Annotated in this window: 42 protein-coding genes and 1 pseudogene (1 of these 43 running past the window's edge); 15 read left to right on the top strand and 28 right to left on the bottom strand. The window is 43.4% G+C overall.

Annotated elements, in window-relative coordinates; translation table 11 throughout:
* Positions 1-340: 340 nt before the first annotated feature.
* Positions 341-907 (bottom strand): D-glycero-beta-D-manno-heptose 1,7-bisphosphate 7-phosphatase, encoded by a 567-nt coding sequence (gene gmhB, locus AACQ81_RS19285; protein ID WP_237385866.1) that lies wholly within the window; start codon positions 905-907, stop codon positions 341-343.
* A gap of 188 nt (positions 908-1,095) precedes the next feature.
* On the opposite strand from gmhB, the gene metN reads away from it, so the two are divergent.
* The 6 genes from metN to proS all read left to right on the top strand — a co-directional run bounded on the left by metN (position 1,096) and on the right by proS (position 6,845).
* On the top strand, positions 1,096-2,127 hold the full coding sequence (gene metN, locus AACQ81_RS19290; protein ID WP_092554248.1) for a methionine ABC transporter ATP-binding protein MetN: 1,032 nt from the start codon (positions 1,096-1,098) through the stop codon (positions 2,125-2,127).
* Entirely contained in the window at positions 2,120-2,773 is a 654-nt protein-coding gene (locus tag AACQ81_RS19295; RefSeq protein WP_237385867.1) for a methionine ABC transporter permease MetI, read from the top strand. The genes metN and AACQ81_RS19295 overlap by 8 nt, the downstream gene beginning before the upstream one ends.
* A gap of 133 nt (positions 2,774-2,906) precedes the next feature.
* Positions 2,907-3,722 (top strand): MetQ/NlpA family lipoprotein, encoded by an 816-nt coding sequence (locus AACQ81_RS19300; RefSeq protein WP_237385868.1) that lies wholly within the window; start codon positions 2,907-2,909, stop codon positions 3,720-3,722.
* 152 nt (positions 3,723-3,874) lie between these two features.
* Positions 3,875-4,270: an Rcs stress response system protein RcsF gene (rcsF, locus tag AACQ81_RS19305; RefSeq protein ID WP_237385869.1), complete on the top strand. Its 396-nt coding sequence runs from the start codon at positions 3,875-3,877 to the stop codon at positions 4,268-4,270.
* A 32-nt stretch (positions 4,271-4,302) separates the two neighbouring features.
* Positions 4,303-5,010: a tRNA (N6-threonylcarbamoyladenosine(37)-N6)-methyltransferase TrmO gene (tsaA, locus tag AACQ81_RS19310; protein ID WP_237385870.1), complete on the top strand. Its 708-nt coding sequence runs from the start codon at positions 4,303-4,305 to the stop codon at positions 5,008-5,010.
* A gap of 113 nt (positions 5,011-5,123) precedes the next feature.
* Positions 5,124-6,845: a proline--tRNA ligase gene (gene proS, locus AACQ81_RS19315; RefSeq protein WP_237385871.1), complete on the top strand. Its 1,722-nt coding sequence runs from the start codon at positions 5,124-5,126 to the stop codon at positions 6,843-6,845.
* Positions 6,846-6,935: 90 nt separating this feature from the next.
* Here the strand turns inward: proS and nlpE are convergent, their stop codons facing one another.
* On the bottom strand, positions 6,936-7,640 hold the full coding sequence (gene nlpE / locus AACQ81_RS19320; protein ID WP_339353452.1) for an envelope stress response activation lipoprotein NlpE: 705 nt from the start codon (positions 7,638-7,640) through the stop codon (positions 6,936-6,938).
* 321 nt (positions 7,641-7,961) lie between these two features.
* On the opposite strand from nlpE, the gene rof reads away from it, so the two are divergent.
* Entirely contained in the window at positions 7,962-8,231 is a 270-nt protein-coding gene (gene rof, locus AACQ81_RS19325) for a Rho-binding antiterminator (RefSeq protein WP_237385873.1), read from the top strand.
* Between the two features lie 138 nt (positions 8,232-8,369).
* On the opposite strand, the gene tilS is transcribed toward rof, so the two are convergent.
* The 19 genes from tilS to rpsB all read right to left on the bottom strand — a co-directional run bounded on the left by tilS (position 8,370) and on the right by rpsB (position 30,669).
* Positions 8,370-9,719, bottom strand: a complete 1,350-nt coding sequence (tilS, locus tag AACQ81_RS19330; protein WP_237385874.1) for a tRNA lysidine(34) synthetase TilS — start codon at positions 9,717-9,719, stop codon at positions 8,370-8,372.
* 33 nt (positions 9,720-9,752) lie between these two features.
* Entirely contained in the window at positions 9,753-10,670 is a 918-nt protein-coding gene (locus AACQ81_RS19335) for a DMT family transporter (RefSeq protein ID WP_237385875.1), read from the bottom strand.
* Between the two features lie 347 nt (positions 10,671-11,017).
* A complete protein-coding gene (gene accA, locus AACQ81_RS19340) occupies positions 11,018-11,977 on the bottom strand; it encodes an acetyl-CoA carboxylase carboxyl transferase subunit alpha (protein WP_237385876.1) in 960 nt (319 codons plus the stop codon).
* 12 nt (positions 11,978-11,989) lie between these two features.
* Entirely contained in the window at positions 11,990-15,472 is a 3,483-nt protein-coding gene (dnaE, locus tag AACQ81_RS19345; RefSeq protein ID WP_237385877.1) for a DNA polymerase III subunit alpha, read from the bottom strand.
* Between the two features lie 15 nt (positions 15,473-15,487).
* A complete protein-coding gene (gene rnhB, locus AACQ81_RS19350; protein ID WP_237385878.1) occupies positions 15,488-16,078 on the bottom strand; it encodes a ribonuclease HII in 591 nt (196 codons plus the stop codon).
* Positions 16,078-17,262, bottom strand: a complete 1,185-nt coding sequence (gene lpxB, locus AACQ81_RS19355; protein WP_237385879.1) for a lipid-A-disaccharide synthase — start codon at positions 17,260-17,262, stop codon at positions 16,078-16,080. Before lpxB ends, rnhB begins: the two co-directional genes overlap by 1 nt.
* A 4-nt stretch (positions 17,263-17,266) precedes the next feature.
* Complete coding sequence (lpxA, locus tag AACQ81_RS19360; RefSeq protein ID WP_237385880.1) at positions 17,267-18,064, bottom strand: acyl-ACP--UDP-N-acetylglucosamine O-acyltransferase; 798 nt, start codon at positions 18,062-18,064, stop codon at positions 17,267-17,269.
* 3 nt (positions 18,065-18,067) lie between these two features.
* Positions 18,068-18,520 (bottom strand): 3-hydroxyacyl-ACP dehydratase FabZ, encoded by a 453-nt coding sequence (gene fabZ, locus AACQ81_RS19365; RefSeq protein WP_237385881.1) that lies wholly within the window; start codon positions 18,518-18,520, stop codon positions 18,068-18,070.
* 137 nt (positions 18,521-18,657) lie between these two features.
* Positions 18,658-19,686: a UDP-3-O-(3-hydroxymyristoyl)glucosamine N-acyltransferase gene (gene lpxD / locus AACQ81_RS19370; RefSeq protein ID WP_237385882.1), complete on the bottom strand. Its 1,029-nt coding sequence runs from the start codon at positions 19,684-19,686 to the stop codon at positions 18,658-18,660.
* Between the two features lie 4 nt (positions 19,687-19,690).
* Positions 19,691-20,188, bottom strand: coding sequence for a molecular chaperone Skp (gene skp, locus AACQ81_RS19375; RefSeq protein WP_237385883.1), 498 nt, complete (start codon positions 20,186-20,188; stop codon positions 19,691-19,693).
* A 105-nt stretch (positions 20,189-20,293) separates the two neighbouring features.
* Positions 20,294-22,687 (bottom strand): outer membrane protein assembly factor BamA, encoded by a 2,394-nt coding sequence (gene bamA, locus AACQ81_RS19380; protein WP_237385884.1) that lies wholly within the window; start codon positions 22,685-22,687, stop codon positions 20,294-20,296.
* A gap of 34 nt (positions 22,688-22,721) precedes the next feature.
* Complete coding sequence (rseP, locus tag AACQ81_RS19385) at positions 22,722-24,077, bottom strand: sigma E protease regulator RseP (RefSeq protein WP_237385921.1); 1,356 nt, start codon at positions 24,075-24,077, stop codon at positions 22,722-22,724.
* A gap of 6 nt (positions 24,078-24,083) precedes the next feature.
* On the bottom strand, positions 24,084-24,947 hold the full coding sequence (cdsA, locus tag AACQ81_RS19390; protein WP_237385885.1) for a phosphatidate cytidylyltransferase: 864 nt from the start codon (positions 24,945-24,947) through the stop codon (positions 24,084-24,086).
* A gap of 9 nt (positions 24,948-24,956) precedes the next feature.
* Complete coding sequence (gene uppS / locus AACQ81_RS19395; protein ID WP_237385922.1) at positions 24,957-25,652, bottom strand: polyprenyl diphosphate synthase; 696 nt, start codon at positions 25,650-25,652, stop codon at positions 24,957-24,959.
* A 324-nt stretch (positions 25,653-25,976) separates the two neighbouring features.
* Entirely contained in the window at positions 25,977-27,173 is a 1,197-nt protein-coding gene (gene ispC / locus AACQ81_RS19400; RefSeq protein ID WP_237385886.1) for a 1-deoxy-D-xylulose-5-phosphate reductoisomerase, read from the bottom strand.
* Positions 27,174-27,330: 157 nt separating this feature from the next.
* On the bottom strand, positions 27,331-27,888 hold the full coding sequence (gene frr / locus AACQ81_RS19405) for a ribosome recycling factor (RefSeq protein ID WP_092548588.1): 558 nt from the start codon (positions 27,886-27,888) through the stop codon (positions 27,331-27,333).
* Positions 27,889-28,059: 171 nt separating this feature from the next.
* Positions 28,060-28,788, bottom strand: coding sequence for a UMP kinase (gene pyrH / locus AACQ81_RS19410; RefSeq protein ID WP_237385887.1), 729 nt, complete (start codon positions 28,786-28,788; stop codon positions 28,060-28,062).
* Between the two features lie 133 nt (positions 28,789-28,921).
* Complete coding sequence (gene tsf, locus AACQ81_RS19415; protein WP_237385888.1) at positions 28,922-29,779, bottom strand: translation elongation factor Ts; 858 nt, start codon at positions 29,777-29,779, stop codon at positions 28,922-28,924.
* Positions 29,780-29,943: 164 nt separating this feature from the next.
* Positions 29,944-30,669, bottom strand: a complete 726-nt coding sequence (gene rpsB, locus AACQ81_RS19420; RefSeq protein WP_237385889.1) for a 30S ribosomal protein S2 — start codon at positions 30,667-30,669, stop codon at positions 29,944-29,946.
* A gap of 377 nt (positions 30,670-31,046) precedes the next feature.
* Here rpsB and map point away from each other — a divergent pair, with 377 nt between their 5' ends.
* The 4 genes from map (at position 31,047) to AACQ81_RS19440 (ending at position 36,144) form a co-directional block, all read left to right on the top strand.
* Entirely contained in the window at positions 31,047-31,844 is a 798-nt protein-coding gene (map, locus tag AACQ81_RS19425) for a type I methionyl aminopeptidase (protein ID WP_237385890.1), read from the top strand.
* Positions 31,845-32,023: 179 nt separating this feature from the next.
* Positions 32,024-34,678, top strand: a complete 2,655-nt coding sequence (gene glnD / locus AACQ81_RS19430) for a bifunctional uridylyltransferase/uridylyl-removing protein GlnD (protein ID WP_237385891.1) — start codon at positions 32,024-32,026, stop codon at positions 34,676-34,678.
* Between the two features lie 40 nt (positions 34,679-34,718).
* Complete coding sequence (gene dapD, locus AACQ81_RS19435) at positions 34,719-35,543, top strand: 2,3,4,5-tetrahydropyridine-2,6-dicarboxylate N-succinyltransferase (protein ID WP_237385892.1); 825 nt, start codon at positions 34,719-34,721, stop codon at positions 35,541-35,543.
* A 214-nt stretch (positions 35,544-35,757) separates the two neighbouring features.
* The gene (locus tag AACQ81_RS19440) at positions 35,758-36,144 is read left to right on the top strand and encodes a DUF3461 family protein (RefSeq protein WP_237385893.1); all 387 of its coding nucleotides are present in this window, start codon (positions 35,758-35,760) and stop codon (positions 36,142-36,144) included.
* Between the two features lie 82 nt (positions 36,145-36,226).
* Here AACQ81_RS19440 and AACQ81_RS19445 read toward each other — a convergent pair whose 3' ends face one another.
* The 5 genes and pseudogenes from AACQ81_RS19445 to AACQ81_RS19465 all read right to left on the bottom strand — a co-directional run.
* Positions 36,227-36,673: a flavodoxin gene (locus tag AACQ81_RS19445; RefSeq protein WP_237385894.1), complete on the bottom strand. Its 447-nt coding sequence runs from the start codon at positions 36,671-36,673 to the stop codon at positions 36,227-36,229.
* Between the two features lie 35 nt (positions 36,674-36,708).
* Positions 36,709-37,461, bottom strand: coding sequence for a tRNA pseudouridine(65) synthase TruC (truC, locus tag AACQ81_RS19450; protein ID WP_237385895.1), 753 nt, complete (start codon positions 37,459-37,461; stop codon positions 36,709-36,711).
* 1 nt (position 37,462) lies between these two features.
* The gene (locus AACQ81_RS19455) at positions 37,463-37,789 is read right to left on the bottom strand and encodes a YqcC family protein (protein ID WP_237385896.1); all 327 of its coding nucleotides are present in this window, start codon (positions 37,787-37,789) and stop codon (positions 37,463-37,465) included.
* 603 nt (positions 37,790-38,392) lie between these two features.
* The gene (gene syd / locus AACQ81_RS19460) at positions 38,393-38,944 is read right to left on the bottom strand and encodes a SecY-interacting protein (RefSeq protein WP_237385897.1); all 552 of its coding nucleotides are present in this window, start codon (positions 38,942-38,944) and stop codon (positions 38,393-38,395) included.
* A gap of 228 nt (positions 38,945-39,172) precedes the next feature.
* Positions 39,173-39,280: pseudogene (locus AACQ81_RS19465) on the bottom strand (IS1 family transposase); the annotation flags it as partial.
* Between the two features lie 137 nt (positions 39,281-39,417).
* Here AACQ81_RS19465 and AACQ81_RS19470 point away from each other — a divergent pair.
* From AACQ81_RS19470 to xni, 3 genes are all read left to right on the top strand, one after another.
* Positions 39,418-41,109 (top strand): cholesterol oxidase substrate-binding domain-containing protein, encoded by a 1,692-nt coding sequence (locus AACQ81_RS19470; RefSeq protein WP_237385898.1) that lies wholly within the window; start codon positions 39,418-39,420, stop codon positions 41,107-41,109.
* A 236-nt stretch (positions 41,110-41,345) separates the two neighbouring features.
* Positions 41,346-42,191, top strand: coding sequence for an NADPH-dependent 7-cyano-7-deazaguanine reductase QueF (gene queF / locus AACQ81_RS19475; RefSeq protein WP_237385899.1), 846 nt, complete (start codon positions 41,346-41,348; stop codon positions 42,189-42,191).
* Between the two features lie 73 nt (positions 42,192-42,264).
* On the top strand, positions 42,265-43,023 hold the full coding sequence (gene xni, locus AACQ81_RS19480; RefSeq protein ID WP_237385900.1) for a flap endonuclease Xni: 759 nt from the start codon (positions 42,265-42,267) through the stop codon (positions 43,021-43,023).
* Positions 43,024-43,257: 234 nt separating this feature from the next.
* On the opposite strand, the gene rtxA is transcribed toward xni, so the two are convergent.
* Complete coding sequence (gene rtxA / locus AACQ81_RS19485; RefSeq protein ID WP_237385901.1) at positions 43,258-53,862, bottom strand: MARTX multifunctional-autoprocessing repeats-in-toxin holotoxin RtxA; 10,605 nt, start codon at positions 53,860-53,862, stop codon at positions 43,258-43,260.
* Between the two features lie 990 nt (positions 53,863-54,852).
* On the opposite strand from rtxA, the gene AACQ81_RS19490 reads away from it, so the two are divergent.
* On the top strand, positions 54,853-56,010 hold the full coding sequence (locus AACQ81_RS19490; protein WP_237385902.1) for an MFS transporter: 1,158 nt from the start codon (positions 54,853-54,855) through the stop codon (positions 56,008-56,010).
* A gap of 431 nt (positions 56,011-56,441) precedes the next feature.
* On the opposite strand, the gene AACQ81_RS19495 is transcribed toward AACQ81_RS19490, so the two are convergent.
* A protein-coding gene (locus AACQ81_RS19495; protein ID WP_237385903.1) for a TolC family outer membrane protein crosses the window boundary here: on the bottom strand, positions 56,442-57,671 show its 3' portion. The gene runs 168 nt beyond the window's last position; 1,230 of the gene's 1,398 nt are visible here — the last part of the coding sequence; its start codon lies off the right edge, out of view; it ends in the stop codon at positions 56,442-56,444.

Consider the following 57,671-nt stretch of genomic DNA (forward strand, 5'->3'; position numbering starts at 1 on the left):
TGTTAGTTCATAATGAATTAACTGTTGTTCACTCTTCAAGACTTGGTAATCTTTTTCGCCTTGCGGCGTGAGATACAGTCCTGCGAGTGCCCACACAGATTGTCTGATTAACTTGTTAAAGAGCGGGACAACCGGGAAGTGGCTTCCGGGTTGCGAGGCTGCGTATCTTACGCTTTCCTCTGTCAGTGTCAAGCCTTATTTTTCAAGGCTTTTCACTTTGTCATCCCGACAGATTTGTGTATTTGTCGTGACAACGGATGCGCATTATAGGGAGCTATCTGATTTACGCAAGCCTTTTTGTGATTTTTTTATTTGAATGTTCGCAAACTAAACGAAAAGGCTATTTTTGCCTATTTTTTATCACATTTGGCAGGTCTGCCAGGCTATTAATAACCAAATCTGCGACATGTTCTGCTTCTTCTGTTACAGGTTTTCCTGTACGAACAAGAATCTTGGTACCTACATCAGCTGCATTTGCTGCCAACATATCTTCTAATTTGTCTCCGACCATATAAGAGGCAGACATATCAATATGTAATTCTTGCTGTGCGTCAAGCAACATACCCGCTTGTGGTTTACGGCAATTACACTTCTTCTTATATGTTTCATCACTTGCTTCCGGGTGATGGGGACAATAATAGATACCATCGAGGTCAACACCCCGGTCTGCCAGTGACCAATCCATCCATTCTGTTAACTGCATAAATTGATCTTCTGTAAAGATTTTACGAGCAATACCCGACTGATTGGTTACCAAGACCAGTGCATAGCCCATTTTTTTCAATTCGAGCATGGATTCAATCACGCCATCAATAAATTGAAAATTATCTATTTCATGTACGTAACCATGATCGATGTTAATCGTGCCGTCACGATCTAAAAATACGGCGGGAATACCTTGAGTCACCTGATTGCTCCAAGAATGTACCAAGTAAACAGTATCGCATGATTTATTACTGAATGAGAATGTAGCATTTAATTTATTCCCAGTTGACTTAGACGTCTAGACGCCTTAACATCCACTTTAATTCATGACTTGTCGAAATGTTCTCAAGTCATTCATCTTTTGCATCTAATACATCTAATAAGAAAAAAATGATAAGACTGACTCAGATAGATAAGATATTTCAACAAGGAACGCGTTCAATCAAAGCGCTTTCAGATATCAATTTGCATGTTCCGCAAGGGCAAATCTATGGTGTCATAGGTTCTTCTGGTGCTGGGAAAAGTACTTTGATTCGCTGCGTAAACATGCTTGAACGTCCAACTTCAGGCCAAGTATTAGTTGATGGACAGGATCTTACCTCTCTTTCAGAGCGTGAATTAACTCGTGCACGTCGTCATATTGGCATGATTTTCCAACACTTTAATTTGCTGTCATCCAGAACTGTATTTGATAATGTTGCATTACCTTTAGAGTTGGATAACACATCAAAATCCGAAATAAAGAGCAGAGTTAACGAATTGCTGGAATTGGTTGGTCTTTCTGATAAGCATGATGCTTATCCTGCCAATTTGTCTGGTGGTCAGAAACAACGTGTTGCGATTGCCCGTGCACTGGCAAGTTCTCCAAAGGTACTTCTGTGTGACGAAGCCACCAGCGCACTGGATCCAGCAACAACACGTTCTATTCTGGAGCTATTAAAAGATATTAACCGTCGTTTGGGTCTGACCATTCTTCTGATTACCCATGAAATGGATGTCGTTAAACGCATCTGTGATCAAGTTGCAGTAATCAGTGGTGGGCAATTGATCGAGCAAGATATTGTAAGCGCAATATTTTCTCATCCCAAAACGCCGGTTGCCCAAGAATTTATTAAATCTACGCTGCATCTGGATATTCCTGAAGATTATCTACAGAAATTACAACCAGAATCTGCACCTGATCGTAGTCCATTATTGAAACTGGAATTTACAGGTAAATCAGTTGATGCGCCTTTAATTTCAATGGCAGTTCGCCGCTTTAATATCGACATCAGTATCTTGAGTTCTCAAATGGATTACGCAGGTGGTGTTAAATTTGGAGTCATGTTGGCTGAGCTAGATGGGGAAAACGACAGTATCAAATCAACAATCGCGTTTTTAGAAGAGCATCATGTGAAAGTAGAGGTTCTCGGTTATGTCTGAAGGAATGATTTTATTATTAGCTAAAGGAGTCTGGGAAACCCTCGTAATGACTTTTGTCTCTGGTTTCTTTGGCTTTGTTATTGGATTGCCGGCTGGTGTGCTTTTATATGTTACTCGTCCAGGACAAGTTATTGAGAATGGAGCGCTTTATCGCATACTTTCTGCATTGGTAAATATCACTCGCTCGGTTCCATTCATTATTTTGCTGGTATGGATGATTCCATTCACCCGGCTGATTGTCGGAACGTCAATCGGCTTACAGGCTGCGATTGTTCCTCTAACGGTTGGAGCGGCACCTTTTATTGCCCGCATGGTAGAGAATGCTTTATTGGAAATTCCATCTGGATTAATCGAAGCAGCGCGTGCAATGGGTGCAACACCGTTCCAAATTGTCAAAAAGATCTTATTACCGGAAGCATTGCCAAGTTTGATCAATGCAGCAACAATTACTTTAATCACCTTAGTTGGCTATTCCGCAATGGGTGGGGCTGTTGGTGCCGGAGGTCTGGGTCAGATTGGTTATCAGTATGGTTACATCGGTTATGATGCGACTGTGATGAATACAGTGTTAGCTTTACTGGTTATTTTAGTGTTCTTGATCCAGTTAGGCGGTGACCATTTAGTCAAAGCGGTTAATCGCAAATAAAGTTATTTCAACAATAAAGGTGCTGGTAACAGCACCTATTAAAAACAGGGCTTATATTCGAAAGCCTCACTATAGCAGTACTCAGTAACTTGATAAGACAGGTTATAAATCAGTATTCAATAGGGGTAAAAATATGTCAGTGAAATTGAAATCCATTGCTGTAATAGGCGCATTATTAGGCACATTGGTTCTTGCAGGCTGTGGTCAAGAGCAAAGAGACCCAAATCACATTAAAGTTGGTGTTATTGTTGGACCAGAATTAAAAGTTGCTGAAGTTGCCAAACAAATAGCTAAAGATAAATATGGCCTTGATGTTGAGCTGACGACATTCAATGACTATGTTCTGCCAAATGAATCACTGAGCAAGGGAGATATTGATGTAAATATCTTCCAGCATAAGCCGTACTTAGATCAGCAAGTAAAAGAACGTAACTACAAATTGGCTATCGTTGGCAACTCTTTTATCTACCCAATGGCTGCTTATTCTAAGAAAATTAAATCACTGGATGAGCTGAAAGATGGCTCCCAAATTGCCATACCAAACGATCCGACCAATCAGGGCCGCTCACTACTGTTACTGCAAAAACATGGTCTAATCACGTTGAAAGATGGCGTTGGTTTGCTGCCTACGATTCTGGACATTACCAGCAATCCTAAGCAATTAGATATCGTTCAACTGGAAGCACCGCAGCTGCCTCGCTCTTTGGATGATCAGAAGATTGCTCTGGCTCTCATCAATAATACCTATGCAGGGCAGATTGGTTTAACACCAGAACAAGATGGTATCTTCGTTGAGGATAAAGATTCACCTTACGTAAATATTATCGTTAGCCGTGAAGACAACAAAGATGCTGAAAATGTGCAAAAATTCGTGAAAGCATTCCAATCACCAGAAGTAGAGCAAGAAGCACATAAAGTCTTCAAAGGCGGAGCAATAAAAGGCTGGTAATCTTTCATATTCAGTTAATTGAGATTAAAATTATCAGGCGGGTATTTTTATATCCGCCTATTTTTATTGGGGGACAGCAAGCGCTTTCATCGTAGTTTCAGACTCCAGCACCCACTCAATTACTGGCTCTATCAATATAAGGATTCAACTTGATGCGTGTGTTATCTATCTGTTTCATGGCGCTTTTTATAGTTGGGTGTACTTCATTACCAACTAAAACCAATAAGGCTGACATGCCGGATTCGAAGTTGAAACATCAATCAAACAAGCACAATAAGGTGCCCTCTTACGTTCGCCTGTACACCAAAACAGATGAGCTTTTAGGTTCACCATTTAAAGATTTAGGTGTTGTATCCGGTGAGTCCTGCCGAAATACACTGCAAGATCGTCCAGCCAGTATCGCAACTGCACGACAAAATATGCTGGCAAAAGCAGCCAGTCTGAACGCTAATGCCGTCTTACTTCATCAATGTGCACTTTTATCTGGTCAGGGCTGCTACCAAATGGCCATTTGTGAAGGTTCAGCACTGTCGATAAACAATAACTAATTATTACCGAATCATTATTATCCAAAACACCCATGGCAGATTTCCATTTTACACAAATAGGCACCATTCATTCTCCCTATAAAGAGAAGTTTGCCATTCCCCGTCAACCGGGTTTGGTGGAAGATGGAACGGGGCAGCTAGAACTACTTACTCCCTATAATCAGGTTGATGCTGTACGCGGGTTGGAACAGTTCAGTCATTTATGGATTATTTTCGTTTTTCACCAAACCATGAATGGAGGTTGGAATTCATTAGTACGCCCACCCCGTTTGGGAGGAAATACTAAAATGGGTGTATTTGCTACCCGTTCAACCTTCCGCCCCAATCCAATTGGTATGTCATTGGTGGAATTGAAAGGTATTCAATGCAAGAACAATAGTGTCATTCTTGAGCTTGGCAGCTTAGATTTGGTAGATGGCACCCCAGTGATCGATATCAAACCCTACCTGCCTTTCGCTGAATCACGCTCAGAAGCCAAGGCTGGTTTTGCTCAAGATGCACCAGATGCAAACATGGACATTTACTTCTCTCCGGAAGCAGAATGCCAGCTTTTATCCCATCAGGCCGCTCATCCTCATTTGAAACGTTTTATCAGCCAAGTATTGGCTCAGGACCCTCGTCCTGCCTATCGCAATAAAGAAAAAGAGAACAGAATATACGCAGTTCATCTCTTGGATTTCAATGTTCGTTGGCTAGTTCATGGCACCATGACAGAAGTGATTTCTATCGAACTCCGTTAAAACCCCTTTGGACATCGTAACCTCACTGGTAAACTAGCGGTTTATTTTATTTTCTGGGTTGGGCGGCATATCTTGCCGCCCAGAAGCAATTTGCTATCCAATGGAAACTTACTATGCGTACTAGCCAATATCTGCTCTCTACTTTAAAAGAGACGCCTGCTGATGCAGAAGTAGTCAGTCATAAACTGATGCTTCGTGCCGGAATGATCCGTAAACTCGCTTCAGGTCTTTACAACTGGATGCCGACAGGTGTCCGCGTATTGAAAAAAGTTGAAAACATTGTTCGTGAAGAGATGAATAATGCGGGAGCGGTTGAGGTTTCCATGCCGGTAGTTCAGCCAGCAGATTTGTGGCAGGAAAGCGGTCGTTGGGAACAATATGGTGCTGAATTACTTCGTTTTGTTGATCGTGGTGAGCGTCCTTTTGTTTTGGGACCAACTCATGAAGAAGTTATCACTGATTTGGTTCGCAACGAAATCACTTCATACAAACAGCTTCCGTTGAATCTGTTCCAGATCCAGACCAAATTCCGTGACGAAGTTCGTCCACGCTTTGGCGTTATGCGTTCACGTGAATTCATTATGAAAGATGCTTACTCTTTCCATACCAGCCAAGAGTCTCTGCAAGAGACTTACGACAAAATGTACGATGCCTACAGCAAAATCTTTACCCGTATCGGGCTGGATTTCCGCGCGGTTCTGGCAGATACCGGTTCAATCGGTGGAAGTGCTTCCCACGAATTCCAAGTTCTGGCAGCCAGCGGTGAAGATGATATCGTGTTCTCTACCGAATCTAACTACGCAGCTAATATCGAATTGGCAGAAGCTATCATGCCATCTCATGAGCGTGCGGCTCCATCGGAAGAAATGCGTCTGGTCGATACACCAAACACAAAAACTATTGTTGAACTGGTTGAACAATTCAACTTGCCGATTGAGAAAACCGTCAAGACTTTGATCGTTCACGCCACAGAAGAAAGCGGACACAAATTGGTTGCTCTGTTGGTACGTGGTGACCATGAACTGAACGAAATAAAAGCAGAAAAATTGCCTTTGGTAGCTAGCCCACTGAATTTCGCTACTGAAGAAGAAATTCGTGCCATTGTGAAAGCTGGACCAGGCTCTTTAGGCCCAGTAAACCTGCCTATGCCTGTTATTATTGACCGTAGTGTATCCGTCATGAGTGATTTCGGTGCCGGTGCCAATATCGATGACAAACATTACTTCGGTATTAACTGGGAGCGTGACTTAGTTCTGCCAGAAATTGCAGATATCCGTAACGTCATTGAAGGTGATACCAGCCCAGACGGTAAAGGAACACTGTTAATCAAACGTGGTATTGAAGTGGGGCATATCTTCCAGTTAGGTACTAAATACTCCGAAGCGCTGAAAGCAACCGTACAAAACGAGGATGGCCATAATCAAGTTGTCACTATGGGGTGTTATGGTATTGGTGTAACCCGTATCGTTGCTGCTGCCATCGAACAGAACCATGACGATCGTGGCATTATCTGGCCAAGTGCTATTGCTCCGTTCCAAGTAGCAATTCTGCCAATGAACATGCACAAATCTTACCGGGTGAAAGAAGTGACTGAGAAACTGTATGCTGACTTACGTACCAACGGTATTGATGTGATTTTTGATGATCGTAAAGAACGCCCGGGAGTTATGTTTGCTGATATGGAGCTGATCGGCGTACCACATACTCTGGTCATCGGTGATCGCAATCTGGACAACGATGAAATTGAATATAAATCCCGCCGTACTGGTGATAAGCAGATGCTGAAACTGGAAAACATTGTTGAATTCCTGAAAGGGCAAATTCAGCAAGCTTAATCTTGTTTGAGAATATTAACTCAGATTGACAAAAACCTGCGTACTCATGGCGCAGGTTTTTTTATACGTAAGGTTATAACTTATTGTTTACTAATTCTTAGTACAAGAAGCTTTCTTATCAAAGCGGATTTTACCTGTTTGGATCACAGCATTATCAAATAATCCGTCTTCCATTGAAGGACGAAGTGTATAGTAGCCTTCTATTTCCACATAAGCCGGAATCCCTGCTTCTATTCTTGCCTTACTGTAGCCACGCTCCAAGTCGATATTTTCAGAAGCATCATAGAGTTTGCCAGTACGACATTCGGTAAAAATTGCAGAATCAGCAAAATAGCTATATTCTCCAACGAGTTTTTTTGGAATGACCTTTTCTAATTCATAATTAAATTGTGATTGGATTGGCTGGCCATTGATATCCAGCATGACCAGATTGTCGTCCTTCATCTGATAATAAGATTTTTTACCATCTTGATTAGTCAAAACGACCTTTTTCCCCTGTATTACCCAATTTCCGGTATCAAAGAAAGTATTTTCCTCACTTTTGGCTTCCAGATAAGTCTGCCCTAATATATATGCCCCATCTTTACCAAGTTGTAAGGTGGTCTCAATACCTGAGCAATCTGCGCAAGGTACAACACCGTTAAACACTTTTTCAGTTGGCAAAATCGTACCAAGAGAGGCAGTGTTGTTTTGTGTGCCAGAACTATCCTGTAACACAGGATAGTTCTGGCAACCAACCGCTGTGAATACCCCTACAGTTAGCAATGCAAGCAATATTTTTTTATTCATCATCATTTTGATCCAGTAAATTCAACAAATAACCCACTTTTATAACGTCCACTATCTATAAAACATGAGCGTTAAGTAACAAGATTGACGTTACTTTACCGTATCCCAAAATACACGGAGAGAAAAATCAAATATTATGGCTTCATTTCATTACACAATAAAAATCATAGAATTAACCTGTATCCCAATATTGAGGAAATTTTCACAGATTTATTCAGTAATCACAGAAAGTTTACTGTGCTATAGTCGTAGATAGCATTTTTTGTGTTTGAATTTGGTCAATCACGGGCGGCACAATCACCGCCACTAACATAGTGGTGAGCAAATATGTCTATAGATAACAAAGAATATCAACCAATTAACTGTGACGATTACGATAACCTTGAGCTAGCTTGCCAACGTCAACTGTATTTACATGTTCAATTGCGAGGTGATGAAGTATTTGAAGGAAAAGCGAATAGCTTGATTTTACGAAAAAAGGTTGAATATCTTCTCGTCGAGTCAAATGAAGGAACCCGTGAATTAAGGTTGGATCACATTATCAGTTTCAGCAATCCAGAAATTGGAACGATTGTTATTGAGCACTCTTCATTATGATAACAAATAACGGCTAGAACGCGCCGACGCAGGAAAAACCCTTTCATTATAAGGGTTTTTCCTTAAAAACAGTTTATTTTTGACTATAAATCAAAGAGCTCCGCAATCCAGCTTTATATTAATGAGCGGTTAATCCCATCATTCACCATGAGGCGAGATTTTCTTCCATTGCACTGAAAGTCCCATATCATCAGCCAGACTCTGGCCTTCTTTCGTGACAAAAACGCCCAATGCTGCAATCAGTTTCTCATCATAATAGAGCAGTGGTGTTCTCTCTCTGAGCCAAGGTGCAACGCCCAATTCCTGCCACAACTTTTTACTGTGACGGGAATGCTGTCGCCCCACAATGCTAATATTGCCTTGAACACCAAAACGAATAGTCACTTTCTCATTTTTATCTGGCATCCTGATTATAATGCCGTTCTCTTCAGAAAATATTAACACTCCCAAACCATCTGGCAATACCAGTTTCCGTTCTATATCCCATTCAAGAACAGTACCCGCCAAAAGCTGATGCTGGGGAACCAGCCAAAGTTGCTGCCGATAGCGGCGAATATCATATCGCCCTAATCTAAAGCGAGGCTCTGCATCTTGCCGAGCGAGCGCCACTTCCGACCAAATTCGTTGAAGCTGGGCTCGCTCAGGCATTTTTACACCGCGTTGATTGAACCAGCGACGTAACAACGCATTTCTTTTAGCTTCTGAATAACTTTCTAAAGGAGGGATAGATATCGTACCTTCCAATGTGGTCAATGAACTTAATGACTCGCTCAGTAATTCATCCAGCAATTGCTCTTGTTCCCCACACAAGCTGGCGCTGCGGGAAACTGCTTGTGGGAAACAAGACCAACGCTGATTAAGCAACGGCATAATATGCAAGCGCAAAAAATTGCGATCATAGCGATCATCTTGGTTGCTATCATCTTCAACCCATTTCAATCCCTGTTCCTGTGCGTACTCTTCTAACTCCGCACGACTGGCATTCAGCAATGGCCGGATTAATGTCGTTCTGGCAAATGGCATACAAGAAGGCATAGAAGATAATCCCGTGGGGCCACTCCCACGTTTCAATGCCAATAAAAACGTTTCAGCCTGATCATCAAGATGTTGTGCCGTTATTAAAATCTCATCCTGCTGTAATGCTTGCTGGAAAGATTGATATCGAGCCTCTCGAGCAGCGGCTTCAATACCATTCTGGCGAATATCCAGATTCACTTTTTCAGTACAAAAATCAACTTTCCAATCAGCACATACCTGACGGCAATGATCAACCCAAAAATCCGCCTTGACGTTTAAACCATGATGAATATGCATTGCCCTCAACACTATCAGATCACGATCTGTTTGCAGGTATTCGTCACGTAAGCGAACCAGCAAATGCAGCAATACGGTGGAATCCAACCCACCGCTAAAACCAACCAAAATCTTTTTATGCTGCCCGATTTGTTCTGTCAGTGTCGTCAGAAGTGGCCCATAAGTATTTGCCATTATGGAATTGAACCTTTCTTCATGTTTACCAAATCAATCCTCAACCAAATCATCTTGCAGCTCATTCAGCTCAGAACTGTTCTTCTTAACTCTGAGACAAAGCATTCCAGAGATGATAACCAGACCCAAACCAATAATATAAGCAGGAACAAATGCATCACCAAAAAACAGAATAATCCACATCATGGATAAGATAGGTGATAAAAATAGTATTGATGCGATTTTATGGGAATCCGGGCTACTCATCGCTTTGAACCAAATGATATAAGAGACTCCATTGAGTATGATTCCGTTAAGCAACGTTGGTATCAGTGAATCACCAACAGATAGCTTGATGCTGCTGAACGCTAATACAAACACGGCAGAAACTAATGTGGAAAAAGCAAACATCCAGAACGTACTGATATAGGGATCAATAGCGAATTGTCTCGATAATACAGACATCAGAGCAAAACAGAAAGCCCCACTAAATACCAGCAGCAATGCTTGGGGGTGCTCTACTGCAATCTCCGTAATATTACCTTTTGTGAAAGTAATCACGACAGCCATGAATCCTATTGCAATACCAATCATTTGTCTGATTGACAATCTTTCTTTGAATATAAAGAACGATAATCCAATAATCATTAACGGCCAACTATATTGAATCACCAAAACAGCAACACCATTCTCAATAGAGTAGCCATAGTACAGCAATAGATAGAAGAAGCAGTCTAAAGCACCTAAAATCGACACCTTAATCATAACCGGGAAAGGGATATATAATAGTTGTTTCCAGCTTCTGCCTATGATAAGAGCAACTACAAATACCGCTAAAACTGACAGGACATTTGACCAGAATAAATACTGGAAGTGATCCATCTCTTTCTGCCCAAAGCGCGCTATAGAAGGAATAAAACTCCAGATAAACACACAAGAAAACGCATAAATAATATATTTATATTTGGCCATAGAAAACTCAATTTATTATTTTAAAGTCTAGCCGATGAGGCACCCTATATCATCCCACTGTCATCATCCTACTATTATCATCCTACTATCAGCAGGAATAATAATACCAGATGGATAAAGCGGGACAATTTCATCCCCCATAAATAATAAAACAGGCGGAAATACTGAAGAATTATGCCTCCTCAGCGCTTTCCACCTGTTATTAACACCATTGAAAATGGCATTGCATTTATACCCGTCGCCTTTCAACTTACAGCTTTGTTAGCTGCATCTCGAAATCCATTAATCCATTGGGTATATAAAAAATGGTTATCAATAAAACAGCCTTTAGAATTTACTTTCAAAAATTAGCAGTAACCGTATTGCATTAAGCGCTCATAACGACGATTCACTAATTCTTCATCATTCAGTTCACTCAATTCTGCAAGATCAGCCAACAATTGAGTTTTCAATGATTCCGCCACTTTCTCATAATTACGGTGTGCCCCACCTAAAGGTTCTGGGATAACCATATCAATCAGCTTCAATTCTAGCAGTCGGGGAGCTGTATTTCCCATCGCTTCAGCAGCCAATGGTGCTTTATCAGCACTCTTCCATAAGATAGAAGCGCAGCCCTCTGGGGAAATAGTAGAAAACGTGCTGTATTGCAGCATATTTATTTTATCACCAACACTGAGTGCCAACGCACCACCGGAACCACCTTCACCGATAACAGTACAAATAATCGGTACAGAAAGACGGGACATTTCACGCAGGTTACGGGCAATCGCCTCTGACTGGCCACGCTCCTCAGCGCCCACGCCAGGGTACGCACCTGGAGTATCAATGAAAGTAATGATTGGCAATTTGAAACGCTCTGCCATTTCCATCAATCTCAAAGCCTTGCGATAACCTTCTGGTGATGGCATCCCAAAATTACGACGGATCTTCTCTTTTGTTTCACGCCCTTTCTGGTGACCAATAATCATGACTGGACGACCATCAATGCGAGCCAACCCACCCACTATCGCCTTGTCATCAGCATAGGCACGATCACCAGACAATTCTTCAAAGTCAGTAAAAATGAGCTTAATATAATCCAGCGTATAGGGACGAAGAGGATGACGGGATAGCTGGGATATTTGCCATGCCCCCAAATCAGCAAAAATCTTGCGGGTCAGTTCGACGCTTTTTTCCCGCAAACGCTGGACTTCTTCATCCAGATTTATATCTAGCTTTTCATCTTGACGGCTAACTGCGGTGAGCGAATCAATTTTCGCTTCCAACTCGGCAATCGGCTGTTCAAAATTCAGAAAATTCAGACTCATAACGTTCCTATTTTAGTCAAATTCTAATTCTACCTGCTCGTTACCCAGCAGAGTTCGCAGATCTGTCAAAAGGGTATCCGTTGGTGTTACCCGCCATGTTGCACCGAATCGTAAACGGGCACGGGCATCTACCCGCTGGTAATAAAGATGAACCGGTATCGTCCCTGAACGATGTGGCTCCAATGCACCACGAAGACGGTTCAATAATTGTTCATCAATTTGCCTGTCTGACAAAGATATAGCAAGACCACGTGCAAATTTTTCACGTGCCTCACTGATATCCATCAATTCGCGGACCGTCATTTTAAGCCCACCGCTGAAGTCATCAAAGCTGACTTGTCCGGTAGCAATCAAAATTTTGTCCTGTTCCAGTAAATGCTGGTACCTTTCCAATGCATCAGAAAACAGCATGATTTCCAGCCGTCCTGAGCGATCATCAAGCGTACTGATACCAATCCGGTTGCCGCGCTTGGTCGTCAGTATCTTGGAAGCCAATACCAAACCTACCACAGTCGTTGTCTGACCACGAGGTGTCGGGTTCACATCTTTTAGACGCATCCCATTTGTATATCGTTCAATCTCTTTTAAATAGCCGGTAATCGGGTGACCGGTTAAATACAGCCCCAGCGTTTCCCGTTCACCATCCAGAACAACCTGATCAGGCCATTTCGGTGTACTTGCATATGAAAGTTCAACCTGTTCTGGTTTTTCAGCTAACACACCAAACATGTCTGTTTGACCAATGGCTTCAGCCTTGGCATGTTGGTCTGCTGCTTTTAATGCATCTTCCAAAGAAGACATCAGCGCTGCACGATGTGGACCCAGTCTGTCGAAAGCACCAGACATAATCAGCTTTTCCATCACACGGCGGTTTATCTTTTTGATATCAACCCGTGCGCACAAGTCGAAGAGTTCCTTGAAATGCCCTCCTTTCCTGCGCGCTTCAATCATGACTTCAATTGGCCCTTCACCCACGCCCTTGATAGCACCAATGCCGTAAACTATTTCACCTTCGTCATTGACGTGGAAATGATACAAGCCACTGTTGATATCTGGCGGCAATACTTTAAGCCCCATACGCCAGCACTCATCCACCAGACCAACGACTTTTTCCGTGTTATCCATATCCGCCGTCATTACGGCTGCCATGAATTCTGCTGGATAGTGGGCTTTCAGCCATAAAGTCTGATACGAAACCAGCGCGTATGCTGCGGAGTGCGATTTGTTGAAGCCATAACCCGCGAATTTCTCCACCAAATCGAAGATTTTCATCGAGAGTTCGCCATCAACCCCTTGTTTTATCGAACCCTCTTCAAATACTGAACGCTGCTTGGCCATCTCCTCGGGCTTTTTTTTACCCATTGCACGACGAAGCATATCTGCGCCGCCGAGAGTATAGCCAGCCAAGACCTGCGCAATCTGCATCACCTGTTCCTGATACAAAATGATGCCGTACGTCGGTTCCAATACAGGTTTCAGAGACTCATGCTGCCATTCAACATCAGGGTAAGAAATCTCTTCCCGTCCGTGTTTACGGTCGATAAAGTTATCTACCATGCCTGATTGCAACGGCCCGGGGCGGAACAATGCCACCAATGCGATCATATCTTCAAAGCAATCAGGACGCAGACGCTTGATCAGATCTTTCATTCCACGCGATTCGAGCTGAAATACGGCTGTGGTTTCAGAGCGTTGCAGCATATCGAAACTTCGCTGATCATCCAGCGGAATGGCCGCAATATCGATAGGCTCCAGATCTTTCGTGGTACGACGCGCATTAACCATCTCAAGTGCCCAGTTGATGATGGTTAAGGTTCTCAGGCCAAGGAAGTCAAATTTAACCAGGCCCGCGTATTCCACGTCGTTCTTATCAAACTGGGTAACTGGATTTTGCCCTTCAGGATCGCAATAGATGGGCGCAAAGTCAGTGATTTTAGTAGGTGCAATAACAACACCACCGGCATGTTTACCGGCGTTACGGGTAACACCTTCCAGCTTGCGCGCCATGTCAATCAGCGCCTTGACCTCTTCATCCGCTTCGTAAATTTCAGGCAGTTGCGGCTCCACTGCAAAAGCTTTTTCCAACGTCATACCGGGATCAGGCGGCACCAGCTTTGATATCCGGTCAACAAACCCGTACGGGTGACCCAATACACGCCCAACATCACGGATAACCGCTTTCGCTGCCATTGTACCGAAAGTAATGATCTGCGATACCGCATCTCGCCCGTACATATCTGCTACGTGATCAATCACCTGATCACGTTTCTCCATGCAGAAGTCGACGTCAAAATCAGGCATGGATACACGTTCAGGGTTAAGGAAACGTTCGAACAGCAGGTCGAATTCCAGAGGATCGAGATCAGTGATTTTTAAAGCGTAAGCAACTAAGGAGCCTGCACCTGAGCCACGTCCTGGTCCTACGGGAACACCGTTATCTTTCGACCATTTAATAAACTCCATCACGATCAGGAAGTAACCGGGGAACCCCATCTGATTGATAACTTTCAGCTCAATATCCAGACGATCATCATATTCCGATCGCTTTTGCGCCCGAATTTCCGGATCGGGATAAAGAAATTGCAGACGTTCTTCCAAACCTTGTTGGGATTTTTCAACCAGAAAATCTTCCGTGCTCATATCTCCCGTTGGAAACTGCGGAAGAAAATATTCACCGAGACGGATCGTGATATTACAGCGTTTAGCAATTTCTACGCTATTTTGCAGTGCTTCAGGAATATCGGAGAAAAGCTCACACATCTCCTGTTCACTGCGCAGATATTGCTGAGAACTGTAATTTTTAGGACGTTTCGGATCAACCAGTGTATAACCGTCATGGATGGCAACTCTAATCTCATGCGCGTCAAAGTCTTCGCTTTCCAGAAAACAGACATCATTAGTTGCCACAACGGGCAGGTTTTTTTCTGCCGCTAGCTCCACCGCCGCATGAAGATAGTTTTCTTCATCCTGACGACCCGTACGGATTAGTTCAAGGTAATAGCTATCCGGGAAATGTTCTTGGTAAAAATTGAGGCACTGCTCCACCATCGCACGATTACCACGCAGCAGGAATTTCCCTACATCCCCCATGCGCCCACCGGATAACAGGATTAAGCCAACTTTGTATTTCTCCAGCCATTCCCGTTTGATGGTCGGCCCGACTGCACCATAGCCTTTTTGGTAGGCCTCTGAGATCAACAAGGCCAGATTTTGATAACCTTCATTATTACGTGCAAGAACCGTCAGATGGGCATACTCATCCCCCAACAAATCGCTTTCCACATAAAAATCAGCCCCAACAATCGGCTTGATGCCAGCGCCGTGGGCACTGCCATAAAATTTCACCAACCCGCACAGGTTGGTAAAATCTGTAATCGCAAAAGCTGGCATACCCAATCTGGCAACCTTTTTCACCAGTGGACCAGTTTTAGCCAAGCCATCAATCATTGAATAGTCGCTGTGAACACGTAAGTGCACAAAACGTGGTTCTGTCATAGTCTGCCCAGATTTTTATCCAAGACCTAACGCTCGTTTAACCGGCGCAAAACTTTTACGGTAATGTTCCGTGGCGCCAAGCAAAGCTAGCTTTTCGAGATGTAAGGCTGTCGGATAACCTTTATGTTTCGCAAAACCGTAATCAGGGAACTGTTTATCCAGTTCTGTCATTTCTCTGTCACGCGTGACTTTGGCAAGGATGGAAGCTGCACTTATTTCGGCAACCAGACTATCACCTTTAACCACCGCTTGCGTTGGCATCGCTAATGCCGGACAACGGTTGCCATCAATCAACACATAATCAGGCGTGATGACTAAACCAGCCACTGCCCGCTGCATGGCAAGCATCGTAGCGTGAAGAATATTGAGATGATCGATTTCTTCCGGCTCTGCCCGACCAAGACTCCAACACAGTGCTTTTTCTTTAATTTCCAAGTACAACGCTTCACGGCGTTTCTCCGTGAGTTTTTTCGAATCCATCAAGCCTGTGATTGGTTTAGCAGGATCAAGAATTACCGCCGCCGTAACGACGGCTCCTACTAATGGGCCACGCCCGACTTCATCAACACCGGCAATCAAATTCGCCTGAGGATAGACAAAATTCATTATCTTCTCGCTAATTCCAGAACGGCTTGAGCAGCCTGTTCATCGGCATCACAGCGAATGCTTTCATGCAAATGCATAAACGTTTTTTTCAACGCCTCCACATCATTGCCACCTTGCAGAAGAGGTAACAATGCCTCCGACAATGCCTGGGGTTCACATTCATCCTGTAATAACTCTTTGACTAATTCTTTCCCTGCCAGCAAGTTAGGTAGAGAAACATACGGTGTTTTCACTAAACGTTTTGCCAGCCAGAATGTAAAAGGTTTCATTCTATAGCCCACCACCATTGGGCTTTTGGCTAACATGCACTCCAATGCTGCTGTACCGGATGCCAATAAAGTAGCATCACTGGCAATCATAGCCTCACGGGCTTTACCATCCAGTAAGTGAATGGGTAAATTCGGCGCAATTTCATCTTTGATTTTCTGAAACTGTTCATGTCGTTTAGCATTTACCAGAGGAACCAATACGTGCAGGTCTGGTAATTCATCTCGCAATAATTGTGCTGTTTTTAAGAAATCAGCACTCAGCATCTCTACTTCAGCATGACGGCTACCGGGCAGTATCGCCAGACAATGACTATCCAACGGCACTCCCAGAACCTCTCTGGCGGCTGCTTTATCCGTCCGCAGAGGCATCGCATCTGCCATAGTATGGCCAATGAACCGACATGGTACGTTAAACTGATCGTAAAATGCTTTTTCAAATGGCAAAAATGCTAATACCAAATCTGTAGCCCGACCGATTTTAAATACCCGTTTCTGACGCCACGCCCATACCGATGGACTGACATAATGGATCGTTTTGATCCCTTGGCGTTTAAGCCGACCTTCTAAAGTAATGTTAAAATCAGGCGCATCAATGCCAATAAATACATCCGGCTTCAACTCGGTAAAGCGTGCTGTTAAATCTTTGCGTATTTTCAACAGACGGGGCAAGCGCCCAAGTACTTCAACAATTCCCATAACAGCCAGCTCTTCCATCTCATACCAGGCTTCACAACCTTCCGCCTGCATAAGAGGACCGGCGACACCCACAAAACGGGCATCCGGAATTTTTGCTTTTAATGCGCGAATCAGCCCTGCCCCAAGAATATCGCCGGATGTTTCTCCAGCAATCAAACCAATTGTAAGCGGACGCTGATTGTTAATAGAAGAAATGGTAGCCAAAGGAGCATCCTTCATCTACTTAACGAATAATGCCACGGCTGGATTTTGCGGAATTCACCAGAAAATCACTGAATAATTTCACATGCAAGTTATCTTCCGCCAAGATATCGATCTCTTTTCTGGCTTCTTCTAATGATTTGCCACTGCGATAAAGCATTTTATAAGCATTGCGGATTGCGTGCAGAGACTCTTTATTAAATCCACGGCGCTTCAAGCCTTCAATGTTCAAACCAAAAGGAGTGGCGTGATTTCCCTGTGCAATGACATATGGTGGCACATCTTGAGCAACACCAGAACAACCGCCGATCATAACATGGGAACCAATCTGGCAGAATTGATGGACAGCTGTCATGCCACCGATAATGACATAATCACCCAGAACCACATGCCCACCCAATGTGCCATTATTCGCAATGATACAACGATCACCGACAATACAGTCATGCGCAATATGAACATTGATCATCAACAAATTGTCACTGCCAATTTTGGTCAAACCACCACCCTGAACTGTACCACGATGGATAGAAACACTTTCACGGATGCGGTTACGATCACCAATTTCAACACGGGTCGGTTCACCCTGATATTTGAGATCCTGATTGACTTCACCGATGGAAGCAAACTGGTAGATCTGGTTATCGCGGCCAATTTTGGTGATGCCATTAACCACAACATGGGATTTCAGTTCAGTCCCCTCACCAATTTCAACTTGAGAACCGATATAGCAAAATGGGCCAATGTTCACATTGGCACCAATAACTGCACCTTCTTCAACAATAGAAGAAGGATGGATAACTGCGGTCTGATCAATCATGAATTAAGCCTCACGACGGCGAGCACACATCATTTCAGCTTCACAAGCTAATTCTCCATCGACTTTAGCCACACCCCTGAAACGTGCAACTCCTCGACGTTCTTTAATAAATTCAACTTCCATAATCATTTGATCACCAGGTAATACTGGACGTTTAAAGCGAGCCCCATCGATTGCTGCAAAATAATACAATTCACCCGGCTCTAGTGACCCAACGCTTTTAAATGCCAGAATACCAGTAGCCTGAGCCATTGCTTCAAGGATAAGTACACCCGGGAAAATCGGCTTACCTGGAAAATGCCCCTGAAAGAACGGTTCATTAAATGTTACATTCTTAACTGCGCGCAAAAATTTACCTTCTTCAAAATCCAGAACACGGTCTACCAATAAAAATGGGTAGCGGTGAGGAAGTAAATTCAAAATTTCTTCAATTTGTAGAGTATGATTATTACTCATCTAAATACTCTTCCTGTCTATATAAGAATCATAGTATTAACGACACGGCCTGCGTTAACTCCGAATTCAGAGTTATCAGGCAGGCCGCAAAAATTAAAAACACAACCAAAAACGCTTAAGCAAAATTGTTAGTGAAATTACTTATCCTCACTTCCCAATTGACGTTCCAGTGACTTCAATCGCTTATTCATTTCATTGATATTCTTGACTAAAGCCGCAGTCTTACGCCAGATTTTGTTCGGTTGTGATGGGATACCTGAAGAGTATATACCGGGTTCCGTAATTGAACGCACCACCATGGTCATACCAGTCACGGTCACTTTATCACAGATTTCCATGTGCCCATTAATGACACTCGCCCCGCCGATCATACAATAACGACCAACTTTCAGGCTACCCGCCATAATCACACCACCCGCTATTGCTGTATGATCACCAATCGTTACGTTATGGGCAATCTGGCATTGGTTGTCTATGATAACACCATTACCAATAACTGTGTTATCCAACGCGCCACGGTCAATGGTTGTGCAAGCACCTATTTCAACTCGATCCCCGATGATTACAGTACCCAACTGTGGGATTTTAACCCAATTTCCGCGATCATTAGCATATCCAAAACCATCAGAACCTATAACACTTCCTGATTGGATTAAGCACGATTTACCGATTTCAACGTTATGGTATACCGATATGTTGGCCCAAAGACGAGTATTTGCACCAATCCGTGCATTTTTGCCAATAAAGCAACCGGCACCAATGATGACATTATCACCAAGAATAACACCAGATTCGATAACAGCATTTGCGCCAATCGCCACATTCTTGCCCAGAACCACATCGGGAGAAATGACTGCTGATAAATGGATATCTTGTGCGGGTTGTGGTGTTGTATCCATGATTTGCGCCATGTGTGCATACGCAATATAAGGATTATCAACAATCAACGCTGCAACCTTACAGTGAGGAAGGTCTGCTTCACGCAATACAATAGCCGCAGCCTGACACTCAGCGAGTCTGTCATTATAACGACTATCGGATAAAAATGTAATTTGCTCACTATTTGCTGAATGCATTGGCGCAATGCCGGTGATGACAATATCGCCATCACCTTGCAACTGCGCATTCAACTGCTGAGCAAGGTCAGCCAATCGAATTGAAAACATTTACTTATTTAACCTGCTTCAATACTTCTGCGGTGATATCTTTACCAGATGCAGAATACACAGCGGCATTCGCATCAAGAACAAGATCGTAACCTTCTTTACCTGCAACCACTTTAACAGCATCCTGAATGCGGTTCAGGATTTTATTGCGTTCTTCCATCTGACGACGACGATTATCGTTCTCAAAAGCCTGTGCTTTCTGAGCAAATTCATCACGTTTTGCTACAATTTCTTTTTCTGATTTTTCGCGCTCGCTGGCTTTCATAGTTGAACCATCGCGCTGCAATTTCTGAATCTTGGTTTGCAAATCAGATTCCATGCGCTGCAATTCAGATGCACGGCCTTTAAATTCGTTATCCAACTGTTTTGCCACTGCTTCACGAGCTGGTAACTGTTGGAAAACTTCAGCAACGTTCACTAAAGCAATTTTATCTGCCGCCTGAGCACCCGCAGAGAACGCTAATGCCATACCTAGGCTTGCTGCACACAATACTTTTTTCACTATAAACTCCTTTGACCCACGCTATTTTTACAGATTAGAAGACTTAATATCGCCCTACCTAATGATAAATAATAGGACGCTTTTTTTACCAAGAACGGTTAATAATTACCACGTTCCGCCAATATTAAACTGGAATTGCTCCGATCTATCACCCGCATACTCCTTGATTGGCTTCGCATAAGAGAAGCTCAATGGCCCTAACGGTGACAACCATTGCAGAGCAATACCGGCAGAAACACGGATATTATTTGGCTTGCTGTAGTCAGGCATCCCAGCGTAAGTCTTAGTCCAATTGGTATCCCATACCGTTCCCGCATCTACAAACACAGAAGTCCGAACGGAATTAGAATATTTCGCATCAAGGAACGGAGTTGGTGTAATCAGTTCAAAACTGGCAACCGCTACCGCGTTCCCGCCCACGGCATCACGAGATGGGCTGTTTTTAACAGGCCCAATTTCACCATCTTCCTTTTTTTCCAGGTAAATGGCTTTTGGCCCGATATTATTCGAACGGAAGCCACGAACGCTGCTGGAACCACCAGCGTAGAAGTTTTCATAGAATGGCATTTCTTTGCCACCTAACCCACCACCATAGCCCAGACGAGTACGCCCCGCCAGCACCCATGAACGATCGTTATCCAGAGGATAGTAACCTGCAGAGTTCCAGGTGACTTTATAGAATTGGTTATTTGAACCAGGAATTGTCACTTTCGTATCCAGCGATGATCTTAAGCCAGAAGTCGGGAAGAAACCACGATCGAGATTGTTGTAATTCCATCCCACTGTCATCGTGAAATCGTTGGAATCAAATTTGGCTTTATCATCAAGTCCCGGATTTTTGCCCATTTTATATAAATAACGCCACATTGCAGCCTGTGGACGCATGTTAGACAGGGAGTTATGCGTATAGCCCAGTCTCAAATTCAAGGCATTATTTTCATTCAATGGGAAACCAAACAATCCCTCAGCACCATATCCTTTGTTGGTATAGTTTGAAAGATCAGCATCATTGGCGCGGAAATCATTATAGAACATCCGACCACCCAGACTTACACCATTAACAGTAAAGTAAGGGTTGGTTAAGGATAAATCAGCCGACTTTGAATAGTCATTCTTAGTAGCACTGATAGCCACGGAATTACCAGTCCCCAACCAGTTGTCCTGCTGGACACCAATCTGGAAACTCATGCCACTTTCTGTACCAAAACCAACGCTAAAGTTCATAGAGCCGGTATTGCGCTCTTTAACTTTATAGACCACATCAACTTGGTCTGGGCTACCCGAGACACGTTCGGTATCCACATCAACAGATTCAAAATAACCGAGCCGATTTAAACGTTCTTTACCCTGTTCAACCAGATCACTACCCAGCCACGCCCCTTCCATCTGGCGCATTTCACGGCGTAGTACCATATCCTTGCTGACATCGTTTCCTGAAAAACGAATTTTACGCACATAGAAACGGTTGCCTGCATCAACATTTACATGCAGCTTAACCATTCTATCGGCATCATCAATTTCAGGTTGTGTCATCACTCGGGGATAAGCATAACCATAACGACCGAGCAGATTTTTGATGGCGGCTTCCATCCTTGTCACTTCAGCACCGTTATAGAGTGAACCCGGCTCAATTTTGGTCAGTTCTTCTATTTGTGACTGATAGCCTGCCAAGTTACCGTTCAAATCAACACCTGCAATTTTATATTGATCGCCTTCGGTGATATTAACGGTGATATAGATGCCTTTTTTGTCCGGTGTCAGATTGACTTGAGTCGAATCTATATTGAAACGGGCATAGCCTCGATCAAAATAGAAACTGCGCAGGGTTTCAAGATCACCTGCCAATTTTTGTTTCTGGTATTTCTGGTCAGCCGTCATGTTCCACCAAGGAACGTCGTCCCTGAGTTGGAAATGATTAAGTAGCCCATTGGTAGGAAAGGCTTTATTGCCAACAATATTAATTTGCTGGATCTTGGCAGAAACCCCTTCTGAAAAAACAAGCCTTAAGTCAACACGGTTGCGAGGTAGTGGAGTCACAACAGCTTTCACTGTCGCGTTGTATTTACCAACGCTGTAGTAAAAATCTTCCAGCCCTTTTTCAATATTCGACAGCATGGTGCGGTCAAGGGCTTCACCAACACGAACACGAGAGGCTTCAAGGTTCTGCTTGAGCATGTCATCTTTCACCGATTTGTTACCGGAGAAAGTGATGCTGGCGATGGTTGGCCGTTCTTTTACCTGGACAACAAGTGAATTGCCATCACGCAGGACACGAACATCTTCGAAATTTCCAGTCGCAAATAGTGCGTGGATCGTGCGACTAACATCTTCATCGCTGACTGAGTCACCTATGCGAATTGGCATATTCAGTAATGCTGCACCAACGGTGACACGTTGAAGCCCCTCGAAATGAATGTCCTGAACCACGAATCCGTCTGAACCGTATGCAGTGGCGCTGCCGAACAGCAGCGACGCTATGAGCAACTTTTTCATCGCCATCGTTGTTATGCGTTTTCCTAACCGGTCCCCCACTTTAAAAGCGGGAGAAATCATTGAAAAGTGCAAGCCCCATTAATAACACCAGCAATATAGCACCAATGCGATAACTGAAGTCTTGTACACGCTCGGAGACTGGCCCTCCCTTAATCTTCTCGATAGCAAGGAAAAGCAAGTGTCCACCATCTAGTACAGGTAATGGGAACAAATTAATGATCCCAAGATTGACGCTAATCAGCGCCAAAAACATTAAATAATACACCAAGCCAAAATCAGCTGATACTCCAGCACCTTTGGCTATAGAAATCGGGCCGCTCAAGTTATCGAGCTTCACATCCCCCACAATTAATTTGCCGATCATATTGACGGTCAGTTTCATTAATTGCCAAGTTTTGTTTCCTGCCTCGTAAATGGCAGAGAAAGGCCCGTATTGCTGAATAATCTTATATTCATCCGACAGTGGAATAAATTTAAGTTCAACGCCGGCAAAACCTTCTTCACGGTCATTGGACAACTTTTTGACTTCAGGAATCAGAGACAGGGGAATTATTTCTCCCGCCCTCGCAACGTCCAATTTTAGAGGAATATTGGGATTCTTCCTGACAAAAGATGAAAAAGTGTGCCAGACATCTACATCTTGACCGTTGACTTTAACGATCCTGTCCCCACTTTGTAAACCCGCTTTTTCAGCGGGTGAAGCAGGATAAACTTTTTCTACTTGCGCACTAATCCGAGGAACAACAGGCATCATCCCCAAAGACAATAGAACATCCTGCTTAGACGCATCGAATGCCCAGTCGCGTAAATCCAATGTCTTTTGGATGCTTTCACTGGTATCCAAAGGAGTGACATCTACGGATACAGATGCTTCACCCACTTTACTTACCATAACAAGACGTACCGCATTCCAATCAGAAGTTTCGATACCATCAACAGCTTTTAGTTCCATTCCAGGCAAAATATTTGCCTGAGCGGCAATGGAATCTGGTTTAACATCTAACACTACCGGGCGCACAGACGGCACGCCAATGACAAAAACCAGCCAATAAGCTATAACAGCCAGAATGAAGTTTGCAATTGGCCCAGCGCTGATTACTGCTGCACGCTGGCCAATAGTTTTATTGTTGAAAGCCATATGGCGACGCTCAGGAGAAACTTCTTCTACCCGTTCATCGAGCATTTTGACATATCCACCAAGAGGGATAAGGGCAATGACGTATTCTGTTCCCTGTTTATCTGTACAGTGCCAAAGCGCTTTACCAAAACCAATGGAAAAGCGTTCAACATAAATACCACACCGCCTGGCAACCCAAAAATGACCAAACTCATGTACAGTGACAAGAACGCCCAATGCAACAATAAATGCAGCCAGATTCCAGAGAATATCCATTATTTACCTTTAAAGAGTAAATCCAGAAGAAATCAACATTACCAACCCTGCGAACACAGGAATTGCCGCCGTTAAGCTATCTACCCTGTCCAGAACGCCACCATGCCCCGGAATCAATTGACTACTGTCTTTGATCCCTGATTCCCGCTTAAACATACTCTCAGTTAAATCACCAAAGACCGAGGCAATAACCACAACCGTGGAAATCAACAGCAAGTGTTCCTGCATTGTGGGTACAGGTGCAAACTTACCGAACAGCCACGAAATCAGTGCTGCGGTCAGTAATCCCCCAACGAGTCCTTCAAGCGTTTTACCTGGCGAAACCCTCGGTGCCATTTTGTGCTTACCCATGGTTCGGCCGAAAATATAGGCTCCTGAGTCGGCAGCCCACACCAACAGCATCACATACAGCAACCACCATGCGCCATCGTAGGTATTGCTTTCATAACCCTGGGTACGCAATACCATCATCCCACAATAAAAGGGCACGATGGTCAGAACACCAAACAGCAGGCGCAATATAACCGATGATTTCCAGATAGAAGCAGAGGCTGGATAAGTAACCACTAATAAAATAGCGACTACCCACCAAATCATCCCTGCCCACAATAGATATATAATTTGAGGTTTTTCAGTAAGATGATAAAAATCCGACAAAGAATACTGCAAAGCCAATAAACCTACAGCAAATAACACTGCCAATGTAATGCGTTTAGCTTGAGTAAAGAGACCTGCAAATTGCCCCCATTCCCATGCGGCCAGTGCAGAAACAGTAATGATAACCAGCCCAAATCCCGATGGGGGCAGGAAAAACAGTGCTGCTATAACAAGCGGAATTAATATCAACGTAGTTAAAAGACGGTACTTCAGCAAGTTCTCCTCCTATGATCCCACTTCGGCATCGTCTGGTATTGTTCCGCCGAATCGGCGTTCTCGTTTGGAAAAGGCATTAATAGCACCTTCAAAAGCAATTTCATCAAAATCAGGCCAAAGTATATCGGTAAAATACAATTCTGCATAAGCGATCTGCCATATCAGGAAATTACTGATACGGTGCTCGCCTCCCGTTCTGATTACAAGATCAACTTCAGGCTGCTGATTTAAATTGATGAAACTGCCAATTGTAGCCTCAGTAATCTCTTCAGGTGCCAGTTCATTTGCCTTAACTTTGTCAGCAATTTGCTTAATACCCTGAAGTAAATCCCAACGTCCGCCATAATTAGCTGCAATATTAAGCTGCAATCCGGTATTGCCCGTGGTCAATTCAACTGAACGGCGAATACGTTCCTGCAACCGTGAGCTAAAACGACTGATATCACCAATGACAGACAATTTCACATTGTGCTTATGCAGACTCTTTACTTCATTATCAAGAGCAAAAACAAACAATTCCATTAATGAGCTGACTTCTTGCTGTGGGCGATTCCAGTTTTCACTACTGAAAGCATATAACGTCAGTGATTCAATATTATGTTTAACTGAAAAACTTACAGCACTCCGCACAGCTTTAATTCCTGCACGGTGACCAAAAATTCTTAATTTACCACGCTTTTTTGCCCAGCGACCATTACCATCCATAATGATGGCAACATGTCTGGGTACCGTTGGTAATGAGTCACTATCACTGGGAGATATCACTCAAAATAATCCTTAAATAACTAGGCTGGACTTGCAATAAATTCAATCGCTTCCAAACATGAAAAAGCCGTGTCACGTGTTAATTATTATCACGGCTACCACGGCTATTTCTCGCACGGCCTGAATGAAAGCCTCTACTCTGGTTTTACTATCAGAACACGGGTGCAAAGTAATTGAATTGGCGATTATAACAACTATAATTTACCCGCGAACTATATCATTTGCCAAAACGCAAACAAACATATACTTATTAACAATAATTCGCTACTTAGCAAAAATTCTGATGGTTTTTCTCGCCGCAATTCTGGCTATTTTATCGATTTCTAAGACCTCTTCTATACTTTGAGGTTCAGATAAATTTAATTTTTCTACCACTAACCGATTAATTCTCGCAATATCTGTGAAACGGATTCCATCTTTCAAAAAAACATCAACGGTCTCTTCATTCGCTGCATTCAAAACAGTTGTTGCTGCCTGCCCTTCATGACAAGCCTCAATAGCCAACTTCAGGCAAGGGTAACGCTGATAATCCAGTGTTTCAAAGGTGAGCATGCTCAGCTCGGTAAAGTCCAGTGGTTTCGCGCCAGATTGAATACGGTTGGGGTAAGCCATCGCATAAGCTATGGGAGTACACATGTCCTGTGTTCCCAACTGAGCAATAATACTGCCATCTTGATAACGGACCATAGAATGGATGACTGATTGAGGATGCAATAATACTTCCATTTCATCAGCGGACGCATTGAACAAGTAACGTGCTTCAATGTACTCCAGCCCTTTATTCATCATGGTCGCTGAATCAACTGAAATTTTACGTCCCATTGACCAGATTGGGTGTGCACACGCTTCATCCGGTGTAACATCAGGCAGCTTATCCAGAGATGTTTTACGGAATGGGCCACCCGAACCTGTCAGTATAATGTTGGAAATACCATGATCCTTCAAATTTATATTGCCAAGATTATGTTGAACCTCGGCAGGCAAACTTTGAAAAATAGCATTATGTTCACTATCAATAGGTAACAGTTGCGCTTTGTATTGAGCAACTGCATCCATAAACAGGCGTCCACTGGTAATCAGCGATTCTTTATTCGCCAACAGAACTTGCTTACCCCGACGAATAGCCGCCAGTGTTGGTAATAGCCCTGCTACACCAACAATGGCAGACATGACTTGATCGACGTCTTCCAGTGCCGCTAAATCACAAATAGCCTCTTTGCCGAATAAAACTTCGGTTTGGTTTCCTCGTTCTTGCAGTAATTGACGTAACGCATTCGCAGATTGCTCATCCGCCATCGCTGCGTATAGCGGGCGAAACTCCAGGCACTGCTGTGCCATAACTTCAATATTTTTCCCAGCAATGAGTGCGACAACACTGAATTTCTCTGGATTATTTCGGACAACAGAAAGCGTACTTTTCCCAATCGAACCCGTTGAGCCAAGAATAGTTAACCGTTTCATTTTAATACTCTGAATATGCTACTGATATAAATATCGCATTAGTTTGAGCTGTACAGATCGCTATGTCCATCGTTTGAGAAAGAAATGTGATACGAAGTGTATATCAAGAATAAGAACAACGCCGCAGGGATACGGCGCTGTATTTAAGAAATAGAGCTTAGAAATCCATTAACTCAGTTTCTTTATTTGCCAACGCTTCATCAATCTTTTTAATAAAGCTGTCGGTCAATTTTTGGATTTCATCCTGTGAACGACGTTCTTCGTCTTCACTGATTTCTTTTTCTTTCAGCAGTGCCTTAACCTTATCGTTAGCATCACGGCGAATGTTACGGATAGATACACGACCCTGCTCCGCTTCACCACGAACAACCTTGATAAGATCTTTACGGCGTTCTTCTGTCAGTGCAGGCAATGGAACGCGGATAATGGTTCCAGCAGAAGATGGATTCAGACCCAGATCAGAAGCCATAATCGCTTTCTCAATTGCCGGAGTCATGGAGCGGTCAAATACCGTAATTGCTAAAGTACGGACATCTTCTGCAACGACGTTTGCAATCTGACGCAGTGGAGTCGCAGCGCCATAATATTCAACGCTGATGCCATCCAACAGGCTAGGAGAAGCACGGCCAGTACGAACCTTGCTGATTTGGTTTTTCAGTGCTTCGACGCTTTTTTCCATGCGGTCTTGTGCGTCTTTTTTAATTTCATTAATCACGTTACAAACCCTTGGGAGATGGTTATTTTTTTAGGCCATATATGCGTAACTAGCAAATACACTAATCAAGCTGATAACTAGGTGGCCCTGTGTCATTAAATTTGGCGCATCAGGACGCTGATCATACCGTCAAATTTCACCAATGTCTCTCTGAGCACGAATTATGAAAAATCAGTCGTGAGAAATCAGCGTGCCTTCATTTTCACCCATCACAACACGACGGAGTGCGCCTGGTTTATTCATATTAAAAACACGAATAGGCAGATTATGATCACGGGCCAACGTAAACGCAGCGAGATCCATCACTTTTAATTCACGTTCCAATACGTCCTGATAAGTGAGTTTATCGTAGAGAACGGCTTCAGGAGCTTTCGTAGGATCAGCAGAATAGACGCCATCAACTTTAGTCGCTTTTAACACAACATCTGCTTCAATTTCAATGCCACGCAGACATGCAGCAGAATCTGTTGTAAAGAACGGGTTACCAGTACCCGCAGAGAAAATAACAACACGACCGTGACGCAGTAAGCTGATAGCCTCAGCCCAGCTGTAATTGTCACACACCCCATTCAGTGGGATGGCTGACATCAAACGAACGTTCACATAGGCGCGGTGTAAAGCATCACGCATCGCCAGACCGTTCATCACAGTCGCTAACATGCCCATGTGATCGCCTACTACACGGTTCATTCCTGCTTCAGCCAAACCAGCACCACGAAACAGGTTACCTCCTCCAATAACGACGCCGACCTGAATACCCAGCTCAACCAGTTCTTTAATTTCCTGAGCCATGCGGTCTAAGACGCTGGCGTCGATACCAAAACCTTCTGCGCCTTGCAGGGCTTCTCCACTGAGCTTAAGAAGGATTCTCTGATATACGGGTTTTGCATTGGTTGCCATGGTGTTCAGTCCTAAGCAGATAAGGATATTGGGGATTTATTCAATTACTACACATCCACGCTACGCAGCCCAGATGTAAAAACTCATCATGAGATAAAACAGAACCGCCAATCGGCGGCTCCGTTTAAGAAAATTAAGACTGTTTGCTCATTGCAGCAACTTCTGCTGCGAAATCAGCTTCAACTTTCTCGATGCCTTCACCAACTTCGAAGCGGATGAAGTTGATCACTTTAGCATTGTTCTCTTTCAGCAGATCGCCAACAGATTTGCTTGGATCCATTACGAAATTCTGGCCAGTCAGAGAGATTTCGCCGGTGAATTTGTTCATACGGCCAGAAACCATTTTCTCTGCGATTTCGCGAGGCTTACCAGACTGCATTGCGATTTCCATCTGGATCTGATGCTCACGCTCAACCACGTCAGCAGGAACGTCAGTTGGGTTCACGTATTCTGGCTTGCTTGCAGCAACGTGCATTGCAACGTGTTTGATCAATTCTTCGCTTGCGCCTTCAGCCGAAACCAGAACACCGATGCGAGCACCGTGCAGGTAAGAACCTACAGCTTCACCTTCCAGGATTTCAACACGACGGATGTTGATGTTTTCACCGATTTTCGCAACCAGTTCAGTACGCTGTTCTTCGAACTTAGCTTTCAGAGCATCGATATCAGCGTTTTTGTCAGCCATTACTGCTGCGATCACTTCTTTACCGAACGCCAGGAAGCCTGCATCTTTAGCAACGAAGTCAGTTTCACAGTTCAGTTCAACAATACCCGCGAATGTAGCATCAGCCGCAACTTCAACCAGGATAACACCTTCAGCGGCAACACGGCCTGCTTTCTTAGCAGCTTTTGCCTGACCTGATTTACGCATGTTATCGATAGCAAGCTCGATATCACCATTTGCTTCAACCAGTGCTTTTTTACATTCCATCATGCCTGCGCCAGTACGCTCACGCAGTTCTTTTACCAGAGCAGCGGTAATGTCAGCCATTTGTTTTATTCCTCGATGTGTCTCGCGGGAAGATAATATTCCGCGTGGAAAGTTCTATATCAGATAATAGTTCTATATCAGATATGTAAAGGGGGCCGTAATAGGCCCCCTAACCAATATATTTCAATACCTGGTCAATAAGGGCTCAAAATGAGCATACCTTATTATTCAGCGTCTACGAGACCTTCTTCCGCCTGAACAGCCAGATCTTGAGAACGACCTTCACGAACAGCGGTAGCTGCAGCGGTCAGGTACAGTTTTACTGCACGGATTGCGTCGTCGTTACCAGGGATGATGAAATCAACGCCATCTGGATCAGAGTTAGTATCAACGATAGCGAATACTGGAATACCCAAGTTATTTGCTTCTTTGATAGCAATATGTTCGTGTTCAGCATCGATAACAAACAGAGCATCAGGCAGGCCGCCCATGTCTTTGATACCGCCCAGGCTGTTTTCCAGTTTACCAAGCTCACGAGTACGCATCAGCGCTTCTTTTTTGGTCAGCTTGTCAAAAGTACCATCCTGAGACTGCACTTCCAGATCTTTCAGACGCTTGATTGACTGACGAACAGTTTTCCAGTTAGTCAGCATACCACCTAACCAACGGTGATTAACGAAGTATTGGTCACAGCTCAGTGCTGATTCTTTTACTGCTTCGCTAGCAGCACGCTTAGTACCAACAAACAGGATCTTACCTTTACGGGAAGCAATTTTGTTCAGCTCTGCCAGTGCACCGTTGAACATTGGAACAGTTTTTTCCAGGTTGATGATATGAACTTTGTTACGAGCACCAAAGATGAAAGGTTTCATTTTTGGGTTCCAGTAACGAGTCTGGTGACCGAAGTGAACGCCCGCTTGCAGCATATCGCGCATGGAAACAGTTGCCATTTTAGACCTCTATAAAGTTAATTGGGGTTATGCCTCCACAGATCCCATGACACCGACTCTTTAGCTGCAAGCTACCCATATGATTAGCCGCATGAGAGCACCCCGGTGTATGTGCCGACCCGTGTGTGTTATTTACACATAATGAGTTTATTTAGTATCCCTGCGCATTGCATTAAGGCAGAAACAATTACACAGAATACCGGCGCGCTTTATACCACAAACCACCACTATACTCCAACATTTGTTACAGCTTTCTGATAGTCTGTCAACCAACGGTTATTGGCAGACATTCGGTGGGCTGGTACCATTACCGACAACAATTTTCCTTAGTTAATATCAAATAGTCGGTCATTTTCCGACTTAAATGGACCCATTTCATGGCTATTTCTATCAAAACAGAAGAAGACATTCAGAAAATGCGTGTTGCCGGACGTCTGGCAGCCGAAGTTCTGGAAATGATTGAGCCTTACGTCAAGGCGGGTGTCACCACAGGTGAACTGGATCGCATCTGTCACAAGCACATCACCGAGAAACAACAGGCCATTTCTGCTTGTCTGGGTTACCACGGTTTCCCTAAATCTGTGTGCATCTCAGTCAATGACGTAATTTGTCACGGTATTCCGAGTGATGACAAGGTGCTGAAAGACGGTGATATCGTCAATATTGACGTTACTGTCATCAAAGATGAGTTCCACGGTGATACATCCAAAATGTTCATCGTCGGTAAGCCAACTATCCAAGGTGAGCGTCTTTGCCGCGTGACACAAGAGAGCCTGTATCTTGCCCTGAAAGTGGTTAAGCCGGGCATTCGCTTGCGTACCCTTGGCAAAGCAATTCAGCAGTTTGTGGAAGCTCAGGATTATTCTGTTGTTCGCGAATATTGCGGTCACGGTATCGGCAGGGTCTTCCACGAAGAGCCACATGTTTTGCATTATGATGCGGATGATGGCGGTGTTGTTCTGCAAAAAGGAATGGCATTCACTATTGAACCCATGGTTAATGCAGGTGATTTCCGCATCCGTACCATGAAAGACGGCTGGACAGTCAAAACCAAAGATCGCGGTTGGTCTGCGCAGTATGAACACACTATTGTTGTAACCGACAATGGTTGTGAAATCATGACATGGCGCAAAGAAGAAGAGCCGTATATTTCAGCAGTATTAGTCAACGAATAATTGCTGACTGACGCAATTTATCATTTCTAATCAATGAAGCGTCTGTCAACTCACTGGGCTGACGCTTCATTCTGTTTCATTCTCATGACCAATAATCCCTGTTCATCTCACGATTTTCTCAGTAATCTGGTCATTATGGTTCGCTTCCCCATAAGCTTTCTCATAATAGGTTTCTGCATATGCCAGTCGATATCTCCTTAGCGCAAGCACCCGTTCCTCCCCTTTCTCCTGTGGAATTTTCCCACAATGACCTTCAATACCCTGTCCTTAAACAGCATATTGATGAATTTCAGCTATGGCTGGAGCAAGCCTTCAAGGCAGGAATCACACCGGATGCACTGATTTACGCTCGCAGTGATTATATTGATCAACTGTTGAAGCGCTTATGGCAGGAACGGGAATTTGACCAAATAGTCTCTCTTTCTCTGATTGCAGTCGGTGGCTATGGTCGCCGTGAATTACATCCTCTATCTGATATTGATCTATTGATCCTAAATGAATCTCCGCTCACTGAAGAACAATCAGTACAAATCGGAAAGTTCATCGCTCTGCTCTGGGATATCCGTCTGGAAGTAGGTCATAGTGTCAGGACACTCGAAGAGTGCAAGCAAAAAGGGCTTTCCGATCTCACTATCGCCACAAACCTTATTGAAGCACGCTTAATTTGTGGGGATCTGCCCTTATTTCTACGCTTGCAGAAATATATTTTCAGTGATGATTTCTGGCCATCTGCTCAATTTTTCGCGGCTAAACTCGTTGAACAGCAAGAACGTCATCAACGTTATCACAGTACAAGCTACAATCTGGAGCCTGATATCAAAAGCAGCCCCGGTGGATTACGCGACATTCACACCTTACTTTGGGTTGCTCACCGCCATTTTGGCGCGACATCCTTGGATGAGATGGTCGATTTTGGCTTCCTGACCCGCGAAGAACGTAACGAATTAAACGAATGCCAGAATTTTCTCTGGCGCATCCGTTTTGCCCTTCATCTGGTCGTTACCCGTTATGATAATCGGCTGCTGTTTGAAAGTCAGTTCAGTGTTGCCCGACTGCTCGGCTATGAAGGCGAGCGTAATCAACCCGTCGAACGGATGATGAAAGATTTCTATCGCATGACCCGTCGTATCAGTGAACTCAATAGCATGCTGTTGCAGCTATTTGATGAAGCGATTCTGGCATTGCAGCCTAATGAGAAACCTCGTCCCTTGAATACAGAGTTTCAATTACGGGGTAATCTCATCGATTTAATTGATGAAACGCTGTTTAGTCGTGATCCTACCTCAATTTTGAAAATGTTTTATCACATGGCGGAACATCACGAAATTCAGGGGATCTACTCCAGAACATTGCGCCAGCTTCGCTATGCCCGTAGAAATCTGCATAATCCTTTATGTGAATTGCCCGAAGCACGAAAAGTTTTCATGGATATTCTGCGCCATCCCTACGCAGTCAGGGGTGCGCTACTCCCAATGCACCACCATAGTGTATTAGGAGCGTATATGCCGATGTGGAGCAATATCGTCGGCCAGATGCAATTTGATCTTTTTCATGCTTATACCGTTGACGAGCACACCATACGGGTACTACAAAAGCTGGAAAGTTTCGCTAATGAAAATAACCGCGTGATCCATCCTTTGTGTGTTGAGCTTTATCCCCGTCTCCCGCAACCGGAACTGCTGCGGTTGGCGGCGTTTTTCCATGATATCGCCAAGGGCCGCAATGGTGATCATTCTGAGCTTGGTGCTAAAGATGCATTCACGTTCGCAAAAGTACATGGCCTGGCAAATCACGAAGCAGAATTAATAGAATGGCTGGTTCGTGATCATTTATTAATGTCAGTCACCGCCCAGCGACGGGATATTCAAGACCCTGATGTTATTCAACAATTTTCTAGAATAGTCAAAAACCAAACCCGATTGAACTATTTAGTTTGTCTAACTGTTGCAGATATTTGCGCCACCAATACTAAGCTATGGAACAGTTGGAAACAAAGCCTGATACGCGAACTCTTTTTCGCCACAAAAACACAATTGCGCCAAGGTCTCCAAAATCCCCCTGACTTACGAGAACGTATGCGCAATAATCGCACACAATCACTAGCTCTATTGCGACAAGCCAATATCGACGAACAACAATTGCACAGCATATGGAGCCGTTTCCATGCTGATTATTTCCTGCGTCATACTCCGGATCAATTGGTATGGCATGCCAGCCACTTAATCCACCATACTTCTTCAGAACCGATGGTGTTGATCAGCACTGCATTTTCCCACGGCGGTACAGAGATTTTTATTTGGTGCCAAGACCGGCCTTCATTGTTTGCCGCAGTTGTTGGGGAGTTGGACAAACGTAACTTAAGCGTCCACGATGCCCAAATCTTTACGAGTCGTGATGAAATGGCAATGGATACATTTGTGGTACTGGAGCCTAACGGCCATCCACTGGCGCTTGATCGTCACGAATCCATCCGCCGCGCTTTACTGAAAGTGGTGAATGATCCTCATCCCAAGGTGCCGAAAGCACGTAATCTACCAACTAAATTACGCCATTTTAATGTCCCGACCAAAGTCAGCTTTTTACCGACGAAAAATATCCGCCGCACTTATATGGAATTGGTTGCATTGGATCAACCCGGATTACTGGCTCGGGTAGGCAATATTTTCACTGAATTGGGCATTTCCTTGCATGGAGCTAGAATCACCACTATAGGGGAACGTGTTGAAGATTTTTTTGTACTGGCAGATAAAGATCAAAATGCATTACATAAAAAAATAAGGGATGAATTATCAGAAAGGTTGACAGAAGCCCTCAACACACGGGATAAACTATAGCAATACTCTTGACTTAACAGAAATTAGGAACCGTGTACTTATGCAGCAATTACAAGCTACAATCGAAAATGCGTTTGAAAACCGTGCAAACATTACACCATCCACCGTTGATGGAGCCACCCGCGACACCATTAATCAGGTCATCCAAATGCTGGACAGCGGCAAACTTCGCGTCGCTGAAAAGATTGATGGAGAATGGGTAACGCATCAATGGTTGAAAAAGGCTGTATTGCTTTCCTTCCGCATTAATGACAATCAAGTTATGGAAGGCTCTGAAAGCCGCTATTTCGACAAAGTACCCATGAAATTTGCTGATTATGATCAGGCTCGTTTCGAGAAAGAAGGGTTCCGTGTAGTGCCGCCGGCGGCAGTGCGCCAAGGCGCTTTTATCGCCCGTAACACCGTACTGATGCCATCTTACGTCAACTTAGGAGCCTATGTGGATGAAAGTTCAATGGTAGATACTTGGGCTACTGTGGGTTCCTGTGCACAAATCGGTAAAAATGTTCACTTATCTGGCGGCGTTGGTATTGGGGGTGTTCTGGAACCCTTGCAGGCTAACCCAACCATTATTGAAGACAATTGTTTTATCGGCGCCCGTTCTGAGATCGTAGAAGGCGTCATCGTGGAAGAAGGCTCCGTGATCTCAATGGGGGTTTATATTGGTCAAAGCACCAAAATCTATGATCGTGAAACCGGTGAAATTCATTATGGCCGTGTGCCAGCAGGTTCAGTTGTCGTATCCGGTAACCTTCCGTCAAAAGATGGCAGCTACAGCCTGTACTGTGCAGTTATCGTGAAAAAAGTAGATGCCAAGACCCGTGGCAAAGTTGGTATTAACGAACTGCTGAGAAATATTGATTAACAGCACGACTTCCCACTTCACAAATGAGTTCATGCAATTGCTTACGGCTACATAAATATGTAGCCGCTTAGTCTTGGATTAAGAAAACCTGTTACTTTATTGTCTCATTTTTCTACTGATCACTAACCAATTGACTTTTAACAAGGATGAAATGGATAATAAATCCACTATTTTTTTGCCTTTCCATTTCATTTAGGTGACTAGGTGACGCGCTATGTACGATAACTTGAAAAGTTTGGGGATCACACATCCTGAAGATATTGATCGCTATAGCCTCCGTCAGGAAGCGAATAACGACATTCTGAAGATTTATTTCCGCAAGGACAAAGGCGAATTCTTCGCCAAAAGCGTTAAGTTTAAGTATCCACGTCAGTTAAAAACTATCTCTGATGATAACTCAGGGCAAGGTTACAAAGAAGTCAAAGAGATAAACACCAATCTGCGTTATGTAATTGAGGAGCTGGATCAGATTTGCAAACACGACCAGATAGAAATGGATTTAAAACACAAGATCCTTGACGATTTACGTCATCTTGAACATGTTGTTGCCAATAAAATTGCGGAAATCGAAGCAGATCTAGAAAAATTGACCCGCAAGTAATCTGTTAGCTACACCATTACACCGCTTATCTTCCCAACGTTACATTAAAGTAAAGGCCTAAGCGGTGTAACAGGAAACTTTCCTACAGCAAAGCCCCCCAGTGCTCAATCCAGTCTTGGGCAAAGGCTTCGGGTTCAACTACTTCAATAGCATCAATCAACAGTATATCCCCGATTCGCTTGGCTCCCTGTTCTTGTAACAGTTCATCAAATATACGGCCACCACCGCAAAATGTGTCGTAACTACGATCGCCCAACACAATCATGCCATAGTGTAAGTCAGACTGATGCCCCAACTTATCATTCAGTTCTGCATAGAGTGGCCGGATATTATCAGGCAGCTCACCCTGCCCTGTCGTCGAAGTAATCACTAACACAACCTGTTGCAGGTATTCTTGCCATTGCGCTAAAGTTGCATCTTCAAAGATTTTAACTTCATGCCCTTGCTGTCCAAGGATCTGCTGCGCCTCTTCTGCAACTGCCAGAGCATTGCCATAAACTGTACCAACGAAAACACCAATCTTTGCCATAGATATTGATCTCTTTAATCAGTTTGATACTGCGTTCATTCATGAGCGGTTAAACATTCCAGATCAGGCACAATACACCGCCACCCAAATTGTTCAAGCAAATGCTGCCAGGATGCATCCCACCGAGCAGTCAGAAGAAGTTTTTCTCCTGTTACAGGATGTTTGAGTTGAAGATGGCTGGCATGCAGCATTAACCTACCAGTCTGATAATATTTAACAACTCCTCGGTTTTGTCGCAAATCGCCATGCGTGGTATCCCCAATGATAGGATGCCGGATATGTGCCATATGCCGCCGCAGTTGATGCTTACGACCCGTTTTTGGCATCAGTTCCAACAGGCTGAAACGTGATGTCGGGTACCGCCCTATCTCAACCGGACACTCAACAGTTGCCAATGAACGATAATGTGTAACTGCTGATTGCGCTTCTCGGTCAGTATCAGCAAACTTATCTGCGATTTTGTCCAACTGTTCCATAAGGGCATAGTCGATAATATCATCACCTTCTACATAACCCCGCACAACCGCATGATACGTTTTTTGTATATCGTGGAATTCAAATTGTTGTGAAAGCGTCCTCGCTACTTCACTTGAAAGAGCCATCAATAAAACGCCGGATGTCGGCCTGTCCAGACGATGAACAGGGAAAACATGCTGCCCAATTTGATCACGCAGTGTCTGCATCACAAAAACGGTTTCATGGCGCGCCAACCAGCTACGATGAACCAGCCAGCCCGCAGGTTTATTGACTGCGACAATATGCTCATCCTGATAAATAATATCCAGCATATCAAGCCCCCTGCGCAAATAGAGTATCCAATTCCCTTAAATTCTCCAGCAAAGGTAAATAACGCTCTACTTCTTCTTTATAAACTTCTTCAAAATACGGCGCTATAGCAAATGCAGTCGGTAAATTAGCCTTTTGTTCTATTAAAGCCCGTATTCTTGGGATTAATACCCATTGAAGCCATTCATCCGCTGACATAGTATCAATAGAAAAAGGCTCGGTACTTTCAAAGGCTTCTGGTTTAGGTGGATAATTTTGCCATATACCTACCATTTTCATGGTGGCTTCAATTGACTGTAATTTAAGTAAAATTTTTTTCTCGATACTCATGATGTTTCGTCTGATGCCTGTCTATTGCTCAGTGGCAGAAACTGCCACCATTTCATTGGAGCATAAGAGTATCATTGATGTGATTTCAGCGGAAAACTTGCGAGGAGATAAGATGAAATATACCCAATATATTTTGAGTTTTGGCTTGAAATCCACTGGATATAAAAAAGAGGAGAGATAAAATATCCCTCCTCTCAGAGGTTGTCATAGCAATCCTGCTAAGTGGGGTGCATCCTGCTCGTTCCCTGACAAAAAACGTCCCTGCCTGTTATCCTTTACTTAATCATTATACTGATAGATTCTGGCGCTCCTGCCTGTACCTGACCATCCTTGAACCATCTTCCCGATGGAATTATTCCCTGGTTATTGTTTTGCTGTGATTCCTTTCGGAACAGTGAAATGATCTAATATTCAAGCTGCTGAAACAAGCCACTGAATTAGCATAATAAGCTGCATGACAAAAAGATGGTACAACCATAAACTTCATGTCATTGATATATCATAAAAATAATATCCACCAGTAATATTCACGCTATGATTAAGAGAGATATCTCACATACCGCGTGAGATATCTCTTACAAAAAATTAAACCAATATCTGCAACTAACTCACTATGACAGGCTTGATAACAGAAAGGAAAGTGGCTAGATCCGGGGATAATGTCGTTCGCTCATGACTGCCAAATTGCTCAAGTATCACTTGTCCTGTCAAATTACAGACAGAAATCAGCCCCATTTCAGAATCTGTCGTTCCAATAAATAGAGTAGGGGAGAGCTTTAACCGCTTCTGAGTGACCAAATGACCAATAAGATTTTCCTGCAACCGGATAAAATCATCTTCACTCCATACCTGAATCAGACTCAGGTTTTGGCCTTCAAAACTGGCTGCCATATCCCCGGCAAACTGCGTTACATAGTAATCGTGGATAGAATCCTGTAAACAGATATCCAGCGCTGTTTCAACCTTACTCAGTTTTCCTTGAATCGAAAACGGCTGAGGAAGCCAGTACACCACTTCATCTCCTGTACGATCAATACATGGAGAAGGGATACCATACAGATCGCTACTGGCTGGTGGAAACCCTGTATTTTCTTGCCACAATTCAATATAACGCTGGGTAAAGTCAGAAAGTGCTTTTGTCACATAAAAGGTCATAGAGTTATATCATCCATCATTTTCAGGTATGCAATGTTATCCCACTTGTTTCGATACGTTCTTGACAAAATAAGGTCTATACCCATTGGATTTCAAGATGCAGCGCGACGGCAAGGAACGAATCCCTTGGAGCATAGATAACTATGTGACTGGGGTGAGTGAGCGCAGCCAACAAAGCTGCAACTTGAAAGACGACAGGTATATACGCAATGCATTGATAAGCATCTTAATATAACATTCCCTTTCGATGAAAGTACCGATGATTTTGTTATGCATTTCAGGTGACTTTGAATAATACAATGTCTTCCGAATTAAGCGTTTAATTCGGTTACACAAACGATTTTTTCACCTCTTTTGCAAGCATCCGTTTTATTGTCTGAAACTCAGAACCCATTAGGCATGATAGATTTATTTTAAAATTAATATTAAAAAACAACCTACAAATAAAATAAAACATAAAGGAAATAAAAATAATGATCTCATCAGACTCAATCGAACAAGAAAATAATTATTCACAACAGAATTTCATTACTGAACCAAAATATCCCCTACTTAATTTCCCTTCAAATATAAAATACGTAAATAGATCATTTAGAAATTGGTCAGGAGAAATTCAGGCTTATAATATTCCATATTGCATACCACGCAGCACAGAAGATGTTATTTCAATCGTCAATTGGGCATGGAAAGAAAATTATAAGCTCAGACCGATCGGTCAATCCCATAATTGGTCACCACTGATAATGGGAATAGGGAAAAATCCGACAGCCCGCATTATGCTGATGGATCTTTCTCAATCCTTTACTCATGTTAATATCGAGCATCATCCCCAGTTTTCCATCGTAACAGCACAAACGGCTATATTAATGGAAACGCTGCTGACACAAATGGAAGAGCAGGATCTTGGCTTTACTGCAACCCCGGCTCCCGGTGATTTAACCCTCGGGGCGGTTCTCGCAATAAACGGGCATGGTAGTGCCATTAAAGCTTTCGGAGAAGAGCCGCTTACCGGGCATACATACGGTTCTCTGAGTAACACAATATTGTCTTTATCTGCTGTCGTTTGGGATACAGAAAGTCAGCAATATACCATCAAACGCTTTGAACGAAATCATCCAGATTGTGCTCCTTTATTGACCCATATCGGCAGTGCCCTCATTCTGGAAGTTCAGTTTCAGGCTGGTAAAAACCAACGTTTACGCTGCCAAAGCTTCACTGATATTCCGGCGGCAGAGTTATTTGCTTTCTCAGGAAATACAAAAGAAAATCGAACTTTCAGCCAATTCTTAGATAAAAGCGGTCGAGCTGAAATAATTTTGTTCCCCTTTACAGATAAACCATGGCTAAAAGTCTGGAGTGTATCACCAAATAAACCCGCATCGAGCACTGAAGTTAAAACCCCCTATAACTATCCTTTTTCCGATAATATTTCATTATCCATATCCGATATTACAGAAAATATACTTATCAATACCCCTGCACTAACACCCCTTATAGGTGAAATGCAATATCAGCTTGTAAAGGGTGCCTTACAAGGCCGTGAAAAAGATATCTGGGGCTGGAGTAAAAACCTGCTGTTATATGTAAAACCGACAACATTGCGCGTGACAGCAAATGGTTATGCCATCTTAACACGCCGAGCCGATATACAACGTGTGCTGAACGTATTCTATACCCAGTGGCAAACTTTGATGAAGGAATTCACCGTGACAGGAAAATATCCTGTCAACGGTCCTCTCGAAGTCAGAGTCACTGGATTAGATGATCCTGCTGATGTAGTACATGAAAAAGCCGTTGTTCCCAGCTTATCTGCCATCCGTCCACGTTCGGATCATCCTGAATGGGATGTTGCAATTTGGCTGGATATCTTAACCTTTCCCAAAACACCCCATGCCATTGAATTTATGCGTCAATTCGAGAAGTGGTTATTTCAGGAATTTAATGGCACTTATGCTTCAGCCCGTGTCGAATGGAGTAAAGGTTGGGCATACAGTGAAAATGCCGCATGGGAAGATGAAGAAGTGCTGACTAAAATAATTCCTGTCTCATTTACTGATGGCTTACCTACAGATAACAATTGGGATTTAGCCGTTTCCGCATTACAGAAACACGATCCGCATAATATATTTAGATCCCCGTTATTGGATAAATTACTTTCTGACTAATCGTAGTCTAATAAATAGCAGGTATAAAAACATATCTGCTATTACCAAATAGTGGAGAAATAAAACGGACATATAGCTATTCCATTGAAAAAAAGAGACTCGGCCTCTCAGAAACAGGCTTGAGGAAAATGGCAGTAATGCACAATAAAAATACGAACTTTAAAGATTCACTGATACACTACAGACTTACCTCACAGTCTAAAAATCTAAGAATTTTCCAATTTTAAGGAATCCTAATGTCTCTATATCAGGATAATGAAGCACTCTCCCAGCTTACGTTAGGTAAACCAACTCCCTACAAAGACAGTTATGACCCCACTATACTCCAAGCCGTTCCCCGCAGCCTGAACCGTGAACCCCTTGGGCTGTATCCTGACAAACTCCCTTTTCACGGTGCAGATATCTGGACAATGTACGAACTTTCCTGGCTCAACGCACGCGGCGTCCCTCAAGTTGCCGTCGGGCATGTCAGTCTTAATTCAGCCAGTGAAAATCTTATCGAATCAAAAAGCTTTAAGCTTTATTTGAACAGTTTTAACCAAACCCGCTTTTCTGATTGGGAAACGGTACAAAAAACCCTGCAACAAGATCTATCTGCTTGTGCCAACGGTGATATTGAGATTGTTCTATATCCTGTGCATCATTTCAGTCAACAGCCAATTGCCGATTTTGCAGGAGAATGCATTGATAATCAGGACATTGAAATTGATGATTATCAGTTCAGCCGAGATTATCTTAATAATTCAGCGACGGGTTCTCTCGTTGAAGAAACTTTGGTGAGTCATTTGTTAAAATCGAATTGTCTGATCACCCATCAGCCAGACTGGGGTTCCGTTATGATTCATTATAAAGGCCCTCAAATCGATCAAGAAAAATTATTGCGTTATTTAGTCTCTTTCCGTCATCACAATGAATTTCATGAACAATGTGTTGAACGTATTTTCAATGACTTAATGGTATTGTGCGCCCCTGAAAAACTCACTGTTTATGCACGTTATACCCGTCGGGGAGGCTTGGATATTAATCCATGGCGCAGTAACGAAGAATTTATTCCGGCGACAGGAAGATTAGCCCGCCAATAATCGAATCTGATTGGCGACATTTTCTGATGGGGCTGGTGCCAAGGAATACATCCACGGACGGAACACAACAACCATGATACACCTTTTGATTGTAGATGCCCTGAACCTGATTCGGCGCATCCATGCTGTACAGGGAAGCCCTTGTATTTCTGCTTGTGAACATGCCCTGAAGCAATTAATCACCCACACCTCACCGACTCACGCGGTTGCGGTATTTGATGAAAATGATCGCAGCCATAGCTGGCGACATCAGCTTCTCCCCGACTACAAAGCGGGCCGTTCTGCCATGCCGGATAGCTTGCAGCAGGAAATGCCCCTGATCAAGCAGGCATTCAATACACTGGGCATAGCGTGCTGGCATGCGGAAGGACATGAAGCAGATGATTTGGCTGCAACACTGGCAACTAAAGTCGCCAGCAGCGGGCATCAGGTTACGATTGTTTCAACGGATAAAGGCTACTGTCAGCTTCTTTCTCCTAATATCCAGATCCGTGATTACTTTCAAAAGCGCTGGCTAGATTTGCCTTTTGTTCAGCAAGAGTTTGGTGTTTCACCTGTCCAACTTCCTGATTATTGGGGGCTGGCAGGGATTAGTAGCAGTAAAATACCGGGAATTCAGGGTATTGGTTCCAAAACCGCGACCAGACTGCTGCAACAAGCAGGTTCGCTGGATAATTTATTCCAGCATTTAGAAACTCAGCCCGATAAATGGCGGAAAAAATTAGAATCCCACAAAGAAATGGCTTATATCTGCCGTGAAGTGGCATCCTTAAGAACCGATTTATCGCTTCAGGGGAATTTGCAGCAATTACGGCTCATCAATAATAGATAAAAACTCATTGCCATAGCCTTTCAAGATGCAGTTTTATTGGCTGCATCTTGAAACCTGTTTCAAATAACACGTTGAAAATGTATAACGCCTGATGAAGCACATCATCAGGCATAACTATATGTCCTTTTCTATTCCCTGTCAGTTGATACAAAAAAATGGCCCACCTGTTCTGTGAGCCACTTTTATTCTTATTACAACTTTTTCTTATTTTTTATTTTTATTATAAAGCGTTAATCAGGCAAACTTCCCCTTGCCGATGGTGGTATCTGCCCACGCCATTGCAATAGCGACTTTCGCCTTACTATCCAGATTCGTAATGAAACCATTATCCCCCGCTGTCGGGGCAAAACTGCCCATAGCCTGAATCAAAGAATCAACCGCATTATCTGATAATGCAGTAAATTCTCGCTCTCCTGATGCATCTTTATTACCCATTTGAGCCACTAATTTGGCACGATGACCATTAAAGTAATCATGAAAAGTCACTGAACCCATTGATGCAAATATACTCTGAGCAGTTTTATCCTGAGCAGGACGATTCACTGACAACACCAAATCGTATCCACTGCGCTGGAACCACAGGTTTTGCCAGTCAACACCATTAAAGAGGATCATATCTTCTGCGTTAATATCGCTAATCCGGTTATCAATCACCTCGGTGCTGACCACAAAGCTGTCTGCACCCGCGCCACCCTGGAAGCTGTTCTGATAGCCGCCCAGTACCAGCAGATCCTGCCCCTCTCCGCCGTCAAACTGACTGAACTTCGAAATAGCCGCCGCTATCAGGTGATCATCACCTTCTCCACCGTTAATCACCGCATGGTAGCCCATCAGTTTAACTGTATCATTGCCGGAATAACCGTCGATACGGTTGTCATTACCAAATACTCTGGCAAAGTCATTGCCTTCACCTAAATCAACCCGGTTGTTATTGCCGATAGTCACCGTATAGTCCTGACCTGCTCCAGTATCCACCCGATTGTAGTTACCGGAAGTGACGACGTAATCCTGTCCGTTACCCGCATCAATAAGGCCACCTTCACCAAAGACAAACGTCTGGTCATTACCTTCACCCATAAAGACCTGGTTAATACGTCCGGTCACCACTGCGGTATCATCACCATTTCCGCCAAACATCCAGTTTTCACGCCCCATCAGGACGCCCATATCATTGCCTTCACCACCAGCAAAGATATTAGATGTTCCTAGTGAGTAGTAAACATCATCACCGCGACCACCCCAGAAGTTGTTGTTATCGCCCAGATAGGCACCGAGATCTTTACCATCTCCGCCCCAGTTGAAGTTATAGTTCCCCAGTGACACATGAATATCACCATCCCCTTGCAGATGACCACTGTTACGCAGGAAATCAAACGTTTCCTGCTTCATATTGAGCAGATCCGCTGTCAGGTTTTCTTTTAGGTTAGACACTAACAACTTCATCTCTTGTTGCTTATCTTTGCTAAACATCGTTGCAAACAGGTTAGGTAAATTCAGAGAATTAAAACCAAATGCACGTTCTGCTTTGCTATTAGTTTGAGCGCTATTTCCGTTGATGCTAGCCACATCGCCCTGTTCCTGATTTTCATCAGGCGCTTTCTCTTTCAAACCATGATCTTCCGCAAATGTTCTAACCCCAGCTTCTCCCTCATTGATGCCGGCTTCCAAACTATCCAGCAATTTATCTGGGTTGGTGAAAGCTTCCAGCAATTTATCTGGGTTGGTGAAAGCTTCCAATTGATCACCTCTAAATTTCTTTATTACTTCCAGCATTTCTTTCAGAATAACTTCGCCATCAACTGGCTTACCTGTACGGGAAACAATATGTCCATCTGTGGTGTAGTCCACATCAAAGATATCCGCTAAGGTAGTATCTGCCCCCACTTCCGCCAATCGACCAAGCAGCTTGTTTTTAAGCTGACGCGGCAAATCCTGCGGGTTATAGGTGAAAGTGGTCTTTGCCATACCCGTTACTGAGTACTGCTGGGTCATCAAACCAAACAGTGAACCCAGATTGGTATCCAAAATTGACTGGATATTGTCACCGAACATAAAGTTCCAGTTACCCATCGTAACCTGAATATCAGCTCCACGCCCTCCAACAGCAAAATTGAATGCCAGCTCCGAATTAGCCCGACGGAATTTATTTGCCCGGCTTATTTTGCCCATTTCAATACTATTGTCATTTTTATCTAGCCACTGATTAAATTTCTTATTCAGAGCTAATTCAGCATCATATTTTAAACCACGGCTGCTACGTGCATTTTGCGAATCGAGATCAGTCAGAGTTTTATAATCCACGCTGCTGGTTTGGTCTAAACCAGATATATCACGCACAAACTTCTCCGCACCGGCGATTGTCCATTGCTGATCTTGTGCCGATAACCAATCCTGCTTTTCACCGGAACGGGCAATACCTTTCAATACGCCAGCAACACGGGAAGCACTATCAAATGGATTGACCAACGGTGGCGTTGGGATGGATTTATCCATCATCACAATCAGGTCATTGCTGCGCCCCTGGTTGAAGCTGATGTTACGATTACCGATAAACATCTGCGCCCCTTCAAGCGCCTGATAGCCGCCAATGTCGAAGCTATGTTTGCTATCACCATGACCAATGTGAACCATCACATTGTTGTCACCGAAAGCCAGTGATTTAAAACCACCGGTTCCCGCTTTAATGCCGACGTTCGATGTTCCCCAATTAAGTGCGGTAAACTCTCCGTCACCAACATTCACCTGGATATTACCGGAGTAACTGAGCTGACGATGCGAGTTATCGCTGGTGTTAACCTTTTCACGCTTCTGTGGCTTAATGAAAACTTCAGTGTTATCGGCAATTGCCCCTTTGGTAACTGAATCAGCCTCTGTGTAGCCGACTTTAGAGAAGTTGATATCGCTTTCAGCAATACCATGACGCACCTGTTCTGTATGAGTTATCAATTTATTCTCTGCATTCCAGCTCAATACGATTTTGTTATCAGGCAAGTTGTTAACCCATTGCTTATTTTCGTCACGGGTAAATTTACGGCCTGTTGCATCAACCGCCACTTCGCTACTACGGGCTGAAACATTACTGCGAATACCTTGTTTATCTAACTCAGTCATAAAGTGACGAGCAAAACCATCCCGCTTATTATCACTAATCAGTGAACAGCCCACCATACTGATGTGATCGGGTTTGCTGATGGCCTTTTCGCCCAGCTTAGCATTCTGATAAAACTGCGTTAATTTCGTCGCCAATTCATCAGCTCTGTAACCACTCAGACGAATGTTATTCTGCTCTGACGTATCACGACCATGACCGACAACCTGCCAGCGTAATTTGTTGGATAATTTAGACAGATCGCCATAAACAACACGATATTTACCGTTAGCGTCGAGTTGAATAACCACGCTGGAATCCGGGTGTTTACCCGCCAGATTAGCGGCTGCTCTGGCAGCTATCGGGTCATCTTCCATCTGAAGAATAATCTGACCCTCAAAACGCGTTTCGCGACCATCAACCTGTGGCACTACGTCCACCGTTTGCCAGCCATCAACTGGCTTATTCAGATGACTATCGTCGATAATCGTCGGCTCTATCCCTTTATTTTTGCCAGATAACCCGTCTAAGTCTTCCACGGCAGGACGGCTTTGCGGTTTTACCACCGCATACTTTTGAGAAAACGCCTGAGTTTCTTTAAAAGCATTATCCAGCGCCTGATTTACCCACACCTTGCCCGATTCCCCGGCAATATCTGCCAGATCCTGATAATTAGCGGTATAGCTGTTCAGTACCTGCTGACGCTCATCACCCGTTGCCTGTAATGCCTGGTAAACCGCCAGACTTTCGTTGACAGAGTGACCACCATCAAATACCAAAAATGCCAGTGTATTAAGATAACTCTGCCCGGTTGGGAAGTCAGGTTGCTTGCTAGCAATATAGTCATTGAGGTGAACCATGATATTGGTTGAACCAGATGCGCCTGTCACCACAGACTGGCCTTGCGCTAATGCATTACGCTCAAATGTAGTTTCGCGTCCGGGGGTCAAGATCCGACCTGCTGCGACCTTTCGGCCATACAAAAAGTCGTCATGTTTATTATTCGCAGGTTGGTAGGGCAGCGCCGTGCCATAATCATTGGTCTGCTTTTCCGTAATAACGACTTTGTGCGTAACATCAGTCCCGGTAGTCAGATCAGTACTGGTTGAACGGGCTTTAGTGATCACATTCTGATAGAAAGTATCCCCTTTTCTCTTCCAGTCAGCACTATCCATTCCCATTCCCGGTGTAGTCGCCATTTTTACCGCCAGAAACGGCACCTTAATCACAGAAAAACCATCATCAACCTTAGTCATCATGGTCTTGAAATTGGCAAAAGTCGGATCGTCCAGGAATGTCGTTATCTCAGGCACCCTGCTGAACCAAGGGCGAAAATCCTTATCAATCGACTTGGCAAAAGATTGCATCTTGCTGGCAATTTTCTGGTCACGTTCAGCACCTTCGGGATAAAAACCACTTATCCACTTATCAAAGTCCTGTACCAGGAAGTTACCTGTTTGTTTAGCGGTATCTTTCGCCTCCGGTGATGCCGTATTCACCAGTTCATAAGCCAGTTCAGAATCAAAATGACGGCCAAATAGGTTATCAATATATTGTCCGGTGGCCTTCTCTTTGTTGGCATCAGCCAACAGCTGTTGAGTCAGCGTGTGTAACTCAGGATGCATTCGCAACTGGGTAACAGCATCCTTAAATAATTCTTTGGTTTTTTCATTTGTTACTTGCCCGGTAAGCCAAAGTTCTCTGGCGCGTTCAATCAAAGGCTTACCTTCTGGGATAGCTTCTTGTTGTAATCGGCTGACGAAAACGATAAGACTTTCGCTTTCGGTCTTAGGTGCATCCCGCTCCGCGGTGGAGTTAATCTGGGTTAATGGCTTAATTTGCAAATCAATGAGACGATTAATTTCGCTTTGCTCAATATCGCCTTTCATGCCCACCACACGCCCGAAACCGTCAAAGGATACCTGCTGACCAAACTGTGGTACTTGCTCAGGTGGTACAGTGATACCCAAAATTCCGGCTGACTCAGCTCTCTGGGCCTGAATGTGAGCAACCAGCTCACCCATCTCAAAACGTAAGCTTTTCACCAGCTTACTACGCTGAGCGAATTCTTTGGGGTCATGCTGCTGCCAATGAGCTAACGCGTTCTCAAGCTGCAATACATGCTGTTCATCGGGCCGTTCGACGGTACGGTTAAAAACCTCACGTACGGCCACCAGCGCCTTACTAGGCAGATCGGTATTTATCGAACCAAGATGTCTTTTAGTAGAATCAATAAACCGTTTGGCTCCCTTACTCAGTAAGACAAGCTCCAATTTTTTGAGTACAGAATAGTTATTTCCCCCTAATCCTTGCAGATCAATACCCGAAATTGTTGGCGCTTTTCTGATTAACTCTCTGGGTTTATTTGAGGCTGGCACCATAATGCTATCGGATGATTTCTCGGCAAACATTGAAATAATCGAAGCACCCGTATTTTCTGAACGGATACCCTTGTTGAACTGTAGCCGATTGACTGCCTGTTGCGCGTTATTCAAGGCGGCCAAATCTTCTTGTGTTAGTGCAAGACCTTCACTGATCCAACCGTCAGATTCCGTTTTCGATGCAGGATTGATATGACTCTTCGATTTCGCCACTTCAACCGATTTATAAGATTTTCCAGACAAACCACTGCCAGTTGCCCCGATACGTTCTGGTTTAGCATCATCAGCCTGTTTCGCACCTTTTGCATTATCCTGCGCCTGTGCCGCTTTATCTTTCGCCGTTGTACTATCACTTTCACCACGCTGTTTCGCCTTTTCATACGCGGTATTGGCGTCACTCTCTGCTTTTTTGGCCCGTTGCTTCTGTAATAGTGCCTCTTCTTTTCTTAACTCTGCTTTTTGCTTAGCGTCTGCAATATCTTTGTCTGCACCATCTATATTTTCAAAACTGTTTCCTAAACCTGCCTCTGATTTCTTCAGGGCTGTTTTTATTACTTCTCGTTTATTAATAACATGCTGCCATGCATCAGCCAATTTTTCCTGTACAGTCAGTTTGGCATTATTTAATCTATATTTCTGTGTGCGATCCAGATATCCAACAGCAAACCGATGACGCCACTCATCACCTGATTTGCCATCATAATTTCCATAGTTATTAAGTGCATCCATACCTTGAGTCATGGAGAATAGTTCTTGTGTGACCATTCTGGACTCTTCACTTATTGCATCACGCTGTACTTGCCCATTCTTATTCAGCGCATCTTGATTGGTTGATTCTAATTGGGATTGTGATTTTGAAATTGTTTTAAGCTGTTTATCTTGCTCTTGTTCCAGGAGCTGACGATTCATCTCAGCTTTTTCTTTATCGTTTAACGCATTTTGCGCGGCTTTATCCTGCTTCACATGCCTGATAACCGCATCAGCTTGTGGTGATGCCTGATCCTGAGCTGAACCAACATTATCTCCAATCTGCAAGACATTCTGAATAACCTCAGAATCAGGCGTTTCTACCGGGGTTATTGCGCCACTCAAGTTGTTCGCCAGATCCGAACTCACTTCATCAATTTTATCCATCTGGAAGCCATCAATGGCGGAAACTTCGGTTAAATTAATCGCTCCTCTACCTTTATTGAGTCCAGAAGTATTAGACTCATTACCATGGATCAGATAATTAATCGCCTGGCTACCTTCCACATTTAATACAGTTTGTTTAATACTCTCAAACAGAGAAGAGAGATGACTACTTTGTGTGTTGCTCTCTGCAATAGAAAGACTGTAAAAATCACCATTACCAATCTTAATCGCCACATTATTGCGTGCATAGGAGGCATTGATCCCCAGACCATCACCAATATGAATATTGGCATTGCCTTTGCCTTTCATGATCGCAACATTGAGACCATTGCCGACTTTAGTATTAACGTTATATTCACCCCACACCGCGTTGACTGAAACTCCGTCACCTACTTTAGTATTCACATTAAAGTCGCCATGCGTCGCAGTCACGCTTAAACCATTCCCCACCGTGGTGGTGATATTAGCTTTACCCTTTGCCGCAGTAACCTGCATACCATCACCGACTTTGGTGACAATATTGCCTTTACTCCACAAGGCGTTAAAGCTGTCACCGTTACCAATTTGAGTCACAACGTTGGCATCAGCTTTGGCGAGTACCACATTATTCCCGTCGCCTACCTTAGTAATGACATTAGCATTGCCCCAGGCTCCCGTGTAATCATCACCGTTACCAATATGGGTGATAATGTTGGCATCTCCCTGGACTACCGTAACTTCTCGCATTCCTCCCACTTTGGTAATGATATTGGCTTTACCTTTCGCGAAATTGTAACGGTCGCCCTGACCAACATGAGTCAGGACATTAGCCTCACCCCAGACGGCGTTAATACCAGTGCCATTCCCCACCTTGGTAATGATATTAGCTTTACCTGTAGCGAAACCAATAGTTGTACCATCACCAACGTGTGTCATGATGTTACCCACATCAGAAATAAGCAGGCCGACCGTCGTACCTTTACCCACTTTGGTCAGAATATTGTCTTGACCTAATAGCACAGCAGCCGTCGTTGATGATCCCACATGAGTGACAACATTAGCCTCAGCCGCTGCCACAACCCCCATAAAACCATCACCCACTTTGGTGACAATATTGGCTTTACCCAGTGCCAGTACGCCTGTTAAGCCTTCACCGGAATGCGTCATGATATTAGCTTCACCAAACATTGCCGCCAGCGTTGTACCATCACCGACTCTGGTCATCACGTTCAACTCACCGGCAAACAAACCAATACTTGTCCCATTACCATCGTGAGTATAGATATTGGCATTCCCCACCATTAAGCCGACAGTCAAATCATTACCCACTTTCGTCAGGATATTGGCTTCCCCGATCATAGCGGCAAATGTCTGGCCATTACCGACATGGGTCATCACATTGGCTTCGCCTATCATTGCTGCCAGCGTCATGCCGTTACCCACTTTGGTTGCAACATTACCCTCCGCCAGCATCAGGGCAACACTCATTCCATCCCCAACGTGGGTAAACCCATTGCCTTCGGCTACCATCAGAGCCAGCGCTTTACCATCCCCCACTTTGGTAAAGATATTACCCAGACCGCCCATCAACGCCCATGCATCACCGCTGCCAACATGGGTAAATATATTGCCAGCACCAATCATGGCCGCAATTGTGGTTCCATTCCCCACTTTAGTAAAGATGTTACCTGCTGCCCCCATGACCCCCAGTGTCTGACCGGCACCGATATGGGTCAGCACATTACCAATTCCAAGCATAATGCCCGTAGTGTCACCATCGCCTACTTTGGTCAGGATATTGGCACCACCCAACATCACACCCTGCGTACTACCGTTACCAATGTGAGTAAGAACATTCGTACCACCGCCCATCACCGCAACAGCATCACCTCTCCCTTTTTTGGTCAGGATATTAGCACCGCCCAGCGCAATTGCTGTGGTATCTGATATTTCATTATCACCCGAAATATGCGTGATAATGTTGGCCCCACCGAGCATACCGGAAACCAGATGACCTGCTGCAAGCTTGGTCAGTACATTGGCCCCTCCCACCAATACCGAAGAGACTTTTCCTTTACCTTTCTGGGTCATGACGTTAAAACCGCCCGCCCCTAACCAGTCCGCGCTGCCATCACCTATTTGGGTGTGAGTGTTGTATCCCCCCAACATGATAACCCGGCTGTCACCATTACCCTGGTGGATTGAGATATTGCCAACTGCCAGAAGATGAGCCAGATACCGCCCATCACCGACACGCACCAGCACATTTGCCGCACCATCGGCGTCAACATCCATTTCCCCATTCCGGCCTTGGTGAACAAGTACATTCGCCAAACCTGCACCACGGAATGTCAAATTGCCATCTTCGCCACTTTTTTCGATGATATTGGCAGCACCTGCGCCTGCAAAATGCGTATTACCGAATCTCGAGCTATGAAGAATGACATTAGCAATCCCATCACCTTCAAAATTAACATGGCCATGTATCACACTGGATTTAATAACGTTTCCACCACCCATACCTCTAAAATTAACATCACCGGTACTATCACCAATGTTTGTAGATGACTTCACCAGTTCCTGATGACTATCTTCTTCAATATGTTCTAAACGCTCAGAGACACGACGTACAGTATTGGCCTGATATTTAATGTTAGTTAGTGAATATCCCCCCACTTCCATCGAGCTATAACCATTTGCGATTGAAAAATCTTCATTGGCCAAATCACCGGTATGGTCGCCTGCTTTGTACCATGCACTGGCATAATATTTCAGCTCTCCGGTTTTAGGCTCATTTTTCAACTCTACCATGACCACTTTGGTATATGACTCGACATATTTAGCATAGACATAAGCATTTGATCGACGATTCGATTTCACCGCTGAAACATCCAATACCAAATTACCAGAATGAATTGAACGCCCATGCATTTTTGCATCAATCAATGTGATATCTTCTGCTTTAGCGGTGGTTCCGCTGGCATAAGTCACCCATTGATTTTCCTGCAAATCTTCTTCAACAGTATGTTGAATAGTAATGGGTTGATAATGCTCAAAGATTAAATTAGAAAGACGATAATCATTATCATTGCTTATATAATCAAATCCATTCTCTAAAGAGATATTTTTCGTAGCAAGATTTTTGAGTTGATTACCATTTTTACGCCATGAAGTAGCGTAATAACTAAGTTTATTGGTTTCAGGATCATTTCTCAGCTGAACTTTACTGATCTTAGTATACATTTCATCAGCAAATGCAAAGAGATAAGTATTAGGCTCAGTAGTTGATTTAATGCCTGTCACTTGCTGGGGCTGACTGACTCCCATCTTCGCCGTTGTTAATACAATGTCTTTAGCTTTAGCATATTCCAAAGCTTTATCATACGAATCGCTATCTTCACCTATTCTTGATATTTCATTGTAACCACCGGCACCGGAGAAACTGATATTACCATGAGCTATATCAGAATAAATTCGGTTATAACCACCTGCGCCTTCAAATTCGATATTACCGCGAGTCTGCTCATATTTATCTTTACTTTCTCGCAAACGTTCAATGCGGTTTGATGCTCCTGCACCATGTAAGATAATATTTCCTTCTCTCCCTTTACGGATAATGTGGTTATCAATCCCTGCACCTGTGAAATCAATATTACCGCTTTCGACCCGTGAACTGATGCTATTTGCGGCACCCCCGCCAACAAATTTCACATCCCCGTGGCTTTTCTCATAGTGCTCATGCCAGTCACGGTCAATTTTGTTGCCAGCACCGGCTCCGGTAAAGTTTAAATCACCCTGATGAGTTCCATGCCATAACTCGTTATAACCGCCGACACCTTTAAACGTCACATCACCGGATTGCCCTTTACGACTCATGTGGTTATAAGCAGCAGCGCCGGCGAAATCCAGGTTACCACGACTACCTCGGTGATCCATAGAAACACCGCCTGCCGCGCCAGCAAATGAAATATTCCCATTACCGTTTTTATCAATACTTGCGTAACCTACGGCGCCACGTACATTCAGATCACCGTCAATACTCACTATTTTTAAATATCCGGCAGTACCATTTATAGTCTTATCGCCAGACTTGGCATAGATTGTTGACCTTAGCGAACCAACAGTAATATGATCATTTCCTCCTTCAGCATTAATAACTCCCTCTCTCCCAACAGCGACAATATTATTACTACCATCATCATCTTGATATTTACCGGTAAAGTAATATTCTGCACTGCGGTATAATGATATCCCCATAAACAAATCCTTAATTTAGTTGAAGTTAAATAGAAAACTACTACATCTGGCGGATATAGCAGTTGCCTTGAGAATCTAATGTCCCGTGAACGATACAAACCCTCTGGACTTTCCACGGAAAAAAAACAATGACAGCAATCAATCAGATATTCTTTTATATAATCTGTTCTAATTCAGGCTGATTGCTGTTTTCAGTCATTTTCCGGGCTATTACTTTTCTAAATAATGAAATAAAGAGAAAAATTTCCTCGTTATAACTGATATCAGAGATTATTTATTCGAATTTTTTAAACATATTTCATCCATAAAAAGAAATTTATTAACAAATACAACAAAATACACAAGGAAAAAAACATTAAGCTCAGAGGCATAATGAGCTTATATATCTATAAGTGTGGTTAAATGAATAAGTGGAATGAAATAATATAGGGCAAAAACTCAAAATCAATATTTACACACCAGAAAGTCCTTTTACCCCCCATATATTGCCCCATATCCCCCACATTGATGTTCAAAATGCAATAATACAGTAAAAACTATTAACATTTTTACATCAAAAATACAGGGAAATTTAACTTACTTATCTAAATAGCTTGTCAAAATGGTAAGACTATCAAAGAAACCCGACCCTAAATTTGCGAAATTTTGGTCACGTATTCAAAGCGTGTATTGTGAATTTCATTGCATGCATCCAATGCTGATGAACACATATAAATTGCAGAAAAACTTTAATGGTAAAATTTTTCTGCAATCACAGCTTTCAACACATTAAATACATGACCATAAATTTAATCTAAATTTTATATAAAAACCATTTTTCAGTATAAATTAATTTCGATAAAATAAAATTACGACGCATGGAAATAACAATAACATACTATTAAAATAATAATATTACCAAATTGGTATTTATTGTAGTTGATAGTGTTGAAAGCATTTTCAAAGTAGTTTAACGTTTCATGTTTTATATGAATCTATCTAGGAATATTTATGAAACATAAGAATGTTATGTTATTGCTTGTCCTGGCTATTGCTGTCTTTGGGGTTATTACCACTGAGGTAGCAGTAATCGGCCTATTACCACAATTAGGGTCACAACTTCACGTTACACCTACACAAGTCGGTTTTCTTGTCAGTATTTATGCTATCATTGTTGCCATAACCGGACCATTCATTACATTACTACTATCGCGATATAATAAAAAGTATATCCTTCTTACAATTATTCTTATATTTGTTATATCTAATCTTATCTATGCCACAACAAGTAGCTTTAATTTAATCCTGTTCTTTAGAATATTGCCAGCACTATTTCATGCTACTTTCTTTGCGGTGGCACTCGTCGTCGCTGCCAATTCAGTAGTTAAAGAGAAAAGCCCAAGAGCAGTGGCGAAAGTTTTCGCCGGGGTTGCTATAGGATTAGTGTTAGGTATGCCGGTAAGCTCGTTTATTGCAGAACATTTATCATTAAGTGCTGCATTTTATTTTGGTTCAATATCTTGTTTACTTGCTTTTATAGGTATTTTGTTTTTTGTTCCCTCTTCTATCTCTACAGAAAAGGTTAACTTTTCCAGCCAATTAATTATATTACGCAATGGGAAATTATGGTTAACAATTGTTACAGTAACGGCTATATTCTCTGCAATGTTTGCAAATTTTAGCTATATCGCAGATTACCTTTCTAAAATCACACGTCTTGATAATGACTCCATTAGTATATTTCTCGTTTTGTTTGGTATTAGCGGAATATTTGGTAATTTTATTTTCAGCATCTTTCTACAAAAAAATGCTATAAAAACAACAAAGGCATATCCTATCCTGTTAACTTTATTGTATATTTTTATTTGGATTCTGGGTTTTTCCCCAATAGCTATATTGATATTAATTTTTTTTTGGGGAGCGTTACATACAGCGGGACTCGTTATCAGCCAAACATGGCTTATGAAAGAAGCCAATGAAGCACCTGAGTTTGCCAATAGTCTGTATATATCGTTTTCAAATTTAGGAATTACAGTAGGTGCTATGGTAGGTGGGTGGGGAATATCTTATTTAGGTGTTCATTCCGTTGTTCTTATTAGTATAATATTTACCGTTATAGCATTTTTAAGCATCTATCTTAAGAATAAAATCGATAATAATATTGGTTAGACTCTGGATAATAATGAGGATAATGTTCAACGAATCGAGTAGGGTGAAACGTTATCCTATTCTGCCAAGATAGGTTGAAGTGATGTGATGGAGCCTTGCCAGAATGTTCACTATTGGGGAAGAGCGCTACAAACTATAGGCTATGAAATCAGGCTTATCCCGACTCAGCATGTCAAGGCGCTCTGTAACCCTCCTCTCTACGCCGCCTGTTCCATTCGCTGCAGGAAGATATGCAGCGGTTTGATGCCCGCATTCACAAAATAGATAAAAACTCATTGCCATAGTCTTTCAAGATGCAGTTTTATTGGCTGCATCTTGAAATCTGTTTCAAATAACGCGTTGAAAATGTATAACACGTGATACCCATTTCCAGATGAATCTTGCGAGAAAACGCAACGAAGAATGATAAATAGTGTCACACGTTAATCATTTCAGCCAAAATAGCCAGTAATCAAATTAATATGTTCACTATTTAATTGGCCTGACTCACTCAACAAGCCTATCCATGCTTTCATATAGTCATATTTCGCCTGAGACAGTTCACGGCGGACGGTATAGAGTTGCTGTTCTGCATTCAAAATATCAACATTCACCCGCTGCCCCAACGCGACACTTTTCTGGGTTGCCTCCACTTGTAATTCAGCAGCTTCCAGAGCGTTTTCATAGGCCCGTATCCGCTTCTCACCATTCATGCAGGCGTTATAATGGCGGCGAAGCGTATTTAATATCTCGCCCGTCTGGGCATCCATCTCATATTTAGTCTTGCCATAATTCGCTGTTGACTGACGCAGGGCAGCCGAGGTTCCACCGCCATTGTAAAGGTTCATTGAGATACGTAAGCCAACAGAATCTGTCCGGTATTCTTGATCGATACTGTTATCACTGCCGGATTTATTTTTGCTATGGGAAGCGTATAGTTCCAGTTTAGGCAGAAATCCCGCCCGGTTGCTCTCAATATCCTGATACGCCACATCCACTTTCTGCCGTGCAGCCGCCAGCTGGGGGTTATGCCGCAACGCCCGTTGTTCCCAATCCGCATACTGTTCTGCATCCAGTTTGATGATTTTGAACTTGGGGACGTTGGACAGGCGATTAATCGGTAAGTCTGCCGGCAATGATATGCCAACTAATAACTGTAAGCCGCGGATGGCGGCATCCAGTTCATCCTGTACGATTAACTCATCTGCCAACACTTGGCTATAACGGGCCTGAGTTTCGGCTACATCCGTGCGAGTACCTTCCCCAGAAATAAACAATTTCTGATTGCGCACCAATTGTTCTTCATAAACAACCCTCTGCTGGGTAACTTGCTCCAACCTGTCTTGCGCATAAGCCACCGCCACATAGCTGTTGACAACCCTGCCCGCCAATTGCTGACTATCTGAGCGAAAACGGGCATCACTCATCAATGCATAGGCCTGACGGGTACGGTAACGTGCCCAAGCTTCGAAATCGATTAATGGCTGGGTCAGAAGCACCGTACTGTTGTAACTACGATATTGCCGGTTGCGGCTCTCTTTGGTGTTCCTGCCCCGTGGATCGACAGCATGAGATACCATCTTCTGCCCATTCTTCGGCGCATTCTGATAACTGAATGATAATCTGGGCAATAACTCCGCCAACCCAAGATTTTTCTCCTCCTGCCCCGCTTCCTGCGCTTT

It is taken from the genome of Xenorhabdus sp. Sc-CR9, from assembly GCF_963897815.1.
GTDB lineage: Bacteria > Pseudomonadota > Gammaproteobacteria > Enterobacterales > Enterobacteriaceae > Xenorhabdus.

What these genes read in the sequence shown, in the direction of transcription:
- metN (WP_092554248.1), top strand. Translation starts at nt 1,096, where the DNA reads ATGATAAGACTGACTCAGATAGATAAGATATTTCAACAAGGAACGCGT.
- AACQ81_RS19295 (WP_237385867.1), top strand. Translation starts at nt 2,120, where the DNA reads ATGTCTGAAGGAATGATTTTATTATTAGCTAAAGGAGTCTGGGAAACC.
- AACQ81_RS19300 (WP_237385868.1), top strand. Translation starts at nt 2,907, where the DNA reads ATGTCAGTGAAATTGAAATCCATTGCTGTAATAGGCGCATTATTAGGC.
- rcsF (WP_237385869.1), top strand. Translation starts at nt 3,875, where the DNA reads ATGCGTGTGTTATCTATCTGTTTCATGGCGCTTTTTATAGTTGGGTGT.
- tsaA (WP_237385870.1), top strand. Translation starts at nt 4,303, where the DNA reads ATGGCAGATTTCCATTTTACACAAATAGGCACCATTCATTCTCCCTAT.
- proS (WP_237385871.1), top strand. Translation starts at nt 5,124, where the DNA reads ATGCGTACTAGCCAATATCTGCTCTCTACTTTAAAAGAGACGCCTGCT.
- nlpE (WP_339353452.1), bottom strand. Translation starts at nt 7,640, where the DNA reads ATGATGATGAATAAAAAAATATTGCTTGCATTGCTAACTGTAGGGGTA.
- rof (WP_237385873.1), top strand. Translation starts at nt 7,962, where the DNA reads ATGTCTATAGATAACAAAGAATATCAACCAATTAACTGTGACGATTAC.
- tilS (WP_237385874.1), bottom strand. Translation starts at nt 9,719, where the DNA reads ATGGCAAATACTTATGGGCCACTTCTGACGACACTGACAGAACAAATC.
- AACQ81_RS19335 (WP_237385875.1), bottom strand. Translation starts at nt 10,670, where the DNA reads ATGGCCAAATATAAATATATTATTTATGCGTTTTCTTGTGTGTTTATC.
- accA (WP_237385876.1), bottom strand. Translation starts at nt 11,977, where the DNA reads ATGAGTCTGAATTTTCTGAATTTTGAACAGCCGATTGCCGAGTTGGAA.
- dnaE (WP_237385877.1), bottom strand. Translation starts at nt 15,472, where the DNA reads ATGACAGAACCACGTTTTGTGCACTTACGTGTTCACAGCGACTATTCA.
- rnhB (WP_237385878.1), bottom strand. Translation starts at nt 16,078, where the DNA reads ATGAATTTTGTCTATCCTCAGGCGAATTTGATTGCCGGTGTTGATGAA.
- lpxB (WP_237385879.1), bottom strand. Translation starts at nt 17,262, where the DNA reads ATGAAGGATGCTCCTTTGGCTACCATTTCTTCTATTAACAATCAGCGT.
- lpxA (WP_237385880.1), bottom strand. Translation starts at nt 18,064, where the DNA reads ATGATTGATCAGACCGCAGTTATCCATCCTTCTTCTATTGTTGAAGAA.
- fabZ (WP_237385881.1), bottom strand. Translation starts at nt 18,520, where the DNA reads ATGAGTAATAATCATACTCTACAAATTGAAGAAATTTTGAATTTACTT.
- lpxD (WP_237385882.1), bottom strand. Translation starts at nt 19,686, where the DNA reads ATGTTTTCAATTCGATTGGCTGACCTTGCTCAGCAGTTGAATGCGCAG.
- bamA (WP_237385884.1), bottom strand. Translation starts at nt 22,687, where the DNA reads ATGGCGATGAAAAAGTTGCTCATAGCGTCGCTGCTGTTCGGCAGCGCC.
- uppS (WP_237385922.1), bottom strand. Translation starts at nt 25,652, where the DNA reads ATGGATGGTAATGGTCGCTGGGCAAAAAAGCGTGGTAAATTAAGAATT.
- ispC (WP_237385886.1), bottom strand. Translation starts at nt 27,173, where the DNA reads ATGAAACGGTTAACTATTCTTGGCTCAACGGGTTCGATTGGGAAAAGT.
- pyrH (WP_237385887.1), bottom strand. Translation starts at nt 28,788, where the DNA reads ATGGCAACCAATGCAAAACCCGTATATCAGAGAATCCTTCTTAAGCTC.
- tsf (WP_237385888.1), bottom strand. Translation starts at nt 29,779, where the DNA reads ATGGCTGACATTACCGCTGCTCTGGTAAAAGAACTGCGTGAGCGTACT.
- rpsB (WP_237385889.1), bottom strand. Translation starts at nt 30,669, where the DNA reads ATGGCAACTGTTTCCATGCGCGATATGCTGCAAGCGGGCGTTCACTTC.
- map (WP_237385890.1), top strand. Translation starts at nt 31,047, where the DNA reads ATGGCTATTTCTATCAAAACAGAAGAAGACATTCAGAAAATGCGTGTT.
- glnD (WP_237385891.1), top strand. Translation starts at nt 32,024, where the DNA reads ATGCCAGTCGATATCTCCTTAGCGCAAGCACCCGTTCCTCCCCTTTCT.
- dapD (WP_237385892.1), top strand. Translation starts at nt 34,719, where the DNA reads ATGCAGCAATTACAAGCTACAATCGAAAATGCGTTTGAAAACCGTGCA.
- AACQ81_RS19440 (WP_237385893.1), top strand. Translation starts at nt 35,758, where the DNA reads ATGTACGATAACTTGAAAAGTTTGGGGATCACACATCCTGAAGATATT.
- AACQ81_RS19445 (WP_237385894.1), bottom strand. Translation starts at nt 36,673, where the DNA reads ATGGCAAAGATTGGTGTTTTCGTTGGTACAGTTTATGGCAATGCTCTG.
- truC (WP_237385895.1), bottom strand. Translation starts at nt 37,461, where the DNA reads ATGCTGGATATTATTTATCAGGATGAGCATATTGTCGCAGTCAATAAA.
- AACQ81_RS19455 (WP_237385896.1), bottom strand. Translation starts at nt 37,789, where the DNA reads ATGAGTATCGAGAAAAAAATTTTACTTAAATTACAGTCAATTGAAGCC.
- syd (WP_237385897.1), bottom strand. Translation starts at nt 38,944, where the DNA reads ATGACCTTTTATGTGACAAAAGCACTTTCTGACTTTACCCAGCGTTAT.
- AACQ81_RS19470 (WP_237385898.1), top strand. Translation starts at nt 39,418, where the DNA reads ATGATCTCATCAGACTCAATCGAACAAGAAAATAATTATTCACAACAG.
- queF (WP_237385899.1), top strand. Translation starts at nt 41,346, where the DNA reads ATGTCTCTATATCAGGATAATGAAGCACTCTCCCAGCTTACGTTAGGT.
- xni (WP_237385900.1), top strand. Translation starts at nt 42,265, where the DNA reads ATGATACACCTTTTGATTGTAGATGCCCTGAACCTGATTCGGCGCATC.
- rtxA (WP_237385901.1), bottom strand. Translation starts at nt 53,862, where the DNA reads ATGGGGATATCATTATACCGCAGTGCAGAATATTACTTTACCGGTAAA.
- AACQ81_RS19490 (WP_237385902.1), top strand. Translation starts at nt 54,853, where the DNA reads ATGAAACATAAGAATGTTATGTTATTGCTTGTCCTGGCTATTGCTGTC.